Source organism: Planctomycetaceae bacterium, assembly GCA_041398825.1.
Lineage (GTDB): Bacteria > Planctomycetota > Planctomycetia > Planctomycetales > Planctomycetaceae > F1-80-MAGs062.
Map to the genome: position 1 here is coordinate 57,672 of JAWKTX010000002.1, position 57,671 is coordinate 115,342.

Annotated in this window: 41 protein-coding genes (2 of these 41 cut by a window edge); 27 read left to right on the forward strand and 14 right to left on the reverse strand. The window is 54.7% G+C overall.

The genetic code is table 11. The features are described from left to right. The 3 genes from R3C20_04175 to R3C20_04185 form a co-directional block, all read right to left on the reverse strand. On the reverse strand, positions 1 to 3,247 hold the 5' portion of the coding sequence (locus tag R3C20_04175; GenBank protein ID MEZ6039677.1) for a c-type cytochrome. 116 nt of this gene lie to the left of the window's left edge; the window shows 3,247 of its 3,363 coding nt (coding positions 1-3,247); the start codon lies at positions 3,245 to 3,247; its stop codon lies beyond the left edge, outside the window. A gap of 45 nt (positions 3,248 to 3,292) precedes the next feature. Then, entirely contained in the window at positions 3,293 to 3,601 is a 309-nt protein-coding gene (locus R3C20_04180; GenBank protein ID MEZ6039678.1) for a hypothetical protein, read from the reverse strand. Between the two features lie 320 nt (positions 3,602 to 3,921). Then, the gene (locus R3C20_04185) at positions 3,922 to 5,022 is read right to left on the reverse strand and encodes a hypothetical protein (protein MEZ6039679.1); all 1,101 of its coding nucleotides are present in this window, start codon (positions 5,020 to 5,022) and stop codon (positions 3,922 to 3,924) included. Between the two features lie 417 nt (positions 5,023 to 5,439). Here R3C20_04185 and R3C20_04190 point away from each other — a divergent pair, with 417 nt between their 5' ends. Further along, a complete protein-coding gene (locus R3C20_04190) occupies positions 5,440 to 6,207 on the forward strand; it encodes a ThuA domain-containing protein (protein MEZ6039680.1) in 768 nt (255 codons plus the stop codon). 111 nt (positions 6,208 to 6,318) lie between these two features. On the opposite strand, the gene R3C20_04195 is transcribed toward R3C20_04190, so the two are convergent. Beyond that, positions 6,319 to 8,538 (reverse strand): alpha-amylase/4-alpha-glucanotransferase domain-containing protein, encoded by a 2,220-nt coding sequence (locus R3C20_04195; protein MEZ6039681.1) that lies wholly within the window; start codon positions 8,536 to 8,538, stop codon positions 6,319 to 6,321. Between the two features lie 267 nt (positions 8,539 to 8,805). Continuing rightward, entirely contained in the window at positions 8,806 to 9,201 is a 396-nt protein-coding gene (locus R3C20_04200) for a hypothetical protein (protein MEZ6039682.1), read from the reverse strand. A gap of 386 nt (positions 9,202 to 9,587) precedes the next feature. Between R3C20_04200 and R3C20_04205 the strand changes: the two genes are divergently transcribed. The 13 genes from R3C20_04205 (at position 9,588) to R3C20_04265 (ending at position 25,252) form a co-directional block, all read left to right on the forward strand. Continuing rightward, complete coding sequence (locus tag R3C20_04205) at positions 9,588 to 10,028, forward strand: hypothetical protein (protein MEZ6039683.1); 441 nt, start codon at positions 9,588 to 9,590, stop codon at positions 10,026 to 10,028. Between the two features lie 162 nt (positions 10,029 to 10,190). Continuing rightward, entirely contained in the window at positions 10,191 to 10,730 is a 540-nt protein-coding gene (locus R3C20_04210; protein MEZ6039684.1) for a hypothetical protein, read from the forward strand. Positions 10,731 to 10,859: 129 nt separating this feature from the next. Further along, positions 10,860 to 11,438: a sigma-70 family RNA polymerase sigma factor gene (locus R3C20_04215; protein MEZ6039685.1), complete on the forward strand. Its 579-nt coding sequence runs from the start codon at positions 10,860 to 10,862 to the stop codon at positions 11,436 to 11,438. After that, a complete protein-coding gene (locus R3C20_04220) occupies positions 11,435 to 13,024 on the forward strand; it encodes a serine/threonine-protein kinase (protein ID MEZ6039686.1) in 1,590 nt (529 codons plus the stop codon). The genes R3C20_04215 and R3C20_04220 overlap by 4 nt, the downstream gene beginning before the upstream one ends. 41 nt (positions 13,025 to 13,065) lie before the next feature. Then, positions 13,066 to 13,287, forward strand: coding sequence for a hypothetical protein (locus tag R3C20_04225; GenBank protein MEZ6039687.1), 222 nt, complete (start codon positions 13,066 to 13,068; stop codon positions 13,285 to 13,287). A gap of 569 nt (positions 13,288 to 13,856) precedes the next feature. After that, positions 13,857 to 18,311, forward strand: coding sequence for a hypothetical protein (locus R3C20_04230; GenBank protein ID MEZ6039688.1), 4,455 nt, complete (start codon positions 13,857 to 13,859; stop codon positions 18,309 to 18,311). A 38-nt stretch (positions 18,312 to 18,349) separates the two neighbouring features. Continuing rightward, the gene (locus tag R3C20_04235; GenBank protein MEZ6039689.1) at positions 18,350 to 19,081 is read left to right on the forward strand and encodes a PEP-CTERM sorting domain-containing protein; all 732 of its coding nucleotides are present in this window, start codon (positions 18,350 to 18,352) and stop codon (positions 19,079 to 19,081) included. Between the two features lie 206 nt (positions 19,082 to 19,287). After that, entirely contained in the window at positions 19,288 to 19,845 is a 558-nt protein-coding gene (locus R3C20_04240) for an ECF-type sigma factor (GenBank protein ID MEZ6039690.1), read from the forward strand. A 321-nt stretch (positions 19,846 to 20,166) separates the two neighbouring features. Beyond that, positions 20,167 to 21,660, forward strand: coding sequence for a hypothetical protein (locus R3C20_04245; GenBank protein MEZ6039691.1), 1,494 nt, complete (start codon positions 20,167 to 20,169; stop codon positions 21,658 to 21,660). 133 nt (positions 21,661 to 21,793) lie between these two features. After that, complete coding sequence (locus tag R3C20_04250) at positions 21,794 to 24,034, forward strand: serine/threonine-protein kinase (protein ID MEZ6039692.1); 2,241 nt, start codon at positions 21,794 to 21,796, stop codon at positions 24,032 to 24,034. 320 nt (positions 24,035 to 24,354) lie between these two features. Further along, complete coding sequence (locus tag R3C20_04255; GenBank protein ID MEZ6039693.1) at positions 24,355 to 24,603, forward strand: tetratricopeptide repeat protein; 249 nt, start codon at positions 24,355 to 24,357, stop codon at positions 24,601 to 24,603. Continuing rightward, positions 24,600 to 25,013: a hypothetical protein gene (locus R3C20_04260; protein MEZ6039694.1), complete on the forward strand. Its 414-nt coding sequence runs from the start codon at positions 24,600 to 24,602 to the stop codon at positions 25,011 to 25,013. The genes R3C20_04255 and R3C20_04260 overlap by 4 nt, the downstream gene beginning before the upstream one ends. Continuing rightward, on the forward strand, positions 25,010 to 25,252 hold the full coding sequence (locus R3C20_04265; protein MEZ6039695.1) for a tetratricopeptide repeat protein: 243 nt from the start codon (positions 25,010 to 25,012) through the stop codon (positions 25,250 to 25,252). Before R3C20_04260 ends, R3C20_04265 begins: the two co-directional genes overlap by 4 nt. Before the next feature lie 354 nt (positions 25,253 to 25,606). Here R3C20_04265 and R3C20_04270 read toward each other — a convergent pair whose 3' ends face one another. Together R3C20_04270 and R3C20_04275 are read right to left on the reverse strand one after the other, a co-directional pair. Further along, a complete protein-coding gene (locus tag R3C20_04270) occupies positions 25,607 to 26,107 on the reverse strand; it encodes a carboxypeptidase-like regulatory domain-containing protein (protein MEZ6039696.1) in 501 nt (166 codons plus the stop codon). A gap of 3 nt (positions 26,108 to 26,110) precedes the next feature. Beyond that, positions 26,111 to 27,100 carry a DUF1559 domain-containing protein gene (locus R3C20_04275; protein MEZ6039697.1) on the reverse strand — a complete coding sequence of 330 codons (990 nt, stop codon included), beginning with the start codon at positions 27,098 to 27,100 and terminating at the stop codon, positions 26,111 to 26,113. A gap of 781 nt (positions 27,101 to 27,881) precedes the next feature. Between R3C20_04275 and R3C20_04280 the strand changes: the two genes are divergently transcribed. The 5 genes from R3C20_04280 to R3C20_04300 all read left to right on the forward strand — a co-directional run bounded on the left by R3C20_04280 (position 27,882) and on the right by R3C20_04300 (position 34,576). Continuing rightward, complete coding sequence (locus R3C20_04280; protein ID MEZ6039698.1) at positions 27,882 to 29,321, forward strand: sulfatase; 1,440 nt, start codon at positions 27,882 to 27,884, stop codon at positions 29,319 to 29,321. Positions 29,322 to 29,431: 110 nt separating this feature from the next. Next, positions 29,432 to 30,337 (forward strand): alpha/beta hydrolase, encoded by a 906-nt coding sequence (locus tag R3C20_04285; protein ID MEZ6039699.1) that lies wholly within the window; start codon positions 29,432 to 29,434, stop codon positions 30,335 to 30,337. Between the two features lie 168 nt (positions 30,338 to 30,505). Continuing rightward, positions 30,506 to 30,895, forward strand: coding sequence for a group 1 truncated hemoglobin (locus R3C20_04290; GenBank protein ID MEZ6039700.1), 390 nt, complete (start codon positions 30,506 to 30,508; stop codon positions 30,893 to 30,895). Positions 30,896 to 31,153: 258 nt separating this feature from the next. Then, entirely contained in the window at positions 31,154 to 31,549 is a 396-nt protein-coding gene (locus R3C20_04295; GenBank protein MEZ6039701.1) for a ferredoxin-thioredoxin reductase catalytic domain-containing protein, read from the forward strand. Positions 31,550 to 31,618: 69 nt separating this feature from the next. Continuing rightward, entirely contained in the window at positions 31,619 to 34,576 is a 2,958-nt protein-coding gene (locus tag R3C20_04300; protein MEZ6039702.1) for an FAD-dependent oxidoreductase, read from the forward strand. 53 nt (positions 34,577 to 34,629) lie between these two features. Here the strand turns inward: R3C20_04300 and R3C20_04305 are convergent, their stop codons facing one another. Next, positions 34,630 to 35,376, reverse strand: a complete 747-nt coding sequence (locus tag R3C20_04305; protein MEZ6039703.1) for an NYN domain-containing protein — start codon at positions 35,374 to 35,376, stop codon at positions 34,630 to 34,632. A 296-nt stretch (positions 35,377 to 35,672) separates the two neighbouring features. Between R3C20_04305 and R3C20_04310 the strand changes: the two genes are divergently transcribed. The 3 genes from R3C20_04310 (at position 35,673) to R3C20_04320 (ending at position 41,127) form a co-directional block, all read left to right on the forward strand. Then, positions 35,673 to 36,923: a glycosyltransferase family 39 protein gene (locus tag R3C20_04310; GenBank protein MEZ6039704.1), complete on the forward strand. Its 1,251-nt coding sequence runs from the start codon at positions 35,673 to 35,675 to the stop codon at positions 36,921 to 36,923. 65 nt (positions 36,924 to 36,988) lie between these two features. Then, positions 36,989 to 40,366 (forward strand): hypothetical protein, encoded by a 3,378-nt coding sequence (locus R3C20_04315; protein ID MEZ6039705.1) that lies wholly within the window; start codon positions 36,989 to 36,991, stop codon positions 40,364 to 40,366. Then, on the forward strand, positions 40,363 to 41,127 hold the full coding sequence (locus R3C20_04320; GenBank protein ID MEZ6039706.1) for a hypothetical protein: 765 nt from the start codon (positions 40,363 to 40,365) through the stop codon (positions 41,125 to 41,127). The genes R3C20_04315 and R3C20_04320 overlap by 4 nt, the downstream gene beginning before the upstream one ends. Before the next feature lie 66 nt (positions 41,128 to 41,193). On the opposite strand, the gene guaA is transcribed toward R3C20_04320, so the two are convergent. The 3 genes from guaA to R3C20_04335 all read right to left on the reverse strand — a co-directional run bounded on the left by guaA (position 41,194) and on the right by R3C20_04335 (position 45,907). Continuing rightward, positions 41,194 to 42,801, reverse strand: coding sequence for a glutamine-hydrolyzing GMP synthase (gene guaA, locus R3C20_04325; protein MEZ6039707.1), 1,608 nt, complete (start codon positions 42,799 to 42,801; stop codon positions 41,194 to 41,196). A 293-nt stretch (positions 42,802 to 43,094) separates the two neighbouring features. Continuing rightward, on the reverse strand, positions 43,095 to 44,528 hold the full coding sequence (locus R3C20_04330; GenBank protein MEZ6039708.1) for a sigma-54 dependent transcriptional regulator: 1,434 nt from the start codon (positions 44,526 to 44,528) through the stop codon (positions 43,095 to 43,097). A gap of 212 nt (positions 44,529 to 44,740) precedes the next feature. Next, positions 44,741 to 45,907, reverse strand: a complete 1,167-nt coding sequence (locus R3C20_04335) for a PAS domain S-box protein (protein MEZ6039709.1) — start codon at positions 45,905 to 45,907, stop codon at positions 44,741 to 44,743. 446 nt (positions 45,908 to 46,353) lie between these two features. On the opposite strand from R3C20_04335, the gene R3C20_04340 reads away from it, so the two are divergent. Further along, complete coding sequence (locus R3C20_04340; protein MEZ6039710.1) at positions 46,354 to 49,392, forward strand: PSD1 and planctomycete cytochrome C domain-containing protein; 3,039 nt, start codon at positions 46,354 to 46,356, stop codon at positions 49,390 to 49,392. A gap of 26 nt (positions 49,393 to 49,418) precedes the next feature. On the opposite strand, the gene R3C20_04345 is transcribed toward R3C20_04340, so the two are convergent. Continuing rightward, positions 49,419 to 50,798 carry a DUF1501 domain-containing protein gene (locus R3C20_04345; protein MEZ6039711.1) on the reverse strand — a complete coding sequence of 460 codons (1,380 nt, stop codon included), beginning with the start codon at positions 50,796 to 50,798 and terminating at the stop codon, positions 49,419 to 49,421. 270 nt (positions 50,799 to 51,068) lie between these two features. Continuing rightward, positions 51,069 to 51,488 carry a hypothetical protein gene (locus R3C20_04350; GenBank protein MEZ6039712.1) on the reverse strand — a complete coding sequence of 140 codons (420 nt, stop codon included), beginning with the start codon at positions 51,486 to 51,488 and terminating at the stop codon, positions 51,069 to 51,071. A 443-nt stretch (positions 51,489 to 51,931) separates the two neighbouring features. On the opposite strand from R3C20_04350, the gene R3C20_04355 reads away from it, so the two are divergent. From R3C20_04355 to R3C20_04370, 4 genes are all read left to right on the forward strand, one after another. Continuing rightward, complete coding sequence (locus R3C20_04355; GenBank protein ID MEZ6039713.1) at positions 51,932 to 52,924, forward strand: DUF1552 domain-containing protein; 993 nt, start codon at positions 51,932 to 51,934, stop codon at positions 52,922 to 52,924. Then, positions 52,887 to 53,288: a hypothetical protein gene (locus tag R3C20_04360; protein MEZ6039714.1), complete on the forward strand. Its 402-nt coding sequence runs from the start codon at positions 52,887 to 52,889 to the stop codon at positions 53,286 to 53,288. The genes R3C20_04355 and R3C20_04360 overlap by 38 nt, the downstream gene beginning before the upstream one ends. Before the next feature lie 193 nt (positions 53,289 to 53,481). Then, positions 53,482 to 54,855, forward strand: coding sequence for a hypothetical protein (locus tag R3C20_04365; GenBank protein ID MEZ6039715.1), 1,374 nt, complete (start codon positions 53,482 to 53,484; stop codon positions 54,853 to 54,855). A gap of 268 nt (positions 54,856 to 55,123) precedes the next feature. Next, positions 55,124 to 56,836: a DUF4259 domain-containing protein gene (locus R3C20_04370; GenBank protein ID MEZ6039716.1), complete on the forward strand. Its 1,713-nt coding sequence runs from the start codon at positions 55,124 to 55,126 to the stop codon at positions 56,834 to 56,836. Positions 56,837 to 56,890: 54 nt separating this feature from the next. Here R3C20_04370 and R3C20_04375 read toward each other — a convergent pair whose 3' ends face one another. Continuing rightward, on the reverse strand, positions 56,891 to 57,671 hold the 3' portion of the coding sequence (locus R3C20_04375) for a protein kinase (GenBank protein ID MEZ6039717.1). It continues 755 nt past the right edge of the window; 781 of the gene's 1,536 nt are visible here — the last part of the coding sequence; its start codon lies beyond the right edge, outside the window; it ends in the stop codon at positions 56,891 to 56,893.

Here is a 57,671-nt window from a genome sequence, read left to right on the forward strand (position 1 = left end):
CTTCGATTCGGTACGTCTTGTGATCGGCATCTCGCAGCAGCACACCATCGATTGCCTGATAGACAATCAGGCCCGTGTAGACCTTCCCCGAGGTGGTGACAATGGTGGTAGTTTGATAACGAGGCGAGATATCCCGATTGGGCTCGACGATCGCCGCAATCAGGTCATCTCGGGAAAACCGCCGCGTGACGCCGATCAGATCCGGTCCCAGCGCGCGTCGACCGCCATGGCATTTTGCGCAGGAAAGTCGCTCAAACAGCTTCTGACCTCGCTGCGAGCTGCCGGACTTCCAGTCGACTTCGGGCAGCATTGCGTAGACCTCCTTCGCAACGTCGCTGGTGGTGACGGGAGTAAATTCCGGGTACCGGTTTGCAAGTAATTCCTGCCATCGGCGCATGGCGTCCGGCTGAGGGCGATGGCCATCCGGACCATAAACAAATCCTCCGCTTTGTCCGGTATTGTTTTGTAGCAGTCGCATCACCGTTTCGCGAATCCGGAATTCGCGCAAGTCATTGACCAGTCGTCGTGCCGTCGAAAGCAACTGGTACTGCTCCGCAGGTGTATTTGATGGAGGCAGTTTTGTCAGGGCTTTGACGCACGCGTCGACAGCATTCAGCTGGGCCGAGTTCAGTCCGTCCAGGTAAAGTGAGCGATCGTCTTTCGCTGGCTTTTCGGACAGCACAATCAGGATGGCATCCCGGACGGACAGATTATCGAGCTGGTCGCGAAGAAACTGTTGGTGTGCCGGATTCTTTGATTCCCCGATGATGAACACAACGTCATTTGACCAGACAAAGTCATCGTCGGACTGAATTGTGCTGACGAATCCATCGATGGCTTTTGGCACCTGATCCTGTGCAACCTGACTCATGTAATAGGCATGCCCGGGCTGACCGAATCCGGGCTGATCAACAAGAAGTTGCGGCATGGCGGGATCAACGCGGCACAAGGCTTTGAATAACTCGCCCATGCGGTCATCCCAGTTGGTGTCCTGCTTTAATCCCAGACGCCGGACCTTCACGTCGATATTAATCAGCGCCTGCGCCGTTCTGGTGCTTTCGTCGAACGAACGTTCCAGCTCAAACTGAGACAAAGCAGCGAGACGATGGATATCATCCGATGGAGAGGATTCTTCCGTGATCCCTGCCAGCAGTGATCCCAGTAATTCGCGATTCAGCGGCGTTGTCATGGAAATGATGCGAATCAATTCCTGGTCAAGTAAAGGATCTCCGCTGGGAAACGTTTTTGCGACGGCAGCGCGAATCGGATTGAGTTCGAAGTCGTATTCGGCGAGTGGCAGCCGGGCGGCATAGCTGTCGAACATTGGCGGCCGTTTTTCTGAAGGGCCGACGTCTCCCAATGCCAGTTGCAGCGCCCTGGCCGCTTCCCGCCGCAATTCCATGGGAGCATTCGTGGCTGTGAGAACCTGCGTTGCCTGCTTTGCAACGGACATGTTGACGCCTTCTGACCGCATTTGCTGACCAAGACCCAGCCAGATGAGTCCACGGGCATTTGAAGGTATGAGTCCGGCGATGATTTGTTGCTGCCGGTCAGACAGCTTCTGTACGAGCATCGCTGACGACAGTCTCACGAATCGATCGTTCGAAACCAGCCCCGCAGCAATCTGTGGCAGGTAATCATTCAGCGTGCCTGATTCTGATTCATTGTTCGCTTCGGTCGTGTTGATGGTACTCAGCGCCTCAAGTGCGACCCTTTGCACGAAAGGGTCGGTGTCAGACAGCAGTTGTTTCAACGACCTGGAATCCGGTTTCTGCGGGTTCGATCGACCGATGGCCCAGGCCGTTCGGGCGCGGATAACCGGCGACGACGCCTGGAACAGCTCACCCGAAAGTGTTGCATCCAGTCCGCCAAACAGCTCGACAAGTATTTCGATCGCGCGTGTTCGTTCGGAAATGCGGTGGGTCACATCAAGAGCCGCCGCCTGGAATTCTTTCCTGCCCAGCTTTGCTGCCCGAGGAACCCACTGCGATCTCGACCAGCTGCTCAACGGTTGATCGGCTTTCAGGACCTGATCAATGGCAGCGTCCTCTTTTAAGGTTTCGGTCGCCTTTTGCAGGGCCGCCAAACCGTCTTCGTGAATTATTCGGTAGACGCTGCCTCGTGTGCCGCGACCTCCAACAGAAACAAACAAACTTCCATCCGGTCCGACTTCGATATCGGTGGGAGCAAACCCGAATTGATTCGTGCCGGATGCAAATTCAATGGGTTCGGACTTCCACGTTGAACCATCCTGGTCCAGCGGCACAGCCAGAATCCGCCCCAGCGTCCAGTCGAGTACAAACAACGATCCAAACCACGACGCCGGAAACTGACGATGCTGATAACTAACGACGCCCGTCGGAGATCCACGGCCAAATGACGCGATCACGGGAGGCATGTCGGCCCAGAAGGAGGGTCGCTTCCATCCACTGCTGACCCAGCCCGCGTCGGACATCGGAAGCAACTGGAAAACTCGCGTCGGAAGATACCATGGCAATGTAATGTCGCGTTCGTCATCGCTGTCGTAAGTGAATATGTCGCCATTGGTCGAGAAAGCAAAGTCGTAGGCATTGCGCATTCCATCGGCAACGACTTCACCGCCGCTGAGATCATGCCGGAGACGCATCAGAACACCGTTGTGGGGATTCTTCAGTGGCGTTGTCGGCAGATTGGCATAGGCACTGGTGACTCCCGCAAAGTTTCCGGCGATGATGTACCACCAGCCATCCGGTCCCTTCTGAATCGAATGCACATGGTGTTCGCCACCGGCTTCAATTTTCAGAAATGTCTGCGGCGGCCCATCCGCGATATCGTTCGCATCCTCGTCGCGGAAAATCAAAAGGCCCTCGTCGCCCGAGCATAAGAGATGACGCCCCAGCCAGTACATCCCCTGAGAACCCGTCTCGGGCTTATCGGCAAACTGACGAAACGAATCGGCCCGTCCATCGTTATCTTCATCAATCAGAATTCGAATATATCCGGGCCCCGAAACGACGACACGCCCCTGAGAATCGATCGACAGGCTGTGGATGTCGTGAGCCAGATCGTCGTCCGCGTACAGCGAAACGCGAAACCCATCGGGGACGCTGATTCCTTTGAAAGGCTCAGGCGTTTCTGCGGAATTCGACGTGCGATCAGGGCTGTCTTCGACGACAGGGATGTCAGTCTGACACGCAACGGCACCGGACAGCATGGCTGATTCTGTCAACAGGCATGTCGCGCACAATGCTGCGTTCAACAAACGCATATCACAATCCTTTGTAGGTCCCACAACGGTCTCTGGTTGGGCATTCTACGCAGTTGGCTCGATCTTTGTCAGACCAGTCGCACGAATCTGCCGAGCGATGCCAACCGGATTCTGCAAGCCGTTCCGTAAGCAACCACTGTTCGAAGAAAAGCGTAAGAACGTTGCCGACCAGACCGTTGCGAGATCAAATCGGTGTTCCTTTGCTGGCAAATCCCCGGACATTTTTCTTTGCAGCACGAAAGAATTCAGCATCGAATCTCTCGTGGTATTGCCGGCGAGGTCCCGCGGAATTGCCGGGGTTCCTGCCGACTCCAGAGAACTGCCGTGGTCTCGAATGGACTCGCAGATCGACATGGCATCGTGTCAGCGGAAAAATATCAGGATCGCAGTGCAATGACGCTGATGCGAAATCGCAGACGATGCGAAATCAGAGAGAGATGGCGGGCAGTTTTTTTGCTGTCACGGCCACCAGTCAATCATCCGACCTGGTCAAAACGTCCGCGCGTGGACAAACGGCGACAGGTCTGAACGAACTGTCGCCGTTTGCACTGATGTTCCGAATTGTCGCGGGAGAACCATCATGCGTTGGACCCAATGATTCAGAATGGTCCAGACCGCGTCTGACTGCAAGTGCCAATTGAAGCGAACGGATCCCGCGCGACCTGCGGAATCTGCTACGGCTGAATTGGCCCTCGAATTTGTCGAGTGACAATTCGATGGCCTGGTATCTGGGTGTGATTCGACTGATTGGGGATGGTCTGCCAGCTTGCTGGATTAATGTCGCCACCCGGAAACAGATCCGGCTCTTCATTCAGACGGGGAGCTGGTGTTGATGGCTCTGGAACTCCAAAATCAGGATTCGTCTGCTCCGGCATATCGTCGAAAGTTCGGCCTTCATCCGAGACAGGTTCTTCTGCCGTTGTACCAGGTGCACGGAATTGTTTTTCTGGCGGAACCGGCGGGTTGAGTGTTTGATCAGGCACCGGGCTGGAAGCGCTAGGAGGTACTTCCGCCGATGTCGTATTGTCGTACCAGACATCCTGTCCAACCGCGCATCCCGGTTCGAACGAATTCTGAAATACGGGTGCGTGACAACTCGGATCGGCCATTATGGGTGATGTCGTACACGATGCATCATATGAGGGCATCGGAATCGGGTGAGCTGGCATCAGAGTCGCCGGAGGCATCGGCACCGGCATCACTGGTTCATGCATGATCGGGGTATGCATGACTGGGGATGGCATTGCGGGTGCTGGCTGGTAAAACTGCTGTATCACCGGTTGAGGAAGTTGATTCATGACTGGCGTGGTCATCTGCATCACGGGAAATCCGCTGGCCGGACCGCACTCCTGACAGGGATCGGATATTGTTTCGCCGCATCCGCAGTCATCACCCATTATTGTTGGCATCACAGCTGCCGCTGGTGCTCCGCATCCACAATCACTGGTCACCATGAAGGACTGAGAATACGGTGTCTGGAAGGCAGCTGGCTGTACGAAGGTTGGTTGGGCGTAGGCAGGTTGACCGTACAGATTCGTGGCCTGCTGTGAATAGAGCTGCTGCAGCTCTCGCCTCTGTTTGCGTGACAACGAAGTGAGTCGGCTTTGCTGATCCATGGGATACAAAGGAGCCGGCTGGTAAATGCTGGTATAAGGATTCTGTGAAGCATTCCTGCGCAAGCCCGGTGGCTTGAAGATTTCGGGGCGGTGGTGAAGGCAACAGCCCGACGAAAGGATGCCGACAAGGGCTGCGAGCAGCAGATTTTGCCGTTGCATGAGAACGTCCATTCTGAGACGGGATTGGTCTGACAGGAGCACCTGATGATCGAAGGCGCTGCGAGGGGGAAGAGAGGGCAATACGTATCTTGAGGATCGGACTTTCCGTGTGGTAAACTTTAACGGTTGTAACGATTATTTTTCGGATTTCCGGATATTGCTCCTGGGCAGACTCCTGGGTTTGCACAACCGTTGGGAATCGGGATTTGTCGGCTGTCGTTCCTGCGGAGAGAGAAGCTGGAATCCACCGGGGCTGAATTTGTCGGCCCGGCGAACATTCACCGCGTCGACAGGACCACACAGTGTTGGCGGAGTGCGTGGCCAGGTTGCAGTCGCTAACATCCGGTTTCAACGCATCCTTACCTTTGCCATCGCGGTTCCGACCGCGGGTGAGCCTTCCTGAAAGTCGACAAAACAATGATTCGCACGTTATTGCTTGCCAGTCTGATTGCCCTTGCCCCGACATCAACTGTTTTGGCCCAGTCGCCAAAGCCAAAACCGGAGGGGGAAAAACCAATCCGCGTTCTTCTGATTACGGGCGGTTGCTGTCACGATTACCCTTTTCAGAGCTACAAGTTGCAGTCAGCGGCGAAGGAAAGAGGCGTGGATGTTGACTGGACGATCGTCAACCAGGGCGGCAATGGCACACAGGCAACCATCGAGCTCTACAAAAACCCCAATTGGGCTGAAGGATATGATGTCGTCATTCACAACGAATGCTTTGCGAATACCACGGATGAGTCTTACATTCGCACGATCACGAATGCCCACAAGTCCGGTGTCAACGCGGTCGTGATCCACTGTGCAATGCACACCTACCGCGCCGCAGAAATTGACGATTGGCGAGAAATGCTGGGCGTGACAAGCCGTCGTCACGAACACAAAAGCGAATACATGGTTCGTAATGCCAGGCCTGAACATCCGGCAATGAAGGACTTTCCTCAGGAATGGACAACGCCCAGTGACGAGTTGTACGTGATCGAAAAAGTCTGGCCGGATACTGAGGTTCTGGCCACTTCGGTGAGCGAAAAGACACAGGAAATGCACCCGGTCATCTGGGCACACAAGTATGGAAAAGCGCGTGTCTTCGGAACGACCTACGGACATTCCAACGAAACTTTTGAAGACAAAGTCTTCCTGGACACCATCATCAACGGCATGCAGTGGGCCGCTGGCAGGATTTGAATTCTGTAACATCCAAAGCAGAACAGACGGCGACCGCTACGCCCGTCTCTGTCGCCGTCTTTCTCGTTCGGACGCTTACTGAATTCGATGTGGGCAGGATCGGTTGCCGGCCTACGTGATTGCTCCGGCGATGGTGGGAGCTGTGGTACGAGATGCCGGCTCTGCCAGCTGACGGGCTGTCGCGACAGACGTGTCCAGCACGATCCGGAGATCGACAACCCAGGCGCCAGACTGGGGCATCACGAACTCCCAGTGTGGCATCACACAAACGCTTTGATGGACCAGCTCGAAACCGCCTTCCGACTGACTGATGGTCTCGATCGGTGAGGTCCAGATTCCGCCTTCCCGGGAAGATTCCACCGAAACGTCCAGCCCAAGCCATTCGTCAACCAGACTGAGTCTATCGGTGTTGTGCAGATCCAGCTGCCGATCCAGAGTCCCAATACGGTTGCCCGAACCGTCATAAAAGTACCGGTCTTCGGCATGCCCCGGCATCGCCGCAAAGTTCAGTTCAATTCCGAAGTGCAGTGGAATATTCCGCGGGAAGTCAGACAGCTGATATTGAATCAGAATTTCGTTCGGGCGATCGGATGACAGGACAATGATCTTCCGCACTTCGCCCGTGACGTCGCCGACATTGCCCCGCCGCCGCATTTCGACGGCAATTCGTGTTTCGCCTTTTCGAATCGAAGCTTCGTACGCCCCGGTTTCGAAGTCCCCAATCAGACCTTCGCCTCGATTGAACTGGTCATGCTGGAGCTGTGGTTGCAGAAAATGATCGACAAGGCTCTTACGAGGCCATTTGTCGTAGAAAATCTTCTTGTCCAGATCCGGCTGTTTAAACTTGATTTCCCGCTGAATGCTTGCGAGGTTCTCCTTGTCATCGCCATCCTTGTGCTTGCCGAAATCCAGGATGCTTTGATGATAAGCTTCCGGGCGTCGATCCAGCGTTGCCAGCACATTCACACCACCGCGGCACACATCAAGTTCATAAAGGTGCCCACCACGAGCCGGCGCCAACCATCCAATCAGACGATGATTGCTGAGGCGGATTTCCTGTCGTGCGTCGAAATCGAAATCAGCCGTGGACACATCGACCCACGGTTCGGTACGGCCTGCCGCTTCTTCAATCAAACCATCAGCCTGAATGAGCTCCCGATAGACGGCATTGCGCAGGTGAGGAAGATACAGACCGCCGAATGCCCCGTGCCAGTAACTGCAGTTGCACTGACCGCGGTACAAATGCAGCTGTGCTTCTTCGAGCAATTCGCGTTGATCGTCTGACAGCTTATCTGCTGACAAAGCGGTTGCCACACGACGGCTGACATCTGTCATTCGCGCGTACATTTCGTTGCTTTCGGGATAGCGCGTCCGAAAGTTGCGCCAGAAGCCGCCTCGAGTAAATCGCAGCAGCTTCTGGAAGTCGGCATCGTGCTGGTGCGCGTTGCGAAGTCCGACAAAATCCTTTTGTGCTTCCGGCGGCAACACCCATTCGGTCATTTCGCGATAGCTGGCATCGGGCAGATAGATTCGCCCGGATGGTGGCACATGATCGATCACTTCTGACGGAGTTGTGACATGAATCCATGAATCATTCTGACGCAACAGATCGAAGAAGCGTCGCAGCCAGCCGTCACCATAAACGTGTTTGTGAGTATCCGGCCACGCACCAAACTTTTCGCCATCATCGCCAAACAGGGCGACTGGTTGACCAGGCAATTCTGCCAGTGTTCGAAGATACTCGACACAGTTCTCAGGATGATCGAACGGGATGAGGTACCGCAGGCGTTCGCTTCCGGGGAAAACATTCAGCGTCCGGCCTTCGTCTTCAGTGACGTAGTAACCGTACAGCTCTTCCTGCGCGACGCCGGCGCATTTGAAGTGATAGTCGTCGACGATCGTGTACTGCATGCCAGCGGCGGCAATATCACTTGCGAACGACTGTTCCCAAACACGTTCCGGCAGCCACATGCCACGGACAGCCGTGTGGAAAATTCGATTCAGATGTTCTGCATACGTCTTTATCTGACCGATTCGATCGCGTCGCGGAATGTTCGCCAGAATCGGTTCGAAGAACGCTCCACCGATAATCTCCACCTGACGCGACGTCACCATCCCGCGTAAACGCTCGATGTATTCCGGATGGCTGACCTCAAGCCATTCCAGAAGACTGCCGCTTGTGTGCAGCGCAAACGGGATTTCAGGATAGTCCTGCAACACATCCAGAAACGGCTTGTAGCTGTCGCGGAACGATTGTTCGAAAACGCCGTCGAAGTTTCCGATTGGCTGGTGATTGTGAAATGCAAGTATGAGCCGAACCGAACCAGTCATCGAAGAAACTCCGGTGGCGAGTATGACAAACGCCACACAAACAGAACAATGCGGGTGAAAGCTTTGCAAACTATATCAGATTGACATCACTCGGTAAGACGCTCAATTCAACCGCCGACATCGTTCTTATTTATCGATTGAGTAACTCCCTCTGATCCACTACCACGGGAACAACACTCCTTTGTTCTCCAGATCACCCATTTTCACGCTCGCGTCCTCTCTGCGAGAAGTCTTCTCCTGGATTCCCACAGGACTGCTGAGCCCGCCTCAGCCGAGCAGAATCCAGCCAAGTCCGGCAGACCGGACGCTCCACAGCAGAGTCCGCAACCAGTTTGAGCGAACAAGGCGGCGATGGACGCCGGATTCGAAGCCATTTTCCAGCTTGCGGTGAAGCGGTACCTGAACCAGTGCGGTCGAAAGCCAAATCAAAATCGTGGCCAGCGCGAGAGAATTCCACAACCCCGCCGAAGCCGAGAAGGGTGAAGCGACTGGTGGGCGAAAAGCGATCCAGATGCTGGATATCAGTTCCAGCATCATCAGTGGGAACACGATGGGGGTAATCTTCTGGCAGTGAGCCTTTTCATACTGCACGAACTGGGCTGGTCCAACGTTCGCCATCAACGGGTAGTGAACCAGTTGAACCAGCCAGATCAATCCTGTCATGGCAAAAGTGCAAAAGGCACAGCAGAATAAGAGCGGCGGCATATCGATCTTTCCGGTAGGCAGACTGTATTCTGTGCGATCCCGCAGTCACGCAGGGTAATTAACGATCGGCCATTGTCAGCCCGGGAAGCATGTCCCGGTCGCTCAGCAGGGGATCCCGATGCAAGCATCCCCCCACCGCGGATGGAATGGGCTGAATTTCGTGGAGACATTTTCTTTGAAAGACTAATGTAAACGCGCACTTGCTCCAGCTCATCCTGATCGACCGCGTAACGACGGACGGACCGCGAACGGCGCAAACGCTTTGAAAATGAACTGATTCCAGTCCTTTGAACGTCTGTTCAGGAATCGCATCAAACAACCTACCCACTCGGAGATTCAGGCCCATGCGGCAAGACCGACCTATTCCTCGTTATCTGTTCTGGGCACTGCCGATGGGCTGGCTGCTGGCGATGTTCAGCTGGGGCCAGGGATCACACGTCTGGGGATTTTATTGCACGATGCTGGCATGGCTGGGGACCGCACAGGGTTTTGCAGGCAGTCATGGATTCGCTGATCACGTGCTGGGTCGACCGGGGTCCACTTCGGCCGCGGCATTCTCTCCGGGGCAATGGAAACTGATCAGCCTGTTTACCTTCTGGTTACCAAACATCGCCATGGTGGCTTTCAGTTTTCTGCTCACAAAGTCTCTGCAGCCGGAACTTCAACCGACGGGCTCACTGGCGCGACCACATTCGCTGTGGTTCTTCCAGTGTATGATCATGTACTTCTGCGGCACCGGCGCCGCCTGGTCCGGAATCTGGAGTGCGACAAGGAAGAAGTCGTAAACTTGTCTTCCGACAATCGACGGCATTCCGGATCCGATAAACCATGGCCAAAACGCCGTTCGTAAATCGATCTGAAATCCTGGCCCGTCGGCTACGGGCTCAACGAACAGACCGTTCACTTGACTTCTATTCATCAACCATCGTCGTGAGTGCCCCTCAAACATGTCTTCTGAACTTCCCGAATCCTCACCACCTGAATCTCAACCGAGCACGTCGCATTCTGATCGCGCCGTCATGGTGTCGACATCGATTGCCGTGATCGCAACTGTGTTTTCATTGTTCTTTCTCATGGGTTTTTTCAGCGCGTGGCTCAAGGGCGAAGGGGACTGGATGGCACTGGTGATGCGAGGCCTGAAGTTTAGTGCATCGGGGTCACTCGGCGTCTTGTGCATCGGCATCTCCGCACAAAGCTGGAAACGGCTTCCGGTCCCGGCATGGGTTCCATCAACAGCATCGTTTGCTGTCGGTTTCTTTGTAATGAATGGAATGGGCGAATTGCTGGATGGACGTTACGAAAGCATCCTGCCGAAAGCCGGCGGTGGTTTTTTGGCCGGATGTCTGGGAGGCCTGGGACTCTACGGAATGCAAAAGTATGGCTGGGGCAGGCCGCCCACGAGTGCCCCGGGATCAACTTCCAGTAATCAGCAGTTACCAGAGAGCACCCAAACATCGGGTGAGTCGGGAGTCGAAGGGCCGTCGTGACGTCAATTCAGAAAAAGTCCGGACGATTCCTCCGGATCTCCTGCATTGATCTCAGGTGGGTACTCTGTTCTTCATCTTGCCTTTCCGGCAAGGTAAAGGAACTCTGATTCTTCTCTCGAAAGTCCTGTCGTGCTGAACGAATCTGAAATCACTTTCGGAACGACGGATTCCGTCGTTGTTCATCGCTCTGAACAGATTGTTCAGTCACGTCGGCTTCTGCTGAGTATGGCAGAACGTCTGATGAATGACGCGTTGCGATCGCAGGTTGCGGCTTCAGACGTCGTTCAGCAGACTCTGCTGGCGGCCATTCGCGACCAGGCCTCTTTTCGCGGGTCTTCTGAACAGGAACTGACGCAGTGGCTCGTTCAGATTCTGAAACATCGTATCATCGACGAAGCACGCCGAATTCACTCAAGAAAAGAACTCTTGTGCCTGAAGTCTGACACTGTTTTTCAAATTCCGCAATCGATCAATCAACCCACGTTACTGTCGGACCTTGTCGCTCAGGAAACCATTCAGCAGTTGCTGCATGCCATTGAACATCTGGAAACGCAACAACAGACGATTGTTCGGCTTCGCTACATTGAATCGCTTTCATTTGACAAAATCGGCGAGCTCATGGATTTGTCGCACGATGCCGTGCGGCGGCTGTGGCTGAAAGCCATGCAATCGCTGGGGAGACAACTTCGTGCGGAGTCCGAGCGATGAGCGGTTCCGAGACTTTGGGGAAGACTCCGTCGGACGTGGTACGTCGTGAAGTCTCAATGCCTGAAACTTCGGAAGTCGACGCAGACTTGCGGAAGGCAATTCAGCTGGAGCTGTGGGAGTTGGGGAGAACAGACTGCGGTAGTTCAGACGATGTTCCGGATGGGCTTGATTCTGAAACAGTCCGAGCCGCCTCGCTGTTGAGCAAAGTCTTTGCAAGACCCTCGCAGCCGGAAACGGGACAGCGACCCGAAAAAATCGGTCGGTTTCAGATTCTTGAGATGCTGGGAGCCGGACGCTTCGGAGTTGTCTGGCGGGCATTTGATCCTTCGGGAAATCGAGAAGTCGCGCTGAAAGTGATTCATCAATCGCAAATGTTTGATGCGACTCATCGCCGCCGATTTCTTCGGGAATGTTCTCTGGCAGCACGGCTGGATCATTCGGCCGTTGTGCCGATGTACGAAGCGGGCGCGGTCGATGGCATGCCTTATCTGGTCATGCCGATCTGCGAAGGGCAGACGCTGGACAAATGGTTTGCCGTTCAATCAAAACCCGTGTCGCCGCAGGTCGCTGCCGAGATCGCGATGCAACTGGCGGACGCTGCGGACTATGGACATCAGAATGGCGTGCTGCATCGGGACCTGAAGCCTGGCAATGTGATCATCCGTCCGTCGCTGCGATCGGACCAGAGTACCAGTGTGACCGTGCGAATCATGGATTTCGGTTTGGCGATTCCGGTCGATGTGTCTCTGCGGGATACGCGAGGCAGCCTGATCGCTGGCACACCGGTTTACATGTCGCCCGAGCAGGCCGAATGCCGGACCGAAGACATCGGTGTTGCCAGCGACATTTTTTCTATCGGAGCCATCCTGTTCGAATTGCTGGCTGGCAGGCCTCCTTTCGACGCACCATCATTGCCAGCGGTCATCGAACGATTGCAGAGCGAAACTGCCGCGTCTGTCTGCGAATTCCGTGCCGACGTTTCTGTGGATCTGGATGCGATCTGCATGAAATGCCTGGCCCATGAAACTCGCGATCGCTACGCCTCCGGGAAAGAACTGGCGGAAGATCTTAAACGTTATCTCCTTGAACAACCCGTGACCGCGCGGCCGATTGGCAGGATTCGACGTGTGCTGACCTGGTGTTCACTTCGTCGAGGCCAGCAGCAGTTGGCTCTGACGGCTGTCGTGATCAATTTCGTGATCATGCTCTGGAGCGTTGCGTCGATTCCGGTCGCGTTCGGTGAGATTCCTTCCGGCGCGATTTCTGTGGACACCGTGTTACCAATCCTCGGCCCGCTGTTTGGGTTCATCATCCCACTGCACACGCTGTTGATCTGGCTGTCACTGCGAATTCGCCGCCTCCAGGGCATCCGCCGCAACAGCCGCATCGCCTTTATTCTTTCCGCCGCGACACTTTGCTATGCATTAAGCGTTCTTCTTGACGTAGCCCCCGCCGCCCCATCGCCCGCCTACGCCCAAAACCCCTTCGCGCGCAACGTCGCCTTTACGCTGGTGGCCACAGGGTTTGCGATGCTGACGGGGATTTATGCAACACTGGTGTTTTCCGCACGGACGCCTGACAAGTGACTTCGGCGAGCGGCCAGTGTCAGCTGGCCGGTCCGTGATCTGTGGCCACCAGTCTGTCCTCTTCAGCGACCAACCCGTCATCCCGGACGACATCCGTCATCACGCACATGAAAAGTACCGGGAAGCTGACGCATCCCACTCGCCAGCCGTCGATTCCGCCGAGGAATGATGAGCACTGCATTGACCTTGTCTTCGGTGAGTACGTCGCTGAACCGCAGACGCTGAATTTGTTTGATGAAATACTGGCCCTGGGAACCGTGTAACTCTCATGCTTTGCGAGACGCGCTGAAAGACATTTGATCTTGACAAGTGCATTTCGGTAAGCCACCTGCGTCAACAGGCCGGTCCGATCAATTTGATCGGACCGTTCACCGGTGTCGGATGCATTGCTGAATGCTGTTCAATGATGAGTTCGCATACAGAATCGCCACTGTTCTCGTCGTGATATTCACATGCTGAGCGTGAACGTCAGCGCCGTTCCATGTGGGCAGAATCAAGGTTGTTTGGGATGCGTCACTGGTCCTCTCACGGGATTGTCTCGGAAGACGGCGAGCGCGACGTCGTGATCATTGCAATCAACGATCGCAGCAGATCCGGACCATTCCACAGTCAAAGAATTCATTGATCCGGGCCGGTTCTTATACGGATCCTGTTGGCGCTTCGTGCCTGTTTGTACGGTGGTCAACTGCGACTGAATTCCGGAATCTTCGGAAGACTTCGAAAAACTTTGCGTCGCAGCGACGGGATGTTCGCCTTGATTCTGGATGCGTGTGGTCCGTCGTATGGCCTCAGCGCGCCTTGCCAGTTCCAACACGATCAACCGGGGGCTCGAATGTCAGGACACTCCTCAGAATCGGCCGCGATATGCAATTCGCTGAACCAGAGCTGGAAAGGTTTCAGGAATCTGCCTGGGCAGCTTAGAAAACGACGCAGAGCATCACGCTTTAATGGACAGCGTTTAGACAGCGTGCTCGAACAACGAATTGTTCCCGCGACGATTGCTTTTGAAGCGGGAGTGGCGCTCGGGTTGTCGAACTTCCTTGACAGCGAATCACTTCTGGTTGAATTTGCAGACGAATCCAACGTGCGATTTACGTTGGGTGAATCGGCAGGGGATACCTGGCAGGCTGTGTTCGACCCCGGCCCGGGGGTTGATGGAATCGGCACTCGGACTCTGACCATTGCAACATCTGTGTTGTCCGGAAGTCTTGTGCATGTGGGAGAGCTGAACTCCAACGGTTTGCAGCTAGCGGTCGTGGGTTCTGGTTTTGACCAGCCTTTTCCATTTTCGTTCCAGGCCGGGCTTCTGGGGGAGTTAGCCCGCGTCGACTTCCCGGCAGAAACGAGATTCCTGGGTGGACTGGATGTATCCGTCGGCCACTATGGCAACTACAGCTTTGAGCAAACAGTCGCGACAAGTCCCATCAGCTTTGGCGGTCCGATCTTCGTTGAGGGGAATGTCAACTTTCGATCGTCTGGCGAATTGCGATTTGATCATGACTTTACTCTGACCGGCCCCACTGGTGCTGAAGCGATGAGCGTGGTCGCCGAGCAAATTGTCGTTGATGCGAACGTACAAACCGTCGATCCTGACGGGCCTGGGGGCGTTTCGGTCACTGCGTCAATCCAGATGCTGGCCGCCGGGGAGATTTTTCTGAATGGGACTGTGTCGACGGGTGATGTTGTGTCATCGACACCCGATCCAATATTCAGCGTGATCGCGTCCGGAGTCATCAATCTTCGATCCGGGCATCAGTATTCGTCGCCGGAAGAGTTCGCCTCGATCCTGGGGACGCAGAATGGACGTCTCGTCACCGGAAATGCAACGAACACGGCCGGCGGTCCCGCGTATAGTGGCAGCATCACCGTCGAATCGATTATCGGCGCCATTCAACTCCCAGCGGTCGATGCGATCACGACGGGCGATGCGATCACCGTTCCGGTTGAAGATCAGAATTCCTTTACTGGTTCCGGTGATATTAGAATTCACAGCCGCGAGGGGATCTATGCGTCCAACGCATCCGGAGCGCTGAGTATCCGGACGGGGCTGGCAATGGCATCCACCGGTGCTGGGTTTGATGATGCTGGCTATGGCTCTCTCTATATCAACGATCTGTATGAACTGGACAGTCAGTACAGTAGCGACATCCACATCACGAGTGCTGCTCCACTGCGAGTCAAAGAGCTTCGAACGAATCCGGAGCTTACAAATACCGTCGAGATCGACACAACGTCGTCACTGCTAGTGCTCGAGTTGATTCCGAACTTTGCTGATGATCATGTGGGACTGGCGGGAGACCAGATTTCGTTCCGGGCCTCGACAGGCGGTGCGATTGAATTTCTCGGCCCCTCCAACGGCGGTGCATTCAATATTGGATCCGGAAATTTGACGCTGGTTGCCGGGGAGCTCCGAAGCCGCTGGTGGATCGGAGATGTCCCGGGTGCCGTGCCGGATACGATTGCCGGCACGGGAACGGTCACGATCCGCTCAGCCTCTGGCGAGGGTGTCAGCCTGGGTGCGCCTGACCTGGAAGATCCTCTGCGGCCCACGGATGATTTGGTACTGACAGACGAATTTCTCGTTGCTTTTAAGGAGGGATTCTCTGAACTGATCTTTGGCGGAGGGGATCTCGAAGAAAGAGTGACGGTCGTCACGTTCGCAGCAGTTCATGATAACCTGAGACTGACGGCGCAGGTGGTCGAAGGAATCGGGAGGGCTGAGACCGAGAAGAGCTTAGTTGTTGATGCCACACGTGGTTCTATTGGGAGCGGTGTGAGCCTTCTGCGTCTGAGGGCAGCCGATACCATGCTCTTCAGGACAGCCGCTGTCGGCGGACCTGGCGACATCTGGGTGTCGCTTGGTACCTCGAAATTCGGCGTGGCGGACGGAATCGAACTCGGTAACCAGCGTGAGACAATCCTGCCTCAGGTGAAAGTCGAGACGGGACCGGGCCTGCAGGTCGTGACGCTGCAAAGTGACGCGATCTTTGTGAACGGCTCCATGGAGCTGGACGATCACCTGAATCTGCGAGGACTCGGATTTGTACAGGCCAACGGATTACTTTCCGCGTCCTCTATGAACGTACTCGGCGTCGAAGGTATTCAGGGCGGGACGCTTCGAACAACATCCGGAGACCTGTCTCTGCACACGGTGAATCGAGCAATCGGCAGTTCAAGTAACGATGTGGTGGTCGATGTGGCCGGTCAGCTGATTATCCAAACGGAAGCGCCCGGCGGGGCGGATGGTGATGTGTTTATTCGTTCGACGGGCACAATTCTGATTGGCGGGATGTCGACAGGCCCCGATCCCGACGTTGTCCACATCTCCTCAACCGGTGGCAATGTTTCGCTGGGTGGCAGCGTTGTCGTGAATGATGACCTGCAGATTTCTTCCGCGGGAACGGTCAACCTCTCGGTGCCCAACATGCAGACTGGCAGCCTCACCGTGAACAGCCAGTCGGGAGTCACAGGGACCGGAACAGTCAAGTCGACGAACTCCTCCGGGATCGTGCTGATCGCAGTCAACGGCGGCGTCGGGGCTAACGGCGTGCCGGTCAACATCCTGCTGGAAAATGGCGGCAAACTGATTACCACATCCAGCGGTGACCAGTTTGTGGCCTCAACAGGCACGGTCGCGGTGGATACGCTTGGTGCAGGTACCGGACAGATCAATATCGCTGGCGGCACTTTTCAGCTGACATCCAGTGACGGCGTATCGAACTCAAGTACCCTGGCCATTTTGACGGGCGGAACGCTGGACATCCAGTCCTTCGATGAGGTGGTCTCTGGCTTAACGATTGACGGAGGTCAGGTCATTTCGTCGACGGGCACCATTGTCAGCACGTCGGGAGTTGTGCTTGTCACCACTGGCGAAGCATCCGGGATCGGGGGGGATCAAAACGTCGAGAAGACCGGCGAAGGCGGTTTTATTTTTCACGGTGATAATCCAACGACCGGAATCATCAGTGTTGGAGCCGGGACTCTGATCTTTGGTGCAGACGCAACCGCACAGAATTCAACGATCAGTGTTGGCCAGAACGGCACAGTCACGTCCACCTCTGAAGCTCCGGTAATTTCCGTGGGAAACGTGGCGCTTTCGACGTTTGCCCTCGTCACAGCTGGCAACAGTCCGGGAATCTTTGGGATGGGTCAGCTTCAAGGGCAACCCGGGGCTCGCATGCTGATCGAAATCATGGGACCCGATCCGGGCACCGGTTACGATCAAATCATTGTCAGCGAGTCAGCTGATATCACTGGGATGGATTTGATCATCCAGATGACCTCATACACACCGGCGACAGATGCACATTTCACCATCCTTGATAATTGGAGCTCTCAGCCAATCATTGGGACATTTGCCGGATTGGCCGAAGGGAGTGTTCTCTCCCTTGATGGCGTCGAATTTCAACTGAGCTACGTCGGCGGTGACGGAAATGACATCGTTTTGTCCCGACACACAGCCACGGGGCCCACGGACATATTGCTTGACAACAATCTCGTCCCGGAAAACCAACCCAAAAATGGTTTGATTGGCAGCTTTTCGACGCTTGGTGAAGATCCGGATGTCTCCTATACGTATGACCTCGTTTCAGGTGAGGGAAGCGAGGACAACGCTGCTTTTCAGATTTTCCGAGGGAAGTCACTGACGCCAGTCGAAGCATTCGATTTTGAAATGAAGAACGTTTACTCGATACGAGTTCGTTCCAATGGTTCCAATGGACTGGTCTACGAAAAGGCATTCCTGATCGAGGTGACGGACGTGACTGAACTAGCTGGCATCGACGTTCAGCTGGGTTTGAATCAGCGTTCGTATGTTCGCTATCTGGACGCGGTCTTTGATCGCCCGGATGAGCTTCAGGACCTGTTGAACAACAATCGGTTGCAACTGAATCGATATGACCTGAATGGCTCCAACGGAAGCAGCATACCACTTCCTTCGTATAGCCTGGTTGGCAACACCATTCGTTTCGACTTTGGTGTTCAGGGGATCGGTGGCAATCGCAATTCCAATGTCGGTGACGGCTACTATCAGCTGGTCTTCGATCACGACGGCGATGGCGGCTTTGAGGCCGGTTCACCAATGAAGAGCTTCCATCGATTGCTCGGTGATGTGAATGGTGACGGCAAAGTGGATGCGATTGATAAGTCACAAGTGCTGCTTGCCAATCGCACCTCAAACGCAGAATCCGATGCGAACGGGGATGGCATCGTCAATCTGACAGACATGTCGCTCGTCAACCGTGCCTTTGGAAGGAAACTGAAAGAGGATCTGTTCAGCGATGATTAATTCCTGCGGATATTGGCTGGAGTCTCAGAAATCGCAGGATGCTGTCGCTTGAGTGTTGTCATTCTGAATGGTCTGAAGATATGAAACCGTTTCCATTGTTAAGTTTTGTCGTGCTGACGTGTCTGATGACGAAAGCAGACGCCGGAATCATCGTCTCGTTCTCGCCAACAATACCGTCACCGCTGGTGGCTGGCGGTTCCGGACAAGTCGACGTTCTGATCGCCAGTGACACCGGCACAGACTTGCTCGACCAGTATCTGGCAAGTGTGGTTCTCTCTCCAGTTGGAGGACCACTCGGTGGTCTTGTGTTCTCGCCATTTCAGTCCGAGACATTTCTAACCGATTCCAGTTATGTCTTCTTCAATCGCAGTCAGAGCGTGAATCTCGGTGCTCCCGCTGGTACCGTCAATTTCAGCGGTGATGTGTATTCTGCGTATGACGCCACGGACGACGGCAGCGGGCCACCGCCAGCCCCGGGGCTGCAAGATCCCATCTTTGTGCCAACAGTGGGCAACGAAGCACTGTTGTTTCGACTCGACCTGGACGCCCTAGCTGCAGGAACTTATGAGATTGACCTCGATCCCCTGTCGCAGTTCGTTGATGAGAACGGATTCGACATATTCTTCGCCTCAACCTCAGGATTCCTGACGGTGAATCCCGCGCCGGCGGCTGTGCCGGAACCCGGCAGCATTCTGCTACTAAGCGTCGGAACGATGGTTGCAGCGGTCCGATATCGACGGTGTAAACAAGCAAGTGAGTCAATCGCATAGTCGCGGGAAGCTTGAGACGAACGTGCCTTCGTTTGACCCGTGGCCGAGTGAGTCCAGGCGGTTGGCTCAGGCCCGCGACAACCAAACCGGCGGCCACGTGTCAAACGGCTGTCGACACTACACGAAAGCACCGGATTGTGGCATAATTTGCGAGGTAGAATTGGCGAGTTCGTCTCCCGTCGTTTGCCTCACAAATGGTGCCGTGAATGTCTGACGTGACATTGATCCTGCAGCAGATTGAATCCGGTGAAGCCGAAGCGGCGGAGCGGTTGATGCCGCTGGTGTATGACGAACTGCGTAGGCTCGCGGCATCGAAACTCGCGGCGGAAAGACCGGACCATACGCTGCAGGCGACGGCGCTGGTGCATGAAGCGTATATGCGGCTCGTGGGATCGGATCAGCCGTGGCAGGGAAAGGCCCATTTCTTTGCTGCTGCTGCCAATTCCATGCGGCAGATTCTGATTAACTGGGCATTGGCGAAAAAAGCCGACAAGCGAGGCGGCGCGGCCAAACGGATCGACATGGACGACCTGGCTCCGTCGTACACCACCGATCCCGACATGCTGCTCGATCTGGATCAGGCTCTGACGGAACTGGCGGCCGAAGATCATGATTCTGCGGAACTCGTCAAGCTGCGGTTATTCGCAGGGCTCTCTGTCACTGAAGCCGGTGAAGCTCTGAAGCAGTCTCGTACGGAAGCCTACGAGAACTGGAAATTCGCCCGCGCGTGGTTTGCGGCTCGTGCGATGAACGGGGCGAACTGAGAGCGTTCGCACGTGCGGAAACCAGGACTGAGTTGGCTTGTAGGACGGCCTTTTTAGGCCGTACCCATCGGTCTTCGACGGCCTGAAAAGGCCGTCCTACAGCAAGTCGTCTGCGAACCGCACGACGTAGAAATTTCCAGAGAATTCTCCGGACGACTTTCGGATGAATCCTGCATTGAATCGTGGTGAGACAAAGAGCCGCGAAATTCGCCGCTTCCGTTGGATGGTTCCGAATCGAGACCATCGACACGTCTTCCCCGTCGAACACGCTGTGCCGCTTCGATGTTGAGTCAAACCGACAGCCAATTACAGGAAGCTCCCATGTCTCTGCTCCGAAGACTTCTGTTAAGCCTTGCCGCCGCGATGGTTCTGTCCGACGTCGCTCTGGCTCAAAAGGGCGGCGGCAAGACCACGCCAAAGCTCTCCATAACGATCTCGCCATCCACCATCTATGAAGGAAATACTGCAGCAGGGGTAGTGACCCACAACAACTCCAATACGACTTCGGCTGTCAAGGTGACGCTGAGTACCAGTGACAAGACGGAAGCTGTAGTTCCCATGACTGTCACGATCCCTGCGGGAACGACTTCGGCGACGTTCCTTGTGAACACCTTGAGTGACGGAATCGTGGATGGGAATCAACCAGCGAGAATCTCCGCCAGTGCCAAAGGTTATAGTTCCACCATCGCTGATATTATCGTGAGTGACAAACCCATCTTCGAATATCGCACGACAGTCGTACCCACATCAAGTACCGTGCGAAATATCAACGGCATCACCAACAACCGTCGTGTCTTCGGCGCGATTTGGAACTCTGATGGTAGTGATCAGTGCGGTTTCATGTATGACCAGGTCACCGGTAACGTCTACGAAATGAACAGGATTTCCGCCCTCGCTGCGCAGGTGCATCAACTGACGGACGCGGATTTCTCGATCTACTCCATTACTAGTATGAACGAGAGCGGAGTGATGACAGGATATATTGAGAACAGCACTTCAGGCATTCGTTATGGAATAATCATCGATCCAATTGTTGAAGGTCAATTCAACGACGATCCGATTGACTGGATCGTTGAACTGTTGCCAGATCTGGGCAGCACGTATACGCAACCGACGCAGATCAACGAGTTTGGCGATGTTGTCGGGGTCTTCCGGCAGCCCGATGGGTTTTGGGGCGCGTATATCTGCAATCCGTGGAGCGGAGGAACGCCTTCCGTATTGCCCGTCACTCTATCGGGTGGCTCCCTTGTGGTAAAACTAAACGATTTCGCAGAAGTGGCAGGTGTCGACAGTCTGAGGCGAGCCTTTCGCTACGACTCGTCGACCGAACCCGTCCAGTTTTACTCAGACGCGGACTATGCGTCGGTAACGGGTCTGAACAATGCAGGTGTTTTTTCAGGCAGAGCCTGGATCACGGTGCCCGGAACCAGCGGCAACGGCACTACGACTACCCCGGTTGCCTACCGACATGATGGAATACTTCGGCCGATCGCCGACACCATCGCAGCGGCCCTGGCCGATAGCCTGAAAGAAACAGGAGATGTCGCGTGTTATTCTCAATCGTCCTCGAATCCAATGTTGTCTCACACTGGGTTCGGTTTGGATGACGCTCCTCACCTATTTTCGCTCTCCGAGTCTATCGCTGCAGATGATCCACTCAAGACATTATTTGTGACGAATGGAGCCGCTCTGTATGCAATCAACGATCGAGACGATACAGGGTATCCCCAGCTCGTGTGCCGAATGGCGGTTCCCGACGGCAGCGGCGGGACCGCCAGCGTGGCCGTGATTTTGACTCCGGAGCTCGTGCCGTAGCATTCGGAATTCCTAAAGACTATGTCACTGGCGAGCGGAATGCGTCAGCTTTCCGGTACAACTTTCCTCACTCGGACCGGCTGGCTGACACCATCCGCTCGCTGAATCATTCTGAATACTTTTGAGCTCGCCCATGATCCAAAACAAGACCTCAGAACCACTATCAGCGAAAGCCATTTTTCTGAAGGCGATGGAGCTGGCCGATGAAAGTCAGCGACAGCAGTGGTTACAGGAACAGTGTGGCGGCAACTCAGAGCTGCTTCGCAAAGTAGAAGCACTGCTGGCGGCCGCAGGCGGGAAATCCGCTGCCAGCCCGCTGGATGCAGTGGCGAACGCGATGGGCGTGGAAGAAACGGTTCTTACTGCGGATCTGGAACCATCTCCGGATGCCACCACGAAGCCTCTGCCGCCCAGGTTAGAACGGCAGCAAATTGGACCTTACAAGCTGCTGGAACAGATCGGGCAGGGCGGGTTTGGCACGGTCTATATGGCCGAGCAGACATCTCCAGTCAAACGCAAGGTTGCACTCAAGGTGTTGAAGCCGGGAATGGATTCGAACGAAGTGATCGCTCGTTTCGAAGCCGAACGGCAGGCGCTGGCGATGATGGATCATCCCAACATCGCTCGCGTGCTCGATGGTGGCACAACCGAACAGGGTCGGCCCTACTTTGTCATGGAACTTGTTCGCGGTGTCCCTGTGACGGATTACTGCGATGAAGTCCGAGCGACCACGGAAGAGCGACTGGCTTTGTTCGTCGACATCTGCCGCGCCGTCCAGCATGCTCATCAGAAAGGCATTATCCACCGCGACCTGAAGCCTTCCAACGTGCTGGTCACGATGCACGATGACAAGCCGGTTCCGAAAGTGATCGACTTCGGTATCGCCAAGGCCCTCAGTCAGCAGTTGACCGATCGCACTCTGTTCACGGGCTATCAGCAGATGCTGGGGACTCCGGCCTATATGAGCCCCGAACAGGCTCAGATGAGTGGGATTGATATCGATACACGCAGCGATGTGTACTCGCTGGGGGTATTGCTGTATGAACTGCTGACGGGAACAACACCCTTCGAAAAATCGTCGCTCGCAAAGATCAGCATTGATGATCTTCGCAAGATGATCCGCGAACAGGACCCGCCTCGCCCGAGTGCTCGCATCACCACAATGGAAGCCAACCTGCGATCCACGATGGCCGATCGAAGACGCATCGACCACCGTCGAGTCAGCGAGCAGCTTCGCGGCGAACTCGACTGGATTGTCATGAAGGCCCTCGAGAAAGACCGCAACCGCCGCTACGAATCCGCCAGCGCCTTCGCGGCCGATGTGCAGCGATTCCTCAACAAGGAGCAAGTGCAGGCCTGCCCACCTACGTTGTGGTATCGACTGAAGAAGTTCTCGCGGAAGAACCGCGTTCTGCTGACAACGACAGGCATTTGCCTGCTGATGCTTATCGCAGCAAGCGGCGTCAGTATCGCCTACGCGGTGCAAGCTCAGACCGCAAAGAGAGACGCTGACAAACAGCGACAAGACGCCATCGCCGCACGAGAAGAAAGCGATCGACGACTGATGCAATCGCGTGTCGATTTCGATCGTGCGCTCAAATCGCTGGACACGATCGTACAGGAGATTTCTTCGCCCGAATTTGCTCAATTGCCTGGTGCTGATCGTGTGCGAGATGACATTCTGAACAAAGCGATGAAGTTTTACGAGGAAATCATCTCGGAACATGACAATGATCCGTATGCCCGAATGAAACAGGCGTTGGCACATCATCACATTGCGCAAATTCATGAGGGGCGTCTTGATGCTGAAGCCGTTTTGAATGCCACGAACCAGTCCATTCACCTGCTGGAGAGCCTGATTGCAGAACATCCGGAGGAGCTACGGTTTCAGCATAGCCTGACACTGCCACTCTTCACGCGAATGCACTGGCAACCGACGGCGGCCGAGAGACTGAAAGATGCGGAGCGATGCCTGGAAATCACTGAACGGTGCACGAACGCTGGTGTCGTGGATGACCCCGAACACCTCGCGTTGCTTTATTACAAAGTTGCCGAATGGTTGCCGACGGATTCTGGACGTGCCAGAGAATTCGTCCAAAAGTCCATCGAGACATCCGAATCACGCGGTCTGGATCCGGTACCGGGCACTCAGTATTGGCTGGGAGAGCGGGCCAGGGAGAACGGCGATCTGACTGAGGCCGTTGAAAAGCATCGTCAAGGGATTGAGCTCTTTGAAGAACTGGGTACCGATTTGACAAACCGTCATCGTCACGTTGATCGCTGGCTTTCCAGTCTGTGGTGCTCGTTTGGCGGAAGTGTATCTCGAACTGAAGCAGCAAGCAGAAGCAGAGGCGACGATGAGACTGGTCCTTGAGCGAGCACGCCAGTTGCATCGTGAATTTGGTCACGATGTTCGAGTCCGACAGTCTCTGATCGACCGTTGCAGAGAATTGGGCTACCTTCTGCGGTCGTCCGGATGCCCGGAAGAATGCCGGAGAAATTCTACGGGATACGACTCAGGAACTGGCGAGGTACTCCCGTCCAGACGTTTCCTTATTACTTGAGCTTGCACGTTCTCAGTCTTCGACCGCAAGTCATCATGAGGCTATTGCATCCCTGTCCGCAGCCGTTGATGCCACAACCGACGGAGTCGCTGCACATTTTGATCTCGCGTGGTTACTGATGTATTCCCCGGTGCCTGAGTTGCAGGACAGAGACCGAGCACTCAGCGTTCTGGAGTCTGCACGGAAAAAGGAACCCAACAATCATATGATCCTGAACCTGCTGGCCGAACTCTACATCGTGCGATTTGATGATTTGGAGCAGGCGGATCGCATCGTGCAACAGGTTCTGGAACGCGATCCTGAAGACGCTGGTGCACTCATCAATCGGAGTCGGATTCTGTTGCTCAGGGCGAGTATGCTGAAGCTGTTGAATCGATGAATACGGCGATCAAGACTTCTCCGACCGTTTGGTCGTACACTTATCGTGGAGAACTTCATGCTCTGAGCGGCCGTGATGATTTGGCAATTGCCGATCTCAACGAAGCCCAACGCCGTTCACCAACATCACAAGAAATGACGGTGATTCACTACCGACGTGCTCAGGCTAGTTTTCGACAGCAATCCTACGAACAGGCAATTGCGGATTTGACTGACTGGGCGCAGTTGGTCCCTGCGGCCGAAGCTCTTTCGGTGCTCACCGCAATTCCTCAGGAATCGCTTTCCATGTGCAGCGATCCAACCTTCAGAAAAGGAATGCGAGAACTCGCCGATCATCTTGTTGAGAGAAACCAGCAATCGGCGCAATCCCTGAAGGCCCGGGCCGATCTTCTGCGTAGCTTTGGTGAATGAACGCCGGACTGGGAGCCATTCTGTTTCGTGCGGGTGACCTGGATGAGGCTCACAAGGTGCTGAACGAAGCTCTGGATTTGCCAACTCAAGATGGCAATTCGCCAGCCTCTGTTCATTACTTTCTCGCCATGAATGAACATCACCGCGGACACAGCGATAACGCGAAGAGCCACCTGCAGAAGGCCAATGAGGTTGCTGACGCCGAACTGTTGAGTTCGCTCCCTGGAACCGCAGACTGACGCTGGAATTGCTTCGGAGTGAGGCTGCCGCGTTTGTGCGTGTCGATTCAGAAAACGAGTGACACTCGGAAACGCATGGAATAGAGCGACTATCGGCAAAGAACGCTTCGCTGTATGCGATTCAGCCCGTTGATGTATGTCAGCAGTAGTGAGTGCAGAGGTCGACATCTATTCGCGGTTGAATGGCTGGCTGGCGGATGACAGAGATGCCTTTCCTTTGCGGCAACGTCATTCTTCAAGAAAGCAGGAAATGCCGGAACATTCCTTGCGACACTTTCTCTAATACGCCGAAGAGGCCAGTGGTACAGACCACTGGCCCCTCCAGATGAAGATCTGTTGCAAAACGATCGATGCTTATTCACTCACGTCGTTTAAGTTGCGTGAATTCTCCGGCGGACTATCCTCACCGTTGTCTGAGCGAATCACGGATCCTCCGCTTGTCAGGCTGAAGTCAGCAGTGTTATCTCCATTTCTGACTTCAAACGAGAGGGTCGACTGGACATTGTATTCCATTGGAATGGTCTCTGGATTCCCTGGCGAAGTATTCCCATCACTATCCTCGTTGGGAGCGGTACCCGTTGAAATAAGGACGCGGCAGGTGCCGAGTACGACTCCAGCGACGTCATCATTGTACATCAATGAATAATGTCCATCCGAATCCGTTACACCGGATGAGGGCCGACCGTTCTGCGGAATAAATACAACGCTGGCATTCGGAACCGGCTTGTTGTCAAGCCGGATCGTACCAGAGACGTCCGCCAGCTCGGGAAGTCCACTCCTCCCGCATCCCGAAACAAAGGCCATTGAAATCAGCAGAACGGGCAGGGCTCTCCCGGGCATTCTAAACCACGTCATTTATCAAAACTCCGATATTACCAGGCCATCGTTAATAGAGTAAAGACGCTGATATAGACCATACCCGGCTGCCCCGTTTGCCTGATCAAACGGATCATTTGCATCCCATACTCGAGTTGTATGCTGTATGTTTTCGCTGATGAATCGCACCGATCCATCCGCCAGAGCAAATTGTGCTCCTCCCGTGTGGCGACTTGACGCAGTTCGTGCCGGACCGTTGGCTGTATCGGTCGGCCAGGCGCGAACATTAATACCAAACTCGCCATGAATCATGCCGCGATTTGTTTCGCCTGCAGTCCATCCATTTCCAGCTGTCACAGATCCATACAGTCTTGCACCATTCCAGTTGGTGTCGTCCTGCTCACCGATCATAATCGAGTTTGTGGTACCGTCCGTGATATCTCGCATCTTTCGAGGCTTGTGTGTGTAGTCTCTGTTGAACATGCCATTCGCGCGGGCTCCGTTTGTCGCTCCATAGTTACTAAAGCTGGAGCATGCCGCTTTGTAACTGGTCGTGGCGTGAGGTCGAATCGCCCCGGTTTGTCCCGCATTTCCGGTGTTGGCCTGAGGAACGCGAGTATCCGAAGGACACAGCATTGCAGGCAGGGGATTTGCCGCAAGCAGTGCATTGTTGACAGACTGCGGGTAGTTTGTGTTGGAGATCGGGAACGACGGATCGAATTGATTAAACAATGCAGACTGTTCAATCATCGGCAGGATGCTGTAGGACCAGAAGAATCCGGTGCCGCCTGCGACGTCGTTGGTAGTTCCATCAAAGTGAGCTTTGTAGTAGTGACCAATCGGAAAGCAGCTGTACACATCGTGATAGTTGTGCATTGCAAGTGCGATCTGCTTTAGATTGTTCTTGCACTGTGTTCGACGAGCAGCTTCTCGGGCTTGCTGAACGGCAGGAAGCAAAAGTGCGATCAGAATGGCAATAATGGCAATAACAACCAGTAACTCGATCAATGTAAACCCGGATTTCCTTCGCATACGCATACACCTTTCTTAAGAGAGAAGTATTAATCTCAGTACGAATCTGAGGGGAACACTCAAGATGGAAGAACTCTGAAGGACTTCTGCAGCAGGATGGCATCGTTCCGAAAGTCTAATCGTATTCGGCTCTGTCAGCGCAGGCGTTTGCGCTCTGATATCACGAGACAACTGCATTACTCATGCTGTCCCGGAATGTTATTTCCGCAATTTTCTGAGAATGAGCGAAAGTCAGCCAGACGATTGAAACGCTGGAGACTCATAGATGAGAGGCGCGAAAGGAATGGATAATGCAACACCCTGTTCTGTCTTAATGCGGGTGTATGTATCATCCACACATTGAGGTTACAGCTGGATGAGGTATTCCGTCAACAACGGAACACTTCAGTATTCTGGAAGTTTTTACTTATTTAAGTGAGCTAATGATTTGATCGCTGAACGGTCGCGACTCAGACTTCTCTGTGATTGTCAACTGGGGCTTGGTCTGGAATCGGGCTCTGTGCGGCCGCGAGGTCGTGCGGTATCTCTGGATGCGAAAGTGACTCATCAGATGTTACAGCGATCTGCCACTTCGTTCAGGAATCCCCCGATGCGTCGTCGATGGATAACTGGCCCTCGCAGGCTCCGAGGAAATGTTCCTTCCTGACGCTTCGGGTTATCTGTATTCCGATTTTTCAACTGACAGCTAGGCTAGGTATGGGCGATGATCACAAGCGTAGTTGCGTAATGCAGGGGGTAGGCCGTGAGGAATTGGTTTGACAGATTCTTGCAGGCTGCAGCAATGTTGCTGTTACTGTTGCTGTTGCTGGCCGGGACAATGGATTCCCGGGTGCATGGCGGCGAGCGGCCGAACATCGTTTTCATTCTTGCGGACGATCTTAGTTGGGCGGATCCCGGTTGCTATGGGCACCCGTGGCATCAGACTCCGAATCTGGATCGGCTTGCGAAGGACGGGATGCGTTTCACGAATGCCTATTCGGCGGCTCCCATTTGTTCTGCTTCTCGAGCTTCTATTCTGACGGGGAAGACACCTGCTCGTTTGCATTTCGAATTCGTAACGAAGAATGAGCCCGGCACTCAGAAGCTTGATGCACCTGTGCCGATGTTGGCTCCACCTTTCACGCTGAATTTATCTCTGGAGGAACGGACAATTGCCGAGGTTCTGAATGAAGAAGGATACCGGACTGCATTCTTTGGCAAATGGCATCTGAACACACATTATCGGCGGTACCTTGGCTGGAGTCCGACGCATGGCCCGGCTCGTCAGGGCTTTCAGATCGCAGAGGAAGATTTTGGCAGTCATCCCTATGCCTGGGGAAAGACGCCACCTCAGAGCATCGAGGTATCGGGAAGTTTTGCGGAGGATTCAATGATTGATCGGACGATCCAGTTCATCAGTCGGGATCACAAACAACCATTCTTTGTGATGGCATCCCAGTTCTACGTTCATACACCTGTGAGGACTCAATGCAAGTGGCTTCTCGAGAAGTATGAAGCACTTGTGCCAGCGGATTCACCGAACCGCAGGAACCGAGTTGCCTACGCGGCGTTCGTTGAAGAACTGGACGATCGCGTCGGCCGAATTCTGACCGCTCTGGATACCGCGAATCTTCGTGAAAGAACCCTGGTTGTATTTACCTCAGACAATGGGGGGCATCCGGAGTATACGGCAAACGGACCATTACGTGGGTCAAAATGGAATTTGTACGAAGGCGGTATTCGCGTGCCGATGATCGTCCGATGGCCGGGGCACGTTATGCCTGGCGCGGTCTGTGAGCTCCCTGTTTCAGGCACGGACTTACAAGCAACATTCGCAGAGGTCGGCGGCCGGGAAATTTCTGACGCAGTGATCAGACATACGGACGGTTCGAGCATCGTTGGGGCATTGTCCGGGGGTGATGAATGGCTGGATCGAGACCTGATCTGGCACTTTCCCTATTACCATCCGGAGGCAGGCTATGCGGTGGCTCCTGACAGGATTGGCATTGATGATTTTGTGACCAGCAGAACGCATCCCCATTCTGCCATTCGCCGTGGCAACTGGAAGCTGATTTACTTTCACGAAAATGATCGGGTCGAGCTTTACGATCTGAAGTCAGATATTTCAGAACAGAATGATCTGAGTGATGAGAATGAGTTGCTGGCAGATCAGCTCAGGCGACGGCTGTTGTTGGGTTTGAAAAACATGGACGCTCGATTTCCATCGCGTATCGTTCGATAATTCCCGCTGTCAGAATTATTCAAGGGTGATGGCTTCCCCTTCATCGGTCAATGGGCGGTTGATTGCAGGCCTTACGAAACACTTCAAGCTCCAGCAAAGAATTGAGATTCATGCGAAACTATTTTTACCTGATTGTTATTTCCGTCGGGTTGGTTGTTCCGGTTGGGCAGTCGCGAGCCAGCGGACAGTCGACTGAGTTTGAGATCTGGCCTGGCGATTTACCAACTGGTTCTGTCAAGTACACCGTTCAGCAGGCTTCTGAACTTCGGGCAAAAACAACGGACGAACGGATTGCTTTCGTAGATCGTCCAACATTGATCGCCTTTCCTGCACCTCCGGAGAATGCCAATGGATGCGCGGTGATTATTTGTCCTGGCGGTGGCTACAACATTCTGGCGTGGCGAAAAGAAGGAACGGAAGTGGCCGAATGGCTGAACACAATTGGAGTGACAGCTTTCGTTCTTAAGTATCGCGTGCCTCGCCGCATTCCCGACAACATCCACTGGGAACCGATGCAGGATATCCAGCGCGCGATTCGTCTGGTTCGCAGCCAGTCAGCGGAGTGGTCGATCGATCCCAACCGAATCGGAACACTGGGCTTTTCTGCCGGCGGACATTTGACCGTGATGTCAGGAGTGCAGTTCGAAACGAAGTGTTACGAGCCAGTTGACAATGTCGATACTTTGAGCTGCCGTCCGGATTTTATCTGCCCAATATATTGTGCATACCTGGGCAAAGATTATGACGATCGCAAAGACACAGAACTTGGGTCGCTCGTTACGGTGACCAGCCAGACTCCGCCGGCTTTCATGGCAGTCACCTGGGATGATTCACTTCGAGGTGCTCAGTCGGCATTGCTTTTCGCTCGGCTTCGGGAATACGGCGTTCCGGCAGAACTTCATGCGTTTACAAGAGGAGGACATGGCTACGGACTTCGGCCATCGGAAAACGCGGTGTCACACTGGCCGGATCATCTGCAGCGCTGGATGGACGCCAGCGGATTGCTGAAGAAATAGAGGGCCCCGCAGACGCTCGCTGCCCATGCTCCGAATTGGTAACAGCATCAACCGAGAATGAGATGTGTGGCAGTTCTCGAAGGCATCGCATGTCGAAACCTGCTACGATCCGGGTGGAGCATTTGCTGTGACTTCTGATGATCGCCACGTCCCGGTGGAGTAATTGCAATGACGGATGAAACGAGGACTTTGTTCGAGCGAATCGGCGGTGCGGAATCTGTTGCCAGCCTGGTCGATGCGTTCTACGGTCGAGTGCTGAGTGATCCTGAGCTGAGGCCGTTCTTTGAGAATTCCAGCGTCGATCACCTGCGCGCGATTCAAAAGGAATTCTTTGCTGCAGCTCTTGATGGACCGGTCATGCATTCCGACCTGGATCTTGCACATATCCATCAGGGCATGGGAATTACTCGCGCCCACTTCAGTCGTTTCGTCCATCATTTGATTCGCGTACTGGAGCAGGCAGAAATGATCCGTCCTGGTGATGCGATGGATGTGATTCACCGCATTTCCACCTACGTTGATGACGTCACTGGTCGAGCGGGGTCATCGGGCGATTAATCCCGGATCTCTGCCGAAGGCATCATCAGGCTGGCCTTTGTCATCGCCGCAATCGGGATTCAACCAGACTGTCGCTTTCCTGCGAATCGGTGTCTTGATCAGCGATCTTGCTGTGCCTGCAAATCATCCAGTTGCGGCAGGCTGTCTCACACAGCTGCGTGTAAGTATTTAGTCTTTCGGTTCATTCTCAAAACGATTCATTCTCAACTCGCGCCTGCCGTCCCCATGATTGGCGGGCAACAGACGAACGGAGATTCGATGGCTCGCCCACAACCCTCACAATCAACACTGGATCGCATGAATCGATACGTCGAAACCTATCGGCGTAAGACAGGGACCAGTGGTCATCCGGATGCCGAAATTACAGAGGGTGTCGTACTGGGATTGTCAGCCAACGTCGAAGAAGTCGGTCGCCCGCTTTGTCCCTGCAATTTCTACCCGGACAAGCAGAAGGAGCTGGAAGATCACGGTCGACGATGGGTCTGTGCGTGTGACGAGATGAAGCAGTTCAAATATTGTCATTGCCTGTTGTTCGTGCGTGAAGACGGACTTCCGATCACGGAATACCTTCCGGAAGATCACGAAGGACGCCAGATCTATGGCGTCACCGCCGACCCCACGCCGCATCTGGGGCGGGAATCGGCGAATCGCTGATTTCTGTAGGCGCTGATTCCTGGCGTCGTTTCCGCAAATGCCCCGCACTTTTCATCGGACGCCGACTCAATGAAGCTCAGCCTTCGGATTTCTGTTGCCTGTTTGACACTTCTGGCACATGGACTGGTAAGCACTGTGGTAGCACAGCAAATCCAGAAGTCAGATCTGTTTGTGGCGGGCGAAGGGGGCTACGGCCGATATCATATCCCCGGTATCGCTGTCACCGCACGGGGAACGGTGCTTGCGTGGTGCGAAGCCCGACGGAACGCTGGTTCCGACTGGGATGACATCGACATCCTGCTGCGCCGTTCAACCGACAGTGGTGTGACCTGGAGCCCCGCTCAAAGGATTGTCGAAGTCAGCGGCGATAAACAAAAAAATCCATTTGCGCTGAAATTGAAAAGCACCGATCCCACAACGGTTACTTACAACAACCCGGTGTTGATCGCGGATCGGGATGGAACTGTCCACATGCTGTTCTGCCTGGAATACATGCGGTGCTTCTACCAGCGCAGCGTCGACGACGGCCTCACGTGGTCACGGCCGGTTGAAATAACCCAGACGTTTGAGACTTTTCGGGATACTTACGACTGGAAGGTTCTTGCCACGGGACCAAACCACGGCATCCAACTGACGACGTCACACAAGCATGCTGGGCGTTTGATCGTCCCCGTCTGGCTTTCCACCGGCACCGGCGGTAACGCCCATCGGCCAAGTGTGACTGCAACCATTTACAGTGATGACGGCGGCAAAACCTGGCAGGCGGGTGATGTAGCCGTGCCGTGCACGGAAGAGTTTATTAACCCGAACGAAACGGTCGCCATTGAACTGGCCGATGGCCGCGTCCTTCTGAATGTTCGCAATGAATCTCTGGCTCACCGACGCATTCTGGTGAGCAGCAGCGACGGAGCTACGGGATGGACTGTCCCGGCGTTTCATCCGGATCTTGTGGAACCGATTTGTATGGGCGGCACAGTTCGGTATCGTCATGCGGACAAGAATCTGTTGCTGTTTTCACATCCCGAAAATCTGTCCCGGGCTGATGGTAAAGAAGTGGCGGGCAGGAGTCGCGACCGTCGCAACCTGAGCGTGCTGGTCAGCAGTGACGAAGGAAAATCCTGGTCGGTGGCTCGCAGCATCGAAGCAGGCTGGAGTGCTTACAGTGATATCAATGTGGCGTCCGACGGTACAATCCTGTGCTTCTATGGCCGAGGTGAAAAGAGCAGTTTCTCGGGCGACCGTCTTACAATGGCTCGATTTGACGCGCAGTGGCTTCTCGGGGCAGGCGATGAGCCGGTGCCTGAATCGGAACCGGAAAGGATGGAAACCGACATCTGCGTGTTTGGCGGAACATCCGGCGGTGTCATAGCTGCAGTTCAGGCAGCGCGCATGGGGAAACGCGTCGTTCTTGTCGAACCCGGAGGCCATCTGGGGGGCATGACATCCGGCGGACTCAGCGCTGTGGATATTGGCGACCCGCGCAGCGTTGGTGGTCTGGCTCGGGAGTACTTCACACGACTTGTTTCGCATTATGGCAAGCAATTGCAATGGGACCAGCCATTCCGTAGTAAGGGTGGTCCCGCGACCGGTGGCGCGTATTCCATCGAACCCAACGTCGCAGAACAGGTTTTCATTGAAATGGCTTCCGAAGCGGGCGTGCTGGTTTTGCTGCACGGCCGTTTGGCTGCCGTTGAGCTCAACAAACAACGTATCGAAAGTATCGGTCTCTCGAGAGCTCATGCCAAACTGTCGGACATTACTTTGCGTGCAAGAGTCTACGTGGACACAACATACGAAGGCGACCTGATGGCAGCTGCCGGCGTCGACTACACTCTGACGCGCGAAGCCAATGCTACTTACGGTGAGCAATACAACGGCATCCACTACGCAGAAAAATACCGGCCTCGTTCGAAGCATCTGATGCCAGGTTCCAATGGCCGCGTTAAAGGTGGTCAGGGAGTCTGGGACCGCGATTTTCCTCTCGATCCGTATGTCCGTCGGGGAGATCTGACCAGTGGACTGCTGCCGCTGGTCAGCGAAGGAGCCCCGGGATCGCCAGGTGAAGCGGCTCCCGGCAACATGGCGTACTGTTTCCGGCTGTGTCTGAGTACCGCGGAAGATCGTAAACCCATCGAACCGCCGGCCGGTTACGATCCGAATCAATACGAACTTGTTGTTCGGTTTATTGAAGCGTGTCTGGCGAACGGCGACCATATGGATCTGCGATGGTTCAGCAAACATGATCCGCTTCCGAATCAGAAATGGGACTTCAACACGGCAACATTTGGCGGCAACCTGCCTGGTGGTCCGAGGCCAGAGGTTGCCCACCATTCAGCACCATCGGTTTCCGTCCCCTGGCCGCAGCGTGTCGATGGATTTGGCTGTTGGGAATGGCCAGAAGCTGGCTACGAGCGACGAGCAGACATCCTGAAAGAAATTGAAAACTACCATCGTGGCTTATTGCACTTCCTTGCCACCGATTCACGGGTTCCCGAAACCGTACGCAAAGATATGCAGCGATTCGGACTTCCAGCCGATGAGTTCCCCGATACTGACGGCTGGCCTCACCAGTTGTATATTCGTGAAGGTCGTCGCATGGTCAGCGATCTGGTCATGACCGAACATCACACATTCGGCCGCACAGTTGCCAAACACAGTATTGGACTGGGTTCGTACGGTACCGACGTGCATGAAATTCGTCGGATTGTGAAAGACGGTGTCGTCACCAGAGAAGGCAAGGTGGCAGGCGGTCGAGGCGGTTTCGGCCCCTATCGAATTGCTTTTGAAGCCATCATTCCCAAAGCTTCACAATGTGAGAACCTTCTTGTCACATTTGCGCTCAGTGCAAGCCATTCGGCATTTGCCAGCATTCGGATGGAACCTGTTTTCATGATTACCAGTCAGTCTGCAGCAACGGCCGCTGCGCTGGCTATAGACCACAACATCGCCGTTCAGAACATCGACTATCAAAAGCTCCGCCAGCGACTTTTGATGGATCGGCAGGTCCTGGAATGGTCACCGAATTAGACTCATGCGACCACACTGATGTCGGGTGTTGAATGGTTGGAATGCCGGTCATTTTATCGTTTTTCCTGCCGCCAGCGTTGTTCTTCTTCCCGCAGAACTTCCCGCTGAATCGCGTCGATATCCAGCGAAAGGAACTGCTGTTCAATTTCATCAGCCTGTGAGATTCTTTCTGAAAGAGGAATATGGTCATCTCCTGGGCCATTGTCGATCGTCGATGATGGAGGACGTTGCTGAGTCTCTCGCGGGCTGCGCAGCAGGCCTTCAATGGATAAGTCCGCTTCATCGAAATCAAATACCTCCGGCCATTCCATGGAATCATGCTCGTTGACTTCCGACGTGACCGGCATCGGGCGGGAGTCTGGTGGTTTTCTTCGCATCGGTGCATTCTGACTGTTGTCCGGATCAATTTGCCGCCAGAACACCGCGCTATCCACACATCGGCACCTCCTGCGTCTTGCTGCTTGGTGCAATCGATGATCACTGGAAACAACCAGCACCTGCCTGGGTGCGCTATGCGTCCTGATGATCTCTTCAATTTCCGAATCGGCATCTCCGCCGGGCTCGGCGAAGTTCACCGTCAGGCCATTAACAACCATTGTTCGGTCTGTGTCGTCAGGAGATTCGAACGCATCGAATATGACCAGCGAATCCGGCAATGCTTCCTGTTGCAGTCGCGATGTGAGTTCCGTAAGAAATCGCTGGCGGCACCGCTGAAGGTCCCCGGGCCCGTACCGGTACCTTGCAAAACCAGCGGCGTGCATGAGGTTGTAGCCATCGATCAGGAGAAAGACACGTCTCATAGTCGTAAAGCTCTTCCGGAGCGAACAGCATCGTATTTTCGCCGGATTCCGGCAGATTCAGACAAAGGCAGCACCGACGACGATCAGACTGCGCGAAACGTACATCTTCGGTCGCACATGATGACAGGATTTGATGCAGGCCGGTATGTTTGCTTCGAATTTCGGTTTCCCGTTTGCACTTTTCTCTCTGGAGCCGTAAACATTCCGTGGCAGTTGGCGTTCGATTTGGCTGGGGCCGCACCTGTCTTCTTCATTTTCATTTGCAATCTGTCATCCTGCAACAGGGCTCCTGTTTAGTGCAACGCAGCACTCCGTATTTCATGGCAATCCTGATCGTCGCTTTCGGGTTGCGTCTTCTGGCAGCGTTTGCAGTTGAGCATCATGTACAGAAGGCAGGTCGAGCCTTCCTGATCGAAGGCGATGCCAACGGCTATTGGGAACTTGCACAAAAAATTGCCGCCGGACAGGACTACTGCATCCATCAACCGCCACGCTATGTTCTGCGGACCCCGGGCTTTCCCCTGCTGCTGGCAGCATCGATTAAGCTCTTCGGACCGTCAATTCTGAGTGCGCGCATAGTGCTTGCTGGGATCGGGGCTGGCTGCTGCTGGCTCACCTGGTATCTCGCTCGCCTGCTGTTCACTGAAAAAAACAGCGCAGCCGAATCGATCGGATTGATGGCCGCAGCCATCATGGCGATCGCTCCACTGCAAGTCGGGAACAGTGTCCTGATTCTGTCCGAAACATTGTTCGCTTTCGGGCTTCTCACGTGTCTGATCCTGCTTGCGAAACTGTTGATGTTCCCCAGCCAGATTCTGCGATGGGCCGGGTTACTGGGCATCTCGACGGGGTTGACGGTACTGATTCGCCCTGGCTGGATTCTTTGGCCAATCGTCAGCTCTGGCCTGGTTCTTCTGCTGTCGACTGCAGCGTACCGATGGAGAATGGCGGCCATCGCGGTAATTCTGTCGGGCTGTTTTCTGGTCCTGTTCCCCTGGGCCTGGCGGAATCATGACGTCACCGGGCACTGGGTTTTTACCTCACTCTGGTCCGGCCCCAGCCTTTACGACGGGATGCATGCCAATGCGACCGGCGCCAGCGATATGCGTTTTGTGGACGAGGAAAATGTCTACGCGACAATGAGTGAATACGATGCAAATGAACACTATAAGTCGCGTGCAGTCGCGTTTGCTCTCGCGAATAAAATGCGAGCGGTTGAGCTGGGGTTCGTCAAGGCTGGCCGATACCTGAGTCTTGCCCTAAATGCCTCAGGCTTTGCAGATAGCCCAGCATCGCTGGTTTCGGTTGTTTTCTACCTCGTTTTTTTTGCCGCTGTGATACTGGGGGTTTACCGCTGGACCGGTTCACCTGCAGGAATTGCTGTCCTGGCCGCGCCCTTCCTGCTGTTTCTGCTGGTTCATATGGCCTTTGTCGGGTCAATCCGGTATCGTTTACCTGTTGAATTTCCGCTTTCCATCTTTGCGGCAAACGCGTTGCAGGGGTGGGACTGGCGTGGTTGGTTCAGGAAGAACTCACCCCGCACCTGAATTGCGTTATTCAGGGGACAAGAACTCGTTACCGCTTCACACGCGGCTGACTTCGGCAAGGATGCATGAAGCCACTGTCTGTCATCAAATGGGCTCTCCTTCTGCTGTTGCTGATCGCTGTTGCGATCGGTGCCGGGGGAGTCTGGTTTTGGCAGAACGGTGACCTGATGGTTCGTCAGGTACTGACCGCCCGTTTCGAGGCCGTTGCGCCGGATCTGAAACTGGAAATCGGACAGATCTCTTTGTTACCCGGGAAGTCGCTGCGTCTGCAGCGCGTTGAACTGCGGGATCGCAGGACGAATAAATCACTGCTTCGGGCAAATGACGTTCTGGCGCTGATCGATGAAACAGAACTTTTCGAACGGCATCGGGTGCATATCACTTCGTTGCGTGCTTCGAAGATTGAAGTGTTGATGCAGCGTCGCGAAGACGGTCGCTGGAACTGGCAGGATTACCGGTTCATCCGTCAGGAAAATCAGGCATTGGTACTGCCACAGATTACGCTGGAGGACGTGCGGACGCAGTTGATGCTTGAACACGGAAGTGGCCTGCCCCCGGCGAACCTGTTGTTGACCAGTTCTTCGTTTCTGGCAGTTCCCTCTTCCAGCACGGCTTACGATTTCACAGGCGATGTCGTCTTACCAAATGCCGGTCCATTAACACTGACGGGCGACTGGGATCTGAAGAGCAGGCAGTGGCAACTGGGGGGACGGATGCGAGATGTACAGGTTGGCCAGAAGCTGGCTGCCCTCGCGCATTCGACGAACCCAGGCCTGCAAAATCAGCTCGAACAAATTGACAGCATCTTCGGGCGATTTGTTCCCGCTGATGCTCAGGGATCAACATCGCCAACGGCTGCACTTGTGATTGGAAGCAGCAGTATCGCTCCTCGATTTCTTGGTGTGCTGAATGTTGACTTTCAGGTAGCCGGTCGCCCTGAAGCCACCATTCCGGATTTTCGTCTGAAGGTCGATATTCGCGATGGTCAGTTATCATCCTCGGCGATTGAGGACACGCTGACTGATGTTCAGGCGACGGTCTTTCGCGACAATCAGAATGTTATCGTCAAACTAACCCAGGCTCGCGATGGGGACGCTCTGCTTTCCGGTGAACTGCGAATGTCGACGCAGCCCGGATCGCCCGCCCCGGAGATCACTCTGCATGCGGAAAACTTTCACGTTGACAAACGTATTCAACCATTCTTTCCGGTAAAGGCACGGCCGTTTTTTGACAACTTTCTGCCGGATGGTTACGTCAGCGGCGATGTCACTTTGCGGCGTGCCGAATCCGGCAAGTGGCTGCCCATTGGCCTGACTGGCACCATTTCGGGAGGTGAGGTCACATTTCACAAGTTCCGTTACCCTGTGCGCAACATTCGGGGGACGGTATCGCAGCGATCCTTCGAAGGCGTACCGTTTACGGATCAGAATGTGATTTTTGATCTGAAGGGAACGGGCACGGCTGGCGAGCAACTGGTTTCGGGGACGGGGGTTATTCAGCGTCCCGGACCGGAAGCAGAAATGCTGTTTGATCTGCAGACCGAAAACTTTCCGATCGACAGTCGCTTCCGTGATGCGCTGGAAGAGGCGGGAAGAAAGGTACTGGATTCGCTTCAGATCTCCGGTCGCGCGGCTTGCAAAGCGCGATGCTATCGACCACCGGGTCTCGATAAACCGACACACATGCTCATGAACGCAACAGTCACCAATGGTGCGATGCGATTTACGGGCTTTCCATACGAAATCAGTGAGCTCAGTGGTCGGCTGGTCTTCAACACGCTCGAAAAGTCCTGGAAGTTTGAAGACCTGAAGGGGCGACACAGCGACGCGATGCTATCTGCGCGAGGATATTATCGAGGAGAGCCCCAGCCTGGCGTTCTCGAGCTGGAAGTGAAGTGCGAGAATGGCCAGCTGGACCCGGATCTCTACAACGCTCTGGGCGACAGCAGTCGCGTCGTCTGGTCAATGTTGCAGCCGAAAGGAAAAGTCAGCTTAACCAGCAACATTCACTGGACGGCCTCACCCGGGCAGAAACCCGTGATTCGACTGCCGGAAGTTGTAATCACCGATGGGGAAATCTACCCGACCGCCTTTCCATATCGAATGACGGTCGATTCACTCAAACTCAGCTACGACCCCAACGATCCAAGATTTGCTGGTGTTCAGCATTGTGAAATTCTGGAGTTCAAGGGGCGCCATAATGAAGCCCCCGTCAGTGCCACAGGGTGGGCTGAAGTCAGCCCTGATGATCTTTGGCAGGTTCATCTGAATGATGTGAATGCCACCGATCTCGAACCGGACGATGATCTGCGAGCAGCACTTCCGGATTCATGGCACGAAACGCTGTCCCGCCTGTCTCGACAGGGAAAAGTTGCCATCGAGAATTCACAGCTGGATTTTCGTGGTGCAACTGACGGACGACTGCAGACGACCGCTGCGTGGGAAATGACCATGCGACTGAAAGACTGTGCGATTGCAGCGGGTCTTCAACTGGAAAACGTATCGGGGATCGTGAATGCGCGAGGCAACTGGGATGGCGCGCACCTGATTAACGCGGGCGACATCCGCCTGGATACGGTCGATGTGCTGGGCAAACAACTGACACGCGTCTTCGGCCCTTACAGCCTGAATGACGAAGAACTGCTGCTGGGCTCTCGTGATATTTTCAACATTAATCCGGAACTTGTCCCGACAGCGTCGCAGATTCAGGCGCAGGGTTATGGCGGATCGCTTCTGGTGAATGCCACGGTCAGTCTTAACGAGTCCGATCGATTTCGCCTCTTCAGTACCATCAGAAACGCATTGCTGGAATCGTACGCGGCTCGGCACATCCCCGATCAGCAGAATATGAAAGGGGTTGTCAATGCGTGGCTTTATCTGACTGGCGCGGGAGAAGATGCCGCCAGAATTGAAGGCCGCGGGCAATTGCTGATCAGCCCGGCATCGATGTACGAACTTCCGATGATGGTCACATTGTTCAGGGCTCTTGGTCAGCTGAACTTCACTGTGCCAAATCGAGAAGCATTCGACTATGCGTTACTGTCTTTCGATGTCCAGGACGAGCAGTTCGTATTTGACCCGATTGACCTGGTCGGCGATTCACTGGCCCTGCGTGGCCGCGGCAGTATTGGATTTGGCGGTGATGTGGTCATGGACTTTTATTCGCGGCCCGCACGGTCTCGTCGTCCGTCGTTGCCACTTGTCAATGAACTGCTCTACGCCAGCACAACGCAATGGGTTGGCGTTCAGGTGCGAGGAACTGTCGATCGCCCGCAGACGGAAATCCGCTCTCGTATTCAGGTCGATGAATCGATGAAGCAGTTTCTTTCAGCCTTTCAGCCGAATCCAAACGGGCCGATCCCTTCGCTGCGTGTCCCTCGCATTTTCACCGGCCCGCTTGCTGCTCCGCAGGCATTTCGCGGGCCGCAGGGAGCTCGACCTTGACCTCTCCTGACATCGCAACGGTTCGTGACGGTCGACGGTTTGCCGTTCCGCGTAGTCGGCGGTTAACCTGGGATCTGTTGTATTTCAATCAACAGGTTCCGCTGTGTGGCCACGACAGACGAATGGATTTGACGGTCGTCGCTTCTGCCAGAGCGAAATGTTCGAAGCGAGTTTCCTGGTCGGCCATTTTCTTGAAGGCATTTGCTCTTGTTGCAGCCGACTATCCCGAACTGCGCCAGACCTGGTATCGATGGCCCTGGGCTCATATTTACCAGAACAACGCCAGCCATGGCACACTGACCGTGCAGCGAGTGGTGCATGGCGAATCGTGGTTGTTCTGGGGAATCATTGAAGCTCCGGAAACAAAATCCCTGCTGAATATCCAGCGGCAAATTGATCAGTTCTGTCACGAACTACCGAAGGACGTGTTCCGCAACCAATGGAGACTGGCAAAGCTTCCCCTGGTTCTGCGACGAATGATCTGGTGGTGGAATCTGAACATCTCGACGCAGGGGCGAGCGAAACGATTCGGCACTTTTTTTCTTTCGACGCTGGCAGGCAGAGGCGCAGAGATTCAGGTGCCTCCGTCAATTCACACAGGCTGCCTGACTTACGGACCGCTGGATGAGAACAACCGCAGTCGCGTAACACTGGCCTACGACCACCGTATTATGGACGGAGCCAGGGTCGCTGATATCCTGCAGACTCTGGAGGAAACACTCGTGTCAACGATCTGTGAAGAATTATTGTCAGGCATCTGAAGCTGCTTCACCGGCATGAAGTCAGCTGCGAGTTATTCCCTACACAATCTTATTCCCACTCAATCCTTATTCCCACTCAATCGTCGCTGGTGGTTTTGAACTGACATCGTAGACCACGCGATTGATGCCACGCACGGAGTTGATAATGCGTGTTGAGATTCTCTGCAGAACATCGTAGGGGAACTGATACCAGTCCGCCGTCATGAAATCTTCGGTTCGAACGGCTCGAATGGCCGCGACATTCTCATAGGTCCGGTCGTCTCCCATAACACCCACCGACTGGACAGGCAGCAGTACGACGAATGCCTGCTGAATCTCACGATACAGCCCGGCTGTGTGCAATTCTTCAATCAGGATCGCGTCGGCTTCCCGAATGATATCCATGCGTTCTTTGGTCACCTCGCCGAGGCACCGAACGGACAGGCCGGGCCCTGGAAATGGATGTCGCCAAACCATCACCTCGGGCAATCCGAGTTCCAGTCCCATACGACGAACCTCATCCTTGAACAAATCGCGGAGGGGTTCAATGAGTTCGAAACCCAGTTCATCGGGCAGTCCGCCGACATTATGATGCGACTTGATCGTCGCCGCGGGGCCATCCGGATTCGCGCCCGATTCGATGACATCGGGGTACAGCGTTCCCTGTGCAAGGTACTTTGCATTGGGAATTGATTTGGCTTCATCCCGGAAGACTTCGATAAAGACGCGTCCGATGATTTTTCGTTTTTGCTGAGGATCTGTGACCCCGGCCAGCTCGGATAAGAACCGTTCACTGGCATCCACAACATGCAAATCGGTCTTGAAGTGCTTCAGAAACTGTTCTTCGACCTGTCGGCGTTCGTCTTTTCGCAGCATGCCGTTATCGACAAAGATGCAGGATAGCTGCTCGCCAATCGCTTCAGAAATCAGGGCGGCAACAACAGACGAATCGACGCCGCCGGACAAACCACAGATCACGCGGTCCGTTCCCACTGTCTCGCGGATCGACTGCTTTTGCTGTTCGATCAGTGAGGTGATTTTCCAGGACCCCCTGCAGCTGCAGATATTTCGAACAAAGTTACCCAGCAGTGTCGCGCCGTATTCGGTGTGCGTGACTTCCGGATGAAACTGCAGCCCGAATACGGGCAGAGACTTGTGCCGGACAGCAGCATTCGGACAGGTGCTTGTCGATGCAATGGGTTCGAATTCTCCCGTCAGCGTATCGACCTGATCTCCATGACTCATCCAGGCGACAAACGTCGGTGGGAGGCCTTCGAACAGTGTTGATTCCACCGTCTGTTCACACGGTGCGCGACCAAATTCGCGGGAATGAGCCGGCAGGATTTTCCCGCCAAGCGTTTGACACATGATCTGCATACCGTAGCAGATGCCAAGCACCGGAATCCCCAAAGTGAAAATTTCCGGATCGACCTTTGGCGAATTCTCTCCGTAAACGCTGGCCGGCCCTCCTGACAGGATCAAGCCCCGGGGATTCAGTTCCCTGATTCGTTCGGCCGACAAGTCATGCCGGACGATTTGACAAAACACGTTCTGATCGCGGACCCGGCGTGCAATCAACTGGGCTGTCTGAGACCCGAAGTCGAGCACCAGAACGACATCATCCTGAACAGCATGCGAATCAGAATCGGCCTGAACAGATTGTGAGTTCAACTGATTATTAGCCACGGCACTCATGTTCATCGCCTGGAAAATCATCGATCGAGGTCGACAAAGACTCCCTGCGGCAGACCTTAAGGAATGCGCGGCGGAGTGGAAAAACGGAGCAGCTTATCAGAAACGCGCCGAGACTCAATCGCGCGCAACCACCCTGTTCAGAGCGATGCTTAATTTGCGATGCCCGTACCGTGCCCGTCACAAATCCGCTTCGGCGCGAATCTTCCGAACTCCAAGCGGCGCCTTGAGTTGTTGGACGCAGAGGTGCTGATCCGTGAACGACCGCCGGCCCTGTTCTGAGCTCAGGGAAATTCTCAGACCCACGAAGTTTCGGTGATATTGTACCGTTCCAGCAGTCGGTACAGCTTGCGTCGGTGGATTCCCAGAACCCGGGCCGCTCTGGCTTTATTGCCGTGTTCACGACGCAGAATCTCGATGATATGCGTTCGCTCCAGGTCTTCCAGCTTGACCGACGTGCTCACCGGATCTGCAGCTGTGGAGCAGCCTGATGTACCCGCCGCAGCGGTTGCGTGAATCAAAGTCGACCCTGCCGGTGAGCCGGCCAATGTTTCATGATCGATGATTTCGGATGGCAAGTCATCGATGGTGATGAGGTTATTGTCCGCCAGGATCTGAGCTCTCTCTATCGCGTTGCGCAGTTGACGTACATTGCCAGGCCAGTGATAGGCCGTCAGCATTCGACGAGCCTCGTCCGTCATCTTCCATCCCTTTGCCAGCATATGGTCGATGAGTAAGTCGACATCTCCTTCACGTTTTCGAAGGGGTGGTAATTCGAGTGACATGACATTGATTCGATAATAGAGATCTTCTCGAAACCGACCGGCCGCGACTTCTTCCACCAGAGTTCGATTCGTCGCCGCCAGCACTCTGACATTCACCTTGCGTTCGCGCGTCGACCCAACACGACGGATCGAGCCGTCTTCCAGAGCACGCAGCAGCTTTGGCTGAAGACTGCCGGGCAGTTCGCCGATTTCGTCGATGAAAAGTGTGCCTCCGTCGGCCACTTCAAACATTCCCGGACGATCTTCGTTTGCACCAGTGAACGCACCTTTGCGATGCCCGAAAAGTTCACTTTCGACCAGCTGCTCCGGAAGTGCGGCACAGTTGATAGTGACAAATGGTCTTGAGGCACGTTGACTCTTCTGCTGGAGTGCTCTTGCGACCAGTTCTTTTCCGGTCCCGCTTTCGCCCTGTATCAGGACCGGCTTGTCCGTGGGCGCAACGCGTTCAATCAAACGGAAAATGTCCCGCATTCGCATCGATTCGCCGATGATGCAGACCGGCGGTTGTGATCGTTCGATGATGGCTTTCAGCTGCCGATTCTCTTTGTGAATCTGCCCACGCTGCCACGCCATCAGGCAGCGATGTTCAAGCTCGTCCATCGGAAAAGGTTTGGTGAGGTAATCGCACGCGCCAAGCTTCATCGCGTTCACAGCGCTTTCGATGCTTCCCTGGCCCGTGAGGATCAGTACTTCGGTTTCGAACTGGGATGCCTTCATCCGCTCAAGCAGTTCCAGGCCCGTCAGGCCAGGCATGTTCATATCCACAATGGCGACATCAAAAAGTTTTTGTTCGCACAGTTCCAGTGCCTCCTGCCCATTCGCGGCTGAGGAGACCCGATGCCCTTTTCGCGTCATCCAGCGCGAACACGTCTCGCGGAAATCGGGATCGTCCTCAACAACCAGCAGATTCATCACTTGTGATGTGGATTGAGGTGATGCAGCCATCACAAAATACTCCCACCAGACCTTCGCGGCGGATGTCGCGAGATCGATACAGTTTTCATCTCACCCGAGAAACACGAGTTTCGCTGTGAAATGCTCACCAGCTCGACGCGGTCTCACCCCATGTGTGCACAATGGCGCGCATTGTGCGGATTCGCCCGCCGAACACGATGCTGAATCGGAATGGAATTCGGATTTTGCAATATGGCCGGGAATTACGAGGCGACGCTGGAGCTACTGCGAACTCCGTTCCTAACCTCGTTGGCGGCGATCCGGCGGGGGAGAACCACGGAAATCACGGTGCCGCGATCCGAACCCGGGCGAGCGGAAATTTCTCCGCAGTGGGCGTCGATAATACGGCGAACGATGGCCATCCCGAGCCCCGTTCCTTTCTGCTTTGTTGTGAAGAACGGCTCAAAAATGTGCTGCGCTGCATCGCTCGTCAGCCCCGTACCATCGTCGATGAATTCGATCCGTATCGCTTCCTGCCCGTTTATCGAAACGGGGCAGCAATGAACCTGAATTGCCCCGTCACTGCCACAGGCATGGATGGCATTTTCGAGGATGTTGCGAAACACCTGCTCGATACGATGAACATCCACTTCGCAAACGGCGTCGTCGCATTCGACACTTTCCGTGAGTCTGATATCGAGAGAGGTACGAACGGCGGCGAGGTTCTCCCATTCCTTCCGCCAGATGTTACGCAGGTTGACTTCCCGAAATTCAAGATGAATGGGAGCTGCGTAGCTGCGAACTTCTTCATAAAGCCGATGAAGATCCTGTAGCGCATTTGTTGCCCGGCGTGAGAGATCCTGCAGATCTTCCTGTCCCTCAAGCTCAAGGCTCAGCATATCCAGACACGCCTGGGCACGCTGCAGAGCGTTCCGGCTTTCATGCGCAAGTCCGGTCACCATTTGACCAATCGCAGCCAGCCGCGCAGACTGGAGGAGTCGCGTTTGCGCCTGATCGAGTTCTGTCAGGTCCCTGATGATCCCGGAGAAAAATTGTTTGTCTCCAATGTGGAACTCGGTCACAGCAAGGTGGAGCGGGAACTGCGTTCCATCTTTTCGAACCCCGGATACACGTCGACCGACTCCGATGATGGCTGCCTGGCCGGTCTCGCGATACTTTCGCAAATACCCATCATGCTCAGCACTGTGGGGAGCGGGCATTAAGATTCGTACATTGGACCCGACAAGGGCTTCCATCGGGTATCCAAACATTCGGCAGGCCGCCGGATTCACGGATTCGATGACGCCGTCTTCCCGAATGGTGATGATGGCATCAACAGCCGTCTCCATGATGGCCGAGTATTTGGCGACCATCGAACGGTCACTATTGGCTTCGTCGATATTACTGAAACGGGCGGCTTCGTGAGGCATGATTCGGTTCTCGCATGTAAGCTTCATCACACACCACACAGTCTACGTCGTGTGCCATTCCATGTCGCCCTGAGTTCACGTGACTGCAGTCAGCACGATGTGCCTGTTCCGATTTTTAGTGAGCCCGCCTGCCACGACGAACAGAAATAAGACTGCAAATGTTGCCTTCGACGCGATGGTGAACCAAATCCGGATTCGGATGGCCTTTCGACGGCAGTGGCAACGAGTCCTCTGGTTAGGATTCTGATCTCAGCGAATCCCGGAGCCATGAATGGGAACCGCTGCGACCGAGAACGTCAAAGTTTGGGTCAGTACATCGCTCGATCAGATCAATCAAAGTCGAGCCATGAACTGGCAATCTGTTGAACACTGTCGATAGCATTCAATGGTTCAGGAATGGTCAAGACCCGGCGAACCACTCTGCTCCCGGAACAGGGATTTGAATTATGCGACATTTGACAGCTCGGAATTGCCGCAATCCCCAAAGGACTTTGGCCATTCTTTCCACTGCCGCTCATTTTCGAATGACCCTGCCAGCGATCGTGATCCTGCTTTCGGTTTCCGGCAAAACGATTGCGGATGAAGAGTCCTTCGAACGGCACGTCAGGCCGGTCCTGGTTGACACCTGTTTCCGTTGTCACGGAGGTGAACGCACCGCGGGCGACCTTCGAGTTGATTCGCGCGAAGCGCTCATACGCGGTGGCGACTCGGGGCCGGCATTCGTCGAATCTCCGGAGGCGGATCCAGCAACCCTCGTCAGGGACAGCCTGTTATTACAAGCGATCCGTCGGGAGCCCGACGTATCAGCAATGCCACCAGACCACGCTTTGAGCACAGAGCAGATCGAGGCCTTTGAAGACTGGGTTTCGAAAGGCGCCAGATGGCCTCAGAAACCCATGGAATTCAGCTCCAGGGCACATTGGTCGTTTGTTCCGGTTGCAAAGCCTTCGCTCCCCGAAGAAGCCAGTGATCCGTGGTGTCAGGGAGACATTGATGCGTTTGCACTGGAACAGATCCATTCGGAGTCACAGGAGCCCATGCCGGAAGCCGACCGACGAACTCTGATTCGCCGGATTGTCTATGACGTCACCGGCCTGCCTCCGACGGTTGAACGGGTGGAAAGCTTTGTGTCCGATCCGCGTCCCACTTCAGAATTACTCGCCCAGCTTGTCGACGAACTACTGGCTTCTCCGGCGTATGGCGAGCACTGGGGGCGGCATTGGTTCGACGTTGTTCGTTACGCGGACACCGCCGGAGAAAACAGCGACCATCCCCTGCCGCATGCCTGGAAGTATCGCAATTGGGTCATCAACGCCCTGAACAATGATTTGCCGTTCGATCAGTTTGTTCGCCGCCAGCTTGCCGGCGATATTATTGCCAGGCAGGCTGCCAGCCTTCCCGTGATTTCATCGGATGAATACGCCGACAACGTCATTGCCACTGGATATCTGGCTATTGCACGCCGCTTCGGCCACGACATCGACAAGGATATTCACCTGACGTATGAAGATGTGATCGATAATCTGGGCAAGAATTTCCTTGGACTGACGCTGGGCTGCTGTCGCTGTCATGATCACAAGTACGATCCTGTTTCGGCCGAAGACTACTACGCGCTTTATGGCGTCTTTGCCAGCACTCGATTTGCCTTCCCGGGATGTGAGCCACATCAGCAGCCGCGTGACCTTGTTCCACTCCTGCCGGAGACGATTGCACGGAATCGCATGGCAGAATGGGAATTGCTGAAATCACAAATGGAAACGGCATCCGCATCGCTGAATCAATCGGTAGAAAATCTGACCGTCTGTCTTACGCAATCACTCTCCAATTCGTCCACCGAAATCGCCAGCGGTGATCTTGCGGATGGCACAGCCGCGCCGCTCAGCCAGCAGCCAGTGATGCTTAAAATTGATCAGGGGCAGGCCATCCAGATATCCGTTTTCCCCAAAGGCAACTATGGTGCTGACAGCACACGGCTTTCTCTGACGATCACGCAAACAGATTCGGCCGATCCTCAGAAACAATGGAGCGTGGCGGATCTCATTGATGACCTGCTGATTGCCAATCCACACCCCGGCAATAAGTTGACAAAGCCCGAAGACGGCACCTGGGCGTTGCTGGATGCAACAGAGGGCATCAAACTGCTGCGTGCCCGACAACCCGCGATTGACGGTCACCCGGAACTACAGGCCTGGAACGAAAGTACTCCGTCTGTTTTTGTCAACAGGTCCGAAGTGCCTGTCTCTGTCTGGACCACATTGCCGCCGCGAACATTCTTCGTGCATCCGGGGCCCAATGGACCAGTCAGCATTGTTTGGCTTGCGCCCTGTGACGGGACTTTTCAACTGTCGGGAGAGATTGCCGATGCTCATCCGGGCGGCGATGGGGTGGCCTGGGCAATTCGGCATATTCAGGCCCCTGAATTTGCAAATCAGCTCAGAAGGCTTGGTCAGCACATGCAGCAGCTTGATGACGTGGCTGCAAAGCTGGAGCGAGATCGCCCGGTCATTCCTGTCGCGTACGCGGTCTCCGACGGAACACCAACAGATTCTCCCATACAACTGCGCGGCAATCCGGAAGAACCTGGCGATGTTGTCGGCAGGCGATTCCCCAGAATCCTCGGAGGCATGCCACTCAGTGATTCGGCAGGAAGCGGCCGACTGGATTTGGCCGACGCAATTGTCAGCAGGAACAATCCTCTGACCGCGCGGGTGTTTGTGAATCGAGTCTGGCAGAAGTATTTCGGCGCAGGCATCGTGAAGACTCCGAACGACTTTGGCACACGCGGCGCACCTCCTTCCAATCAGGCCCTTCTGGATTATCTGGCCAGTGACTTCATGGAAAACGATTGGCGCATCAAGCGGCTGCACCGACAGATACTGCTGAGCGCTGTTTATCGACAGGCGACGAGTTCTGCAGATCACGCTGCAGCTCTGGCAGGGCATGCACGGAGACGATTGTCCGCCGAAGAGCTCAGGGACACGCTTCTGTTTGTCAGCGCAGAGCTGGACCGATCGCCGGGGCAGCAACACCCGTTTCCACCAGAATCGAGCTGGGGGTTCACTCAACACACGCCGTTTGCTGCTGAATACGAATCCAGCAGGCGGAGCGTTTATCTGATGCAAAAACGCAATCGAAGGGATCGCTTCTTCGCGCTCTTTGATGGTGCAGATCCAAACGCCTCAACGCCTGTTCGCGATGTCACCACCGCTCCGACCCAGGCGCTGTATCTGATGAATGATCCCTTCGTGCACCGGTGTTCAGAAAAGATGGCAGAACGACTGCTCAAACAACATGGCAGCGAAACCGCGTGTTTGAAGGTTGCCAGTCTGCAGCTCTATGCCAAACCTCTGAGTCCTCACCACGAGTCCGCCTGGGATCAGATGATTCAGCAGTTTCCGGCCCAGACGGATTCTGAAGTCCTGTCCCGGCTTGCAACGTTCATCCGCATCATGCTGGTCAGCAACGAAATGATGTTCGTGCCATGATCAGTCGGCGGTTGCTGAGCACCAGATCAACTGACAATCTGGTCAATCACACGGCCGGCAACATCCGTTAAACGGAAGTCGCGCCCGGCGTAGCGATAAGTTAGTTTTTCGTGGTCGATGCCAAGAAGATGCAGCATCGTCGCATGCAGGTCATGAATATGAACGCGATCCTGAACCGCTCGGAAGCCGAATTCGTCGGTCGCTCCCCATGTCATTCCACCCTTGACACCGCCACCGGCCAGCCAGGTTGAGAATCCATGATGGTTGTGGTCACGGCCATCTCCATTTTCAGACGTCGGCGTGCGTCCAAATTCTCCGCTCCACAGAATCAGAGTTTCATCCAGCAGGCCTCGCTGCTTCAGATCTGTTAACAACGCCGCAATCGGCTGATCGATGTCAGCGCAGAGGTTTCTTGAACTGGCATTGTGGTTGTTGTGTGTGTCCCACGGCTGACCATTGCCGTAGTAAACCTGCACGAACCGGACACCACGCTCGGTCAAACGTCTTGCCAGCAGACAGCCATTGGCAAAGTGCCCGCTTCCATACGCCTCGCGCGTCGATTTCGTTTCCTGCTGGAGATCGAAAGCGTCGGTTGCCGCAAACTGCATGCGAAACGCGGTTTCCATTGCCTGAATACGTCCTTCAAGCTGGCTGTCAGGCCCCGTTCGCTCGAGCTGCAGGCGATTGAGTCGCGCCATCAGTTCAACCTGTCGCCTCTGCTGATCCTTTGTGGCGGATGGGTTTCGAAGAAAGGGGATTAACTGTTCAGGAACCGGGTTCTGATGATTGATGTACGTTCCCTGATGAGATCCCGGAAGGAAAGCACTCGTCCAGAGAATAGAGAATCGAACCGGCTTACCAGGACAAAGTACGACATACGCTGGCAGGTTGGCATTTTCGGAACCAAGTCCGTAGGACAACCAGGATCCCATGCTTGGACGTGTAGGAAGAATCGTCCCGTTGTTCATTAACAGCAACGCCGGGCCATGATTCGGGTTGTCGGTGTAGGTGGATCTCAGCACACAGATGTCGTCGATACATGCTGCCGTGTGTGGAAGCAGCTCACTGACCGGAACGCCACTTTCACCCGCTGGAAGAAAACGAAATGGCGATGGCAGGATTCCCGCCGTCTTTCGCTCTGTTCGTAAATCAGCACCGGATGGACGCTGCCCTTCGTAGTTTTTTAAGTGAGGTTTTGGGTCAAACGTGTCGCCCTGAAATGGTCCACCGTTCATGAACAAATGAATCACGCGGCGAGCTCGACCGGAAAAATGGGGAACGCGCGTTTCCGCAACCGCCTCACCGTGCAACGCCGCCAGCATCCCCAGCGCACCGGTGCCAGCACCCAATGCCTGAATCAGACTGCGGCGCGTCAGGATTTCAGAATGTGTTTTCGAATCCTGCATTCGCCTGCCTGTGTTGATCATGCATCGTCCATCGGTCCTTCCATTCATTCACCGTGTTCATCATCCGGCGAACAGAAAACGACGTCAAGCACTGCGTGAGGCTTATCAGGCATCCTGGAAACATTGGCCAGTCAACAACTGAAGATTGACAAGCGCAAAAAGAACTGCCTTCGGGGGAGAGATTGAGAGAGAGCCCCCGAGGCAGCTGAGAGTGTGATCCGTTCAAATGAGCAGGCAATTGTCCGGCTGCCGCCCATCTGGACTGCCAGATCAGATGGTTGTCTTGCCAGGTTTCTTCTTATCCTTCGAAGGATCTTTCTTTGAATTCTGCCGCTCGGCCTGTTCTTTGAGTCGTTCCTGCTGAGCTTTGGCCCTGGCAGCCGCCTGCTTTTCAGAGGCTTCGGCCTTTCGGTATGCAGCGTCCAGTTCTTTCAGGGACTTCTCTACAGGTTCCTGCGTGAATGAAGACCCCGCCGTGCATGCACCACAACCTTCCATCGCCGGGATCGTGTAACTTTGGTCCAGGCTTCGAATAGCGAACCCGACGTCTCGCAACTCTTCATTCACCGACGAAGCCACTGTACTCAGGCCCGCGGTTAGTCCAACAACAGCGACAGTGCCAACCACCACTGCCTCGGCGGACAGCAGTACGCCCGACTCATCACTCCAAAGTCTTCGAAATACTTGCATTCTCTCAGCTCTCCCATGCAATCAGACTGTAGGCCACCTGACGATTCCCGATGAAATCCAGCAGGGTGCGCCTGTAACGTTTGTGCCGATTGTGCCGATTCGTTTACATCTCGCTCAAGGTTAAAATGGGATGTTTACGCAAAATGGAAAGAATTCTTTGCGCGGTATGCTCGGTTCCGGTTCTGCGGTTCTTCCCGGGAAGCCTGACCTGAAGATGTGCCGAAACCGAATCGGATGGCGGAATGTGAGGCTTCTTCTGTCGGGCGTCGCTCCTCCGGTGCGGTCGTGCGTGGTTAGCGTCCTTCCGGAGATTTGGTCAGAATTCGTTCGAGCCTGACGAAGCTGCAAATAATCACGCCGGAATTGGCGGAATCATCCGCTACCATTCAGGTCTCAAGAACCGATACCAAGGCCCCAGGAACGAAGAACTGAGGAGCTGGACCATGAACTTCCTATCCCAATCGTGGCTGATCGACCGTCGGCATGCTCTGCGTGCCATGGGGACCTGCATCTCGCTGCCGTTTCTGGAATGCATGGTTCCGTTGGGTGCGGAGGAGCGGCAAACGGAAACGCCGCGGCGCAGTGCCTTTATCTATCTGGCCAACGGCGTTCATTCGCTGAATTATCAGATCACAACGCCGGGCAAGGACTATGAATTTTCTCGATCGCTCAAGCCACTGGAGAAGCACCGTCCATTCATTACCCCAGTCAGTGGGCTGCATCATCCTGGGAGCCTCGGGCATCACCACAACTGTATCGATATCTGGCTGACCGGCGCGAAGATCGGACCATCGGAACGCAACACAATTTCTGTCGATCAAAGAATGGCGGAAGTCACCGCTCAGCATACGCGGTATCCGTCGATGGAGATTGCCCTGACCCAGGGTTCACTTGCCTGGACCGCCGACGGCGTTCAGTTGCCGGCAATGCGTCGTTGCAGTGAAATCTTTGCTTCATTGTTCGAAGAACCCAAAGGCGGCATCGAAGCCCAGCGAAGAGTCCTGCGCCGCAAAGCGAGTGTGCTCGATGATAACCTGGCCGAAGTCCGTCGGCTCGAACAACAGATGGGATCGGCCGACAAAGGACGGCTCGACCAGTATCTCACTTCGGTACGTGAGGCGGAAATTCGGACGCGGCGAGCCGATGCGTGGCTCGACACTCCGTTGCCGCAGATCGCTGATGCCGACCGCAAACGCACCAATCGCGACATTCCAAAGACGCAGGCGGGTGACTATTTTCGTACGGTTTACGATCTGATCGTGCTGGCCTTTCAAACAGATGTCACACGCGTGGCCACATTCAGTCTGGGCGGTGAAGGAGATGCGTTCGCGATTCCGGAGATCGGCATCACGGAATCACGTCATCAGCTTAGTCACCACGGCGGCGATGCAGGCTACTATGGAGAAACTGACCAATTACGATACGTTTGCGATTGAACAGTTCAGTTACTTCCTCACGCGTCTTTCCGAAACCAAAGACTTGAACGGCCATCCGTTGCTCGGCACGACCATGGCGCTTTTTGGCAGTGGAATGTCGTACGGTCACAGTCACGGCAACGCCAACCTGCCACTGGTGCTCGCCGGTGGCACAGATCTCGGACTGAAACACGGCAGCCATGTCGACTTCAATCAGGGGCATTTCAGTGGATACCAGCTTGACAAGCCAGGAGAGCACTACGGGCTCTGCAGCCGCCCGGCGAATTCGGATGCACACATGAGCAACCTGTTACTGCTGATGGCCCAGCGGATGGGCGTCGAAGTCGACAAGTTCGGCGACAGCAACAGGTTGATCGAGGTCTGAGATCGCCACTTTGGAACACAATAGGTTCCGGATTTGTGTGGTCCATTGTAGGGGTTTGAATTGTTTAAACCGTGGCCAGGCCGCCTGCCACCTTAAAACCTGACTTATCGGCCGCGGGTTAAAATCAACGGGAAATGACTCTGCAACTGGTCCTGAATGAGTTTATTGGGGTACCTGTTTGAGAACGAACATCATGGACACATCCGTCCGTTGCGAGGGGACGCTCGCAGCCATTCGCTGTCGGCGATTTGCGACTCAATACGCAAGGCCAGAACCTGCTCCGGGAACTGACCGGCCGATGTCCGTCGGCGCGTTCTGCCTCGCCGCGCTTTGCCTCTGCATGATTCTGCCGGGAGTCACTGCTAATGCCGATGACGAACCCTTTCGTCCTACGCCGGGAACGTTTCCTCCTGTAGAGATGGCGCATTCGTATCGTGGCGAACTGATCTTTGTGGACCATGCCAACCGGCGCGGCAGCATTCGTGTTGTGGGATCAGGGATGTTCTTCCGCAACGATCCGCATCCTTTCGCTATGCTGCCTTACGGCATCGTTCGCTATCACGGCGCTCCCGCAGACTTGCGAGACATTCCATTGGGTACAGTGGTGCATGTGAAGGCGTTTCTTCCACCGGACCCCAAAATCTCTGCCGTGCCGGTGCTGCCGATTGACAGCGGCAGGAAGGACGCCAACCACAACCGTGGGGCGGGCATCTTCCCGGCCGAGAATCATGTGCTTCTGCTGGAAGACGAACCCAGCCATTGTTTGCGAGAAGGCAAGATCTGGAAGCTGAAGGAAGTGGAGATCAGGAACCATGCAGGGATGATCATCGCCAGCCGGCAATTGAAGAACGGTGACGATGGCCCTGCCACCGAAGAAAAGCTGACCTTCGACGCTGCCACCCGCATCTGGCGCGGCCGCGAATGTTTAAGCGTTGCGGACGTGGTCGAAGAAGGCATCTGGCCTGCCGATGGAAAGAAGGCTCTGGAAGCCCAGCCAGTGCTGCTTGGCATCACGTGGAAGCCGACACCGGATGGCGTGTTCACGCGCTTTCATATCTCGGACATCTGGCTGGACGAAACAGCGATGCAGCGGGCCGCGGGAAATCAGACAGAGACCCACAGGGCTTTCATTCGTAGCCGCTGGATGCCGGCATGGATTGATGCGGTGGAATACGGCAAGTTTGGTCGAGCTACCGTGACGGCGACATTGTTCGGTGGCATGGATGAATCGCTCTACGCCGATTTCAGGAAAGATGCTTCCGCAATGATGAACGCCGTGGAGAACACGCTGAAGCACACTCACGGCGCCTACGGTCCCGCGCACATGGCATCACGCGGAACGATTCTTGACGTTACAAAAGCAGACGCCGATGCGCCGCTGGGCAGCAGTGGTATTCAAATTCGATTCGAAACGGACCTCATCATCGAAGGTATCCGTCCGGGGCGCATTATTCGTGTTCGCCCCGGCGACTGGCCTCAGGTTCAGGTGCCTCGTGAGGAATATCTCGGCGACCATGGAAATATGGATGAACGCTTCCCATCGCCAGCCATCTTTCCGAAGTACTGATGACGTGGCGGGCGATTCGTGATCGTTACCGGTCGGCGAGGATCAATGTCGCCTGCGTCTGCCGTGTTCACAGCATTCGTTCCTGACTTCGGAGTCCAGACGGCCGAATCAGTTTCGGTCAATCACGCCCCACTTTTGTTCAGTCTCCGGAGGGTATACTGGCAAGTCGTGTTTCAGATTCTACACTTTCCGGCGTTCAGTGCGGTGATGTCTGTAAAGCAATGGTGCTGTTTGCGTCGCGATTTCGTGACTGCCAGGGGACTTGTGTATGGGGGCATGGTCATACAAACCGTTCGCGAATGACGAGGCGGAGGAGTTTCTGGAATTGCTGCAGGGTGCAGATGGTGTGAGCTATCTGGCTTCGACGCTGAAGGAACTCAAACTTCGTGAACTGGATGACGAAGACGAATGTTCTCGCGCGGTTGCTGCGAGTGAAGTTGTCGCCGCCGCGGCTGGATATGCAGTTCCTGGTCTGCCGCGTGAAATTCGTGCCTTTCTGAAGGAAGGCAACTTCATTTTAACGCCATCGCTGCACAAGCGAGCGAAACAGGTAGCCTCCGCAATTCTGAAGTCGTCAGGACTGGCGGACCTCTGGGCTGACTCGGACAAGAACAACGCGTGGCGACGTTCCATGCAGTCGCTTGTGGACAGACTTGGCAGGCCGGTTAAGGAGGGTGTATCAAAGCGCAGGGTGCCAGAAGCAAAAGAAAAACATGTGGCACCGAAAAGTCCTGGTGCTCGTTCCCGGAGATCCTCCGATGATGCAGGCAGGATCAGCGCATCTGCGATGACAAAAGGCAACAAGCCCGTTTCACTCAGGGATGTGAAGAGCATCCTTGGAAAACTGGGTGGAGGCTATGCCGGAACGGTTCACAGGAACAAAAAACTGCACGAGGTCTCGTTTAGTACGTTGCGGAAGTATCCCGGGATCAAGGATGCTGTGCGTCTTGCAACGCTGCCAAACGTGGATTGGTTCAGCGTGGGCGGAGAAAAACTGTCTGCTGAAAAGCTCCGCATTCTCCAGACGCTTATTATGGGCTGGTCTCAATTGCGAACACTAATTGCCACCGGAGTGACGGGTGGCTTTGCCGCCTGGATCTGCAGCCATGCGCCGTTTATGGATTCGCTGGAGAATCTGGAGCTGGATCGCACCGATGTGACAGACGCAGATCTGGAGACGCTAAAGAACTGTTCCATGCTCAGGGAAATCAATCTGTCAAGCACCCGCGTCACAATCAAAGGTTTGACGTCTCTCACTCAGGTGCAATCGCTGCAGCGAGTGTCGATTTGTAATTGTGATCAGATCTCCATTGCAGATGCATCGAAGTTTGTCGTTCGACATCCAGGCAGATTCGATCTCAGCTTCATCAAGAACGAAGTAGCCATGGGGATGCAGTCCTCGACGGCTCAGGAAAAGTCGAGGCATCTGAAACAGAATGCGAGAGTCATTTCTGTATTCGAAAAATCCAGGAACGCCGGGCCCAATCGCTTCTTCGGCACGACGTTTGTTGTTGAGGCAATCCCGACCCCAGTTTCTTTGCAGGACATGGCGAATGAATGCTGCGTGGAAAAACTTGTCATCGGAAGTTACTACACGGGGGAAGTTAAGGGCTTAACAGGAGACGACTTCAAGTTTCTGCTGACAGCCTGGCCTGATCTGCGCGAACTGCAAATTGCAAAGATTCCGGACAGCGAAGACGTACTAAAGGAAACGATCAGCCGTCTCAAACAGCTTCGAAAGCTGGAATTGATAAACACTCCTTGTGGAGATACCGTTTTGCCAGCGATTGCGACGCTGAAGAACCTTGTTCAACTGGAACTTCACGGAACGCGGATTACTGGTGCTGGATTGCGTCTGCTGCCAAAGCTGTCGAAATTACGCTGGTTGGGTCTGGTCGGCAATCCGAATCTGAAGCCGGACGATGTTGACAAATTCCGCGAACTTACCGTGGGGAAAATGTGGATTGATTTTCAGAAGTGACGCCGTTGCACTGGTCCTGATTGCAAATCCAGCCAGTTAAACACACCGGAGAAGTCATCCATTTTGTTCTTCAATCTCCATCAGTCGAAGCCGCAGTGCCGGCAGATTGATCCGCGCTTTCGGATGTTTGTGAAGGCACTGTAGACACAGTTTTCTGAGTGAGATGAATGTGTCTGTTTCGTGTTTCGCTAACTCTTTCGGGTAAGCCAGCATTTGGATCCAGGGAGGCGCAGAAACGATCTGCGAGAATACATCTGCGGGTCTGTCGCCCGAGAATGGAGGTTTCGTTGTGAGCATTGCATGGAGAACTGCGCCCAGGCCGTAGACGTCCGTCTGATGACTGATGTCGCCAAAAACAGGATCAATCTGTTCTGGGGCCATCCAGAAAACCGTACCGACAATTTCGTCTTCGCAATGCATTCCGGCCCTATGGCAAAGGCCAAAATCTGAAACCAGGGCCATGTTGTTCTCAGAGATCAGCACATTGTCGGGTTTGAGATCACAATGGACGACTCCCGCAGAATGCACCGCCAGCATGGCTTCGACCAGTTGTTTCATCCACTGAATGGCCGCCGAAAGGTTTGGTGGTGCTGTCATCAGAATGCGGGCCAGTGTTGTATGTTTCACATACGGCATCACGAGATACCAGATCCCTGAGGGTGTTTGTCCAACAGATCGTGAACAAAGAATGCCATCATTCTGTATCTGTTGACCAACGCGGGCTTCGTTGAGTAACCGAGCTGACATTGCTTCGTTGAACTGAAAGCGACGATGCAGGAATTTGACGGCCAGTAGTTCGTTGGTCGAACGCAATCGAGCCTGAAAGACTTTCCCC

Bases quoted from the DNA above. Each gene is read 5' to 3' on its own strand.
- R3C20_04180 (MEZ6039678.1), bottom strand. From the start codon at position 3,601: ATGTCGATCTGCGAGTCCATTCGAGACCACGGCAGTTCTCTGGAGTCG.
- R3C20_04185 (MEZ6039679.1), bottom strand. From the start codon at position 5,022: ATGCAACGGCAAAATCTGCTGCTCGCAGCCCTTGTCGGCATCCTTTCG.
- R3C20_04190 (MEZ6039680.1), top strand. From the start codon at position 5,440: ATGATTCGCACGTTATTGCTTGCCAGTCTGATTGCCCTTGCCCCGACA.
- R3C20_04195 (MEZ6039681.1), bottom strand. From the start codon at position 8,538: ATGACTGGTTCGGTTCGGCTCATACTTGCATTTCACAATCACCAGCCA.
- R3C20_04200 (MEZ6039682.1), bottom strand. From the start codon at position 9,201: ATGACAGGATTGATCTGGCTGGTTCAACTGGTTCACTACCCGTTGATG.
- R3C20_04205 (MEZ6039683.1), top strand. From the start codon at position 9,588: ATGCGGCAAGACCGACCTATTCCTCGTTATCTGTTCTGGGCACTGCCG.
- R3C20_04210 (MEZ6039684.1), top strand. From the start codon at position 10,191: ATGTCTTCTGAACTTCCCGAATCCTCACCACCTGAATCTCAACCGAGC.
- R3C20_04220 (MEZ6039686.1), top strand. From the start codon at position 11,435: ATGAGCGGTTCCGAGACTTTGGGGAAGACTCCGTCGGACGTGGTACGT.
- R3C20_04230 (MEZ6039688.1), top strand. From the start codon at position 13,857: ATGTCAGGACACTCCTCAGAATCGGCCGCGATATGCAATTCGCTGAAC.
- R3C20_04235 (MEZ6039689.1), top strand. From the start codon at position 18,350: ATGCTGTCGCTTGAGTGTTGTCATTCTGAATGGTCTGAAGATATGAAA.
- R3C20_04240 (MEZ6039690.1), top strand. From the start codon at position 19,288: ATGTCTGACGTGACATTGATCCTGCAGCAGATTGAATCCGGTGAAGCC.
- R3C20_04245 (MEZ6039691.1), top strand. From the start codon at position 20,167: ATGTCTCTGCTCCGAAGACTTCTGTTAAGCCTTGCCGCCGCGATGGTT.
- R3C20_04250 (MEZ6039692.1), top strand. From the start codon at position 21,794: ATGATCCAAAACAAGACCTCAGAACCACTATCAGCGAAAGCCATTTTT.
- R3C20_04260 (MEZ6039694.1), top strand. From the start codon at position 24,600: ATGAATACGGCGATCAAGACTTCTCCGACCGTTTGGTCGTACACTTAT.
- R3C20_04265 (MEZ6039695.1), top strand. From the start codon at position 25,010: ATGAACGCCGGACTGGGAGCCATTCTGTTTCGTGCGGGTGACCTGGAT.
- R3C20_04270 (MEZ6039696.1), bottom strand. From the start codon at position 26,107: ATGACGTGGTTTAGAATGCCCGGGAGAGCCCTGCCCGTTCTGCTGATT.
- R3C20_04275 (MEZ6039697.1), bottom strand. From the start codon at position 27,100: ATGCGAAGGAAATCCGGGTTTACATTGATCGAGTTACTGGTTGTTATT.
- R3C20_04280 (MEZ6039698.1), top strand. From the start codon at position 27,882: ATGTTGCTGTTACTGTTGCTGTTGCTGGCCGGGACAATGGATTCCCGG.
- R3C20_04285 (MEZ6039699.1), top strand. From the start codon at position 29,432: ATGCGAAACTATTTTTACCTGATTGTTATTTCCGTCGGGTTGGTTGTT.
- R3C20_04290 (MEZ6039700.1), top strand. From the start codon at position 30,506: ATGACGGATGAAACGAGGACTTTGTTCGAGCGAATCGGCGGTGCGGAA.
- R3C20_04295 (MEZ6039701.1), top strand. From the start codon at position 31,154: ATGGCTCGCCCACAACCCTCACAATCAACACTGGATCGCATGAATCGA.
- R3C20_04300 (MEZ6039702.1), top strand. From the start codon at position 31,619: ATGAAGCTCAGCCTTCGGATTTCTGTTGCCTGTTTGACACTTCTGGCA.
- R3C20_04305 (MEZ6039703.1), bottom strand. From the start codon at position 35,376: ATGAGACGTGTCTTTCTCCTGATCGATGGCTACAACCTCATGCACGCC.
- R3C20_04315 (MEZ6039705.1), top strand. From the start codon at position 36,989: ATGAAGCCACTGTCTGTCATCAAATGGGCTCTCCTTCTGCTGTTGCTG.
- guaA (MEZ6039707.1), bottom strand. From the start codon at position 42,801: ATGAGTGCCGTGGCTAATAATCAGTTGAACTCACAATCTGTTCAGGCC.
- R3C20_04330 (MEZ6039708.1), bottom strand. From the start codon at position 44,528: ATGGCTGCATCACCTCAATCCACATCACAAGTGATGAATCTGCTGGTT.
- R3C20_04335 (MEZ6039709.1), bottom strand. From the start codon at position 45,907: ATGCCTCACGAAGCCGCCCGTTTCAGTAATATCGACGAAGCCAATAGT.
- R3C20_04340 (MEZ6039710.1), top strand. From the start codon at position 46,354: ATGCGACATTTGACAGCTCGGAATTGCCGCAATCCCCAAAGGACTTTG.
- R3C20_04345 (MEZ6039711.1), bottom strand. From the start codon at position 50,798: ATGCAGGATTCGAAAACACATTCTGAAATCCTGACGCGCCGCAGTCTG.
- R3C20_04350 (MEZ6039712.1), bottom strand. From the start codon at position 51,488: ATGCAAGTATTTCGAAGACTTTGGAGTGATGAGTCGGGCGTACTGCTG.
- R3C20_04355 (MEZ6039713.1), top strand. From the start codon at position 51,932: ATGAACTTCCTATCCCAATCGTGGCTGATCGACCGTCGGCATGCTCTG.
- R3C20_04360 (MEZ6039714.1), top strand. From the start codon at position 52,887: ATGGAGAAACTGACCAATTACGATACGTTTGCGATTGAACAGTTCAGT.
- R3C20_04365 (MEZ6039715.1), top strand. From the start codon at position 53,482: ATGGACACATCCGTCCGTTGCGAGGGGACGCTCGCAGCCATTCGCTGT.
- R3C20_04370 (MEZ6039716.1), top strand. From the start codon at position 55,124: ATGGGGGCATGGTCATACAAACCGTTCGCGAATGACGAGGCGGAGGAG.